Below are 57,671 nucleotides of genomic sequence, written 5' to 3' on the forward strand. Positions count from 1 at the left end.
CACGCTGGCCGCGGCCACTGCGGACGTGGTGCTGATCACCGGCGGGCTGGGCCCCACCAAGGACGACATCACCAAGCATACCCTCTGCACGTTCTTCGACACCCGGTTGACGCGGCGGACGGAGGTCGAGGCCCACATCGAGGGCTTGTTCGCGCGGATGGGAAGGCCGCTGCTGGACATGAACCGGTCGCAGGCGGACCTGCCGGAGTCGTGCGCGGTGATCCCCAACATGCACGGCACGGCTTGCGGCATGTGGTTCGAGCGTCCGCGCGACGACCGTGGAATGCCCCGCGTATTCGTCAGCCTGCCCGGAGTGCCCTACGAGCTGAAGGCGATGATGGAGGCCGAGGTGCTGCCGCGATTGCGTACGACCTTCTCGCCCCCGGTGATCGTGCATCGCACCTTGCTCACCACCGGGGCGGGAGAGAGCCAGGTGGCCACACGGATCGCGGCCTGGGAGGAGGGGCTCGAAGGCACCGGCATCAAGCTGGCCTACCTCCCCAGCCCGGGCTTGGTGAAGCTGCGGTTGAGCGCCTATGCCAACCGCGAAGCGCAGGAGGCCCGCGAACGGGTGGATCGCAAGGCGGATGAGCTGCGTGCCTTGATCCCCGACCTAGTGTTCGGCGAGGGCACGGCCCGGCTGGAGGAGGTGGTTGGCGGTCGTCTGCGGCAGGCGGGCCAGACGCTGAGCCTGGCCGAGAGCTGCACCGGCGGCTACCTCAGCCACCTGATCACCAGCGTGCCCAGCAGTTCGGCCTACTACATCGGTGGGGTGGTGAGCTACGCGAACGCCGTGAAGATGGAGGAGCTCGGCATTCCGGCAGGCATGCTCGAACTGAACGGTGCGGTGAGCCGGCCGGTGGTGGAGCAGATGGCCTGCGGTGTCCGCCAGGCCCTGCGGACGGATTGGAGCATCGCCATCAGCGGTGTGGCCGGCCCTGACGGGGGTACGCCCGAGAAGCCCGTGGGCACCGTATGGATCGCGGTGGATGGTCCCGATGGCGTGCGGTCCACACAGGTCCTCTTCCCCGGCGGCCGCGACCTGGTGATCAAGCGCAGCGCGATCGCCGCACTGAACATGCTGCGCAAACGCCTTCTGGCGTCAGACCCTGAGCCGACCTAGGCCAGGGGCTTGCGGACCACCATGCTGTAGCCCAAGGCATAGGGCCCCTTGGTGCGTTCACGGTTCCGGCGCGGCCACCCGGTGGCGATCACCGCACGCGCGAAGGCCCAGTACACCCGGTTCATGAAGCCGACCGGAAAGAACTTGTTCACGCAGTCCAGCAGCACATCGGCGTGGCCACCGTAGGCCATGATGTGGCGCGTCTCCAGCCCCGCATCCTTGGCCAGGTGCTTCAGGGAGAATTCCGAGAAGTGCATGTACTCGTGGGGATACTCGCCCATCCAATAGGCGAACGGCGCGGTGATCACCATGTGGCCGCCGGGCTTGAGGATGCGACGCAGTTCGGCCAGGAAGACGTGCGGCCGGGTGATGTGCACCAGCATGTCCGACGCGAGGATCGAGTCGAAGTGATCATCGGGGAAGGGCAGGCGCGGTTCGGCGTTCAGGTCGATGAAGTGGTCGAGCACGTCCTTCGCATGCGGGCTGCTCGCCCAGTCCACGCAGACGACCTCGCTGGTCCTGGGCTTGTACAGTTCGTAGTAGGGCACCGGTCCGCAGCCCACGTCCAGCACACGTCCGGAGATGTGCTGCTCGATCAGGGGCAGGTAGTGGGCGTGTTGAAGCTCCGCGATGTAGAGGGAGCCTCCGAAGATGCCACGTCGGTTCGTGACAAAGCGTCCCGACCGCGGATCGCGAACGATCCGGGAGGGGCGCCATTTCTCAGGGTCGCGCATGAAGGGGCCCCGCACCGGCACACCGGGAGGCGCAGCGAAGATATCGGGAGGCGGCTCCACCGCACAAGGATGGCGGTGATCCGCCTGTCGAAGGCCTCTCCGGGCCCCCGGGCGGCGTGGCGGGCGCAAGGGCCGAGGAGGGGAGGCCGGACCGACCGGCAGGAGCCTTGGACCGTGGATGCCAGGAAGATCCTTATATTTGCGCCCCCGAATCCGCAACGCCATGTCCAAGGTCTGCCAGATCACCGGCAAGCATGTGATCACCGGTCACAAGGTGAGCCACTCGAACGTGAAGACGAAGCGCACTTTCGCGCCGAACCTGCAGGACAAGCGCTACTTCGTGCCCGACGAGAACAAGTGGGTGACGATCCGCGTGAGCGCGGCCGGCATGCGCACGATCGACAAGCTGGGCATCACCGAGGCGCTGAAGCGCGCCCGTGCCAAGGGGTACTACACGGCTTGATCGGCCCCATAACCAACGAAGCATCCAGTCATGGCCAAGAAAGGGAACCGCGTACAGGTGATCCTCGAGTGCACCGAGCACAAGACCTCGGGCCAGCCGGGCACGTCCCGCTACATCACCACCAAGAACCGGAAGAACACCTCCGAGCGCATGGAGCTCAAGAAGTACAATCCGATCCTGCGCCGGATGACCGTTCACAAAGAGATCAAGTAACCAGCGCCCTGGCGCGTGAGACATGGCAAAGAAGGTCGTTGCTACCCTGAAGAAAGCGGACGCCAAGGTGTTCACCAAGGTCATCCGCATGGTGAAGAACGCCAAGACCGGCGGCTACCAGTTCCAGGAATCGGTGATGCCCGCCGACGAGGCGGACAAGTTCCTGGCCCAGAAGAAGTGATCCACCGCTGCGGCGGACGTGCAAAGGCCTGCGCCACCCGGCTCGGGCCTTTGTGCATACCGGCATGATCATGGCGCTCTTCGGACTCTTCGGCAAGGACCGACCCCAGGCTTCGGCCGATCGTGCCGCCCTGAGCGCGGGGCTTGAACGATCGCGCGGCGGACTGCTGGGCAAGCTCGGCCGGATGCTGGTGGGGCGCACCACCGTGGACGATGCCGTCCTCGACGACCTGGAGGAGGTGCTGGTGAGCAGCGATGTGGGGGTGGACACGACCCTGTCGATCATCCGCCGCGTGCAGGAGCGCGTGGCCCGGGACAAGTACGTGGGCGCCGCCGAACTGGACCGCATCCTCAGGGAGGAGATCATCGATCTGATGAAGGACCCTCCCCCGGTCAGGACGGACGCCAAGCCCTACGTGATCATGGTGGTGGGTGTCAACGGTGTGGGCAAGACCACGACCATCGGCAAGCTGGCCCATCGCTTGAAGAAGAGCGGGCTGAGCGTGATGCTGGGTGCCGCGGACACCTTCCGCGCCGCCGCCGTGGACCAGTTGCGGATCTGGAGCGAGCGCGTGGGGGTGCCCATGGTATCGCAGGGCATGGGGGCCGACCCCGCCGCGGTGGCCTACGATGCGGTGGAGAGCGCCAAGGCCCGGGGCGCCGACGTGGTCATCATCGACACCGCCGGCCGCCTGCACAACAAGGTGAACCTGATGCACGAGCTCACCAAGGTGCGCAACGTGATGCGCAAGGTGGTGCCCGATGCCCCCCACGAGGTGCTGCTCGTGCTGGACGCCAGCACCGGGCAGAACGCCATGGAGCAGGCGCGACAGTTCACCAAGGCCACGGACGTGACGGCGCTGGCGCTGACCAAGATCGACGGTACGGCGAAGGGCGGGGTGGCCATCGGCATCAGCCATGAGTTCCAGGTGCCGATCCGCTACCTCGGGATCGGGGAGGGGATCGACGACCTCCAGGAGTTCGATCGGCGGACCTTCGTGGAAGGCCTCTTTGCGCGCGAGTGACCGGGGATCAGACCGCCCGGCGCTCACCGGAGCCGCCGTCGCCGGTCATCTCGATATCCATCTTCACCCCGAGGAGCTCGGCGAAGTAGGTGCTGGACTCGAGCATGAACTCGTCATCCTCCTCCACCACCCAGATGATGCGCACCGGGGTCCCCATGAGCTGGGCCTCGCGCACCCTGCCCAGCAGGATGTAGAGCGCCTTCAGGGAGGAGGAGTTGAAGTAGGTGAGCGCGATGCGCAGGGTCACGGCTGCGCGGTTCACCGACAGGAAGATGTCCAGCCACTGGACGATCGGCTGGTAGAACTCCTGGGCGTGCTCGGGGATGGATACCCCGGTGATGGAACACTGGCCGGACGCGGGCTCGAAATGCACTTCGGGCGTGGTCCGGGTGGCGGGGATGTGGAGCGTCTGCATCGGTCGGGATCAGGATCGGAGGAGGGTGGTCACCTGGCTGGTGCAGCGGTACACACCGTCGGGTTCAGGGCGGACGTCGGCGGTGATGCGGTTGCCCACCTTGCGGGCGATCTGCAGCATGCCCAGGCCGGCGCCGCCCTTCTCACCGAAGGCGGGGTCCTGCAGCTGCTGCTTGAAGGCATCGGCGATCTGCTCGGAGGTCATGCTCTGGATGGAGGCCACGATGGCCAGCAGGCGCTCTGCGTCGGCCTTGTCCGCCAGGTTGCTGATCTCGATGACCAGCTCGGGGCCCTGGATGCGCCATTGGAAGGAGACGCTGCCGGCCGAGCAGTAGCGCTGCGCGTTGTCCAGCAGTTCCACGGCCACACCGAAGAGCTTCTTCAGGTCGCCGCGCGAGCCCAGGTTGGTTAGGGCGATGGCCATCAGCAGGTCGGTGAGCTGCACGCGCACCTCACTGTTGAGCAGGCCTTCGTACCGGATGAGGTTGCTGTTGGGGGCGTTCATCGCAGCCGCTTGAACGCACCCCGGCCCCGATGGGTTACGCCGATGGCAGGGCCAGTTCCACGGTGGTGCCACCGGGCCCGCTGTCGATCGTGGCCCTGGCATGCAGCAGCCGCATGCACTCGGAGATGATCACGTAGCCCAGGCCGAGGGCCGTACCACCGGCGCGGCCGTGCCCATCGTCCAGGCCCTCCAGCTCCTTGCGGATCCGGTCCAGTTGTTCAAGGCTCATCCCGGTCCCATCATCGCTCACCCGCAGGACGATGCCCGGGTGATCCGCCAGGTCGAGGGTGATGCATCGGGCCCGGCCATGCACCACGGCGTTCATCAGCAGGTTGTTGAGCACGATGGCCAGCACGTCCGGGTCCGTCATCACCTGGGTGCCGGCGGGCACCGAATTGCGCAGGTCGATGGTGCCGCTCAGTTCCGCGATGCGGTCGATCGCCCCACCCACGAACCGATGGAGGTCGACCTGCACACGACGATCGGGGTCCTGCACATGGCGCGAGCGCACCCAGCCGAGCAGGTCGCTGGCATTGGTGAAGAGCTTCCGGGTGGCCCCTTCCAGGTCCTGCAGCGTAAGGCCGAGCTCCCCGGGGTCCTCGCGCCGCTCGTGCATCACGCGGGCGTCGCGGGCCACACGCGACACGAAGCGGAGCGGGTGCACCAGGTCGTGGGCGATGATGGCGATGAGCTTGTCCTGGTGGTGGAGGGCGGCCTTCAGGTCGTCGTTGGCGGCGGAGAGCGCCTGGGTCCGGGCCTTCACAAGTGAGCCGAGCCTCGCGTTGGCCGCCCGCAACCGGAGCAGGTTCCAGCGATGCAAGGCCAGGCCGACCAGGGCGCCGAGCATCACGAAGCCCAGCCCCGCCCACCAGCTGCGGTACCAGGGGAAGGGCACGGCCAGGAGCACGGCGAAAGCCTCGGGTTCACTGCGCAACGCCCCGCCCACCTTGCGCAGCACCAAGCGCGTTTCGCCCGGGGGCAGCAGACCGAGCCGCACCTCATCGCGGTCGCTGCTCAGCAGGGTCCAGCCCTCCTGCAGGCCTTCCAACCGCAGTTCGAGCTGCACCTGCGAGGCGTTCCCCCAGTGGGCGAGGGCGTACTGTAGCACCACCTCGCCATGGTCGGCGGGCAGGGACACACGCTCGCCCAGGGGAATGGCCACACCATCCACCTTGAGGGCGGTGGCCTGAAGGCGGGCGCCGGGCCAGGGGTCGGGCACGGTGGCGGGATCGAAGCGCACCAGGCCGCGCATGGACGGGAAGGACAGTTCGCCGGCGGACAGGGCGAGGTAGGCCGGCACGCAGCCTCCGTTGAGCTCGGAGCCCATCAGCCCATCCTCCTCGTCGAAGCGGCCCATGAAGGGCCGTTGCGTGCTGTCCGCCACCCAGGCCTCCAGGTCGCGCCAGGTGGTCCGCAGCAAACCGTTGTTGGTCGAGATCCACAGGGCCCCGAGGGCGTCGGGGGCGAACGCGTGCGTGTGCAGCAGCGCACCGCGTTCATCCATCGGCAGGCGGCGCAGGGAAAGCCCATCGTGGACGAAGGCCCCCTGTCCGTAAGTGCCAACGAGCATCAGATCGCCCCGGCGGTACAGGGCGCGCACACATGTTCCCGTGAGCCCCGGGACAGGAGCGGGTCGTTGAACGGGACCGGTGCCCAGGATGAAGGCGCCCCCGCAGGTGCCGAACCACCATCGCCCATCCGGTGCGCGGCAGAGCGTGACGGGGTCGTGGCCCGGCTCCAACCCCTCGAACACCACCGACCAATGGATGCTGTCGTTGCGCACCAGGCCGAAGGCGGAACGGCTCACGGCCCAGAGCGTGTCATTCTCCAGCACCATGGTGGTGCGTCCGTCGGTGCTGTTGGCCACGGCGGTCGAGCGACCGGTGGCGGGATCGAAGCGCTCGATGCCGACGCGGCTTTTGAAGTACAAACCGCCCGTCCGGTCGCGGGCCAGGGAAAAGGGGTCCAGTCGGTTCAGCGGTCCCGGGGCCGGCCTGCAGCCCGCACCATCCAAAAGCACGCCGCTGCCCTGGTGATCCACCGTGAAGGTGTGCCCGTCCGGCAGTTCGGCCTGACCATAGAAGGAGTTGCCGCCGAGGAGGCCGGGATCCGCGCAGGCCCGTGTGTTGAACCACTGCCGGCGATGGAGGAAGAGGCCCTGGGTGACCGTGGACGTGGCGAGCACGGTGGCCGTTCCATCGAAGAGCATCTGGGAGATGTCCGAAGGCGGGGGCGGATCCACATCGATGGGGATCCCCTGCAGGCTGATGGTCCCGTTCACAGCGAGCTCCCAGAAGAGTTGGAGGCGACCGTCCCGCAGGTGGAGGACGAAGGGTCGGCCGGCCTGCTCGAACCAGCGACCACCCGGTGGGACCGCGGGTTCCAGGGCGACGGGCAGGAGGGTGCCCGTGTCCGGGTCGAACCGGGAGACCGAGCCGTCCGCGTTCACCACATGAACGCCGGAGGGCAGGCCGAACAGGGCCAGGGGCGGCGCCGGCAGTTCAAGCGTGCCGGCTTTCACCGTGTCGTTCCACCAGCTGAGCCTTCGGTCCTGCACAAGGAGCCACGACACGCTGTCCTGCGCACAGGTGCGCAACCCGGTCCAGCCGTTCCGGGCCGCGGTGCGCAGCAGGAACAGGAGCTGGCGCTCGGAGGGCATGGTGCCGGAGGGGTGGGGGGGCGTGGTCGCCGTGGTGGTGAGCGGAAGGGGCCCTGCGGTCCGCAATCGGTGAACGACGCCGGAAGCGCCGATGGTGAACAGCCCGCCGGTGGCGGTGCGCAGCAGGTGCACCAACGGGCGGGGGGCCGTGGCCCCGTTCATGGGCACGGCGCGCACGAAGCGCCCGTCGCACCGGGCCAGGCCACCCTGCGTGGTGAGCCACAGGAAGCCATGCTCGTCCCACGCCATGTCGCCCACACTGCTCTGGGGCAGGCCGTTCCTGTTCGTGAAGTGGCGCCACCCGGCGTAGCGCTGTGCGGACGCCTCCAACGCCGGTCCGAGCGTGAGCAGCAGACCCAGCAGGCCGATCAGCCGCCTCGAGGCCATCAATGCACGCCCTTGCGGTGCAGCTGCACCACCGTCTGCAGGTCAAGGATGTTGCTCACCCCGAGCTTGTCGTAGATCCGGATCTTATAGGTGCCCACGGTGGAGATCCCCAGCCCGAGCGTTTCGGCGACATCCTTCACCCCGGCACCGGTGAGCAGCAGATCGAGCACCATGAGCTCCCGGGCCGAGAGCCGCTCCAGCGGGTTCGTATCCAATACCATGGTTCCCGGGCGCGGGGTGCGCACGGCGAGGTCGGGGTTCAGGTAGGGCTTGCCGGACAGCACGGTGTCCACGGCGGTCACCACGTCCTCTTCGGCGGCATCCTTGCTCACGTAGCCCATGGCGCCCATCTTCATGGCCTTCGTCCCGTAGAGGCGCACAGGGTTCATGGAGTACACGAGCACGGGAGGCTGCGCCGGGTCGTTGCACAGCTTCGGCAGGATGTCCATGCCGTTGCCGTCCGGCAGTTGCAGATCGAGCACCAGCAGGTCGGGCCGGGGCGACCGGCCCAGTCGGATCCGCAAACCGGCCAGATCGGCCACTTCCTCCACGCTCACCTGAGGCAGGCGGAGGGCCATGAGGTTCTTGAATCCACGCCGCACGATGGTGTGGTCGTCGGCGATGAGGATGAGGGGGTGGTCCTTGGACATGGTCCGTGCAAGGTACGCGGTCCGGACGGGCGCACCAATGCCGGCGGGCATCCGGCATACCTTCGCGGACCCGCTCCCGGCGCCACCGCATGAAGGCCCGCACCCGCAAGCCCACCAAGGTCAACGTCGTCACCCTCGGCTGCTCCAAGAACACCTTCGACAGCGAGGTGATGATGGCCCAGCTGAAGGCCAACGGCATCGCCGTGGAGCACGAGGCCCGGCCCGATGGCCACAATGTGGTGGTGATCAACACCTGCGGCTTCATCGAGAACGCCAAGCAGGAGAGCATCGACACCATCCTGGGCTGGGCGGCGGCCAAGGACCGCGGCGAGGTGGAGAAGGTGTACGTGACCGGCTGCCTCAGCCAGCGCTACGCACCGGAACTGAAGGAGGGCATTCCCCAGGTGGACGCCTGGTTCGGCACGCGAGACCTGCCCCGCCTGCTCAAGACCCTCAAGGCCGACTACAAGCACGAGCTGGTGGGGGAGCGGCTCCTCACCACCCCGGCGCACTTCGCCTACTTCAAGATCAGCGAGGGCTGCGACCGCAAGTGCTCCTTCTGCGCCATCCCGCTCATGCGCGGCAGGCACGTCAGCACGCCCATGGAGCAGCTCGTCACCAACGCCCGGAACCTCGCCGCGCAGGGGGTGAAAGAGCTCATGCTGATCGCGCAGGACCTGACGTATTACGGGCTCGACCTGTACGGCAAACGCAACCTGGCCGAACTGCTCGAACGCTTGAGCGATGTGGGGGGCATCGACTGGATCCGACTGCACTACGCCTTCCCCAGCGGTTTCCCGATGGAGGTGCTGGACGTGATGCGCGCGCGGACGAACATCTGCAACTACCTGGACATGCCGCTGCAGCACGGCAGCACCCGCATGCTTACGCGCATGCGGCGCGGCATCACGCAGGAGAAGACCGAGGCCTTGGTGAACACCATCCGCGACAAGGTGCCCGGCATCGCCATCCGCACCACGCTCATCGCCGGTTTCCCGGGCGAGACCGAAGCGGACCATGCCGACAACCTGCGCTGGATCGAACGCATGCGCTTCGACCGGCTGGGGGCCTTCACCTACAGCCACGAGGAGCAGACGCACGCCCATTCGATGGAGGACGACGTGCCCGCCGAGGTGAAGGAACAGCGCGCCCAGGAGATCATGGACCTTCAGGCCGGCATCAGCCTGGAGTTGAACCAGACCAAGGTGGGCAGGGTCTTCCGCGTGCTGGTGGACAAGGCGGAAGGCGGGCATTACATCGCCCGCACCGAGTTCGACAGCCCCGAGGTGGACAACGAGGTGCTGATCCCCACCGAGGGCAACTACCTCCGCATCGGCGACTTCGCCGAGGTGCGGATCACCGCGGCGCGGGAGCACCACCTGGAGGCAGTGCCGGTCTAGTCCGTCTGCTCGGACGAACCGCCGCCGGCCAGCCCGCTGAAATACCCGGTGAGCGCCACGCGCTGCTCCTTGGAAAGGCGGGCGTCACCGTGCGTCCACGTGTACTCGGTGAGCGGCATCTCCTCCTTCTTGATCATCTCGATGGCCTCATCGGCCACATGGGCGCGGTCATCGGCCGGGTAGCTGCCCCAGTTGGAGGCGTCGAAGTGCTCGCGGCCCTCGTCGATGTGGTGCTGCAGCCACCAGTTCACGGGTGTGATGGCCGCGTACCACGGATAGCGGGGCTGACCGCTGTGGCAGTCGGTGCAGGCCGCGCGCAGCAGCTGCTCCACCTCGGCGGATGGGCCGGTGAGCGCGATGAGGTCGCGGGAGGGGTCCAGCGGCTCGGCCGTGCGCGCGGGTCGGATGAACTGGGCGGCGCCGAAGAGGGCCACCAGGATCAGGAGAAGGCGGTTGCGCATGGGCGATGTGCCCGAAAGGTAGGCGGTGTGCTCCGCGTGCGGGGACAGGCGCAGCAGGGCCGATCCGCCAGCATGATGCGGAGGGGGCTGATCGCCCGGTGCGGCGTTCAGGGAAGCTGCTGGGTGCGGACGGCCGTGGGCACGGACCCACCGATGTTCACCAGGATCGGATCCCGGTCGTTGGCGCTGCCGGCATACTTCACCTGGCCGTTGAGGTTCACATCCTCGGGAAAGTAGCCGTTCGCCGTGTTCGTGGGTACGTTGCCCCCGATGCGGACCAGGATGGGGTCGCGGTCATTGCCGCCACCGGCGTACTTCACCTGTCCGTTGAAGGTGACGTCCCCGGCCCAGAGGAGTTGCAGGTTCACGGCACCCCCGCTCGCCTTCCTGGCATTCGTTCCGAAGGTGGGCGTGGCCAGGGTGGTCAGGTCCACGGTGGTGCTGCCGGGACCGAGGGCGAGCGGGCCTGCGGTCATGCAGCCCAGGTGATTGCGGTGCCGCACGGCCAGGTGGTAGTTGCCCGTGGCAATTGGGAAGCGGACCGGCGAGACGCCGTCCGGTTCCACGACATCACCATCCCGCTGGACCAGTGCGCTCCGGGACGAAACGACCGTGGCGGGGGTGTTCGCGTCGCGCAGTTCAAGCAGCACCCAGTCGACGATGGCGTCGTTGCCTGTGATGTTGAGCACAGCCGGGTCGATCGCCGCATCGTTGCCGCCGCCGACGTGCGTGTAGCCGAGCCCGGGATAGGGATCGACGAGCGGGAAGGTGCCCAGGCTGCGCAGCGCATCGTTCATCAGACCGGTCGTGCTGGAGTACGGGCCTTCGAGCATGGCGCGCACGGAGACCAGCACGCAGTTCTGGATCGTGATGTCGGCTCCATTGTCGGTGCCGGTGATCAGCGGATCGCTGCCGACCACCCGGATGCGGTAGCCCGTCCCATCGTGCGTGCCTGGAGGCACGGTGGCGGTGATGGAGCCTCCGGTGGTGCCGACAACGGCCCCGATGGCCGTGGGGGAGGCGAAGCTGCCGTTGGCGTCGCTCAGCTCCGCGGTGAAGCTGTTGCCCACGTTGAAGGCGCCCCCCACGACGAAGGACAGGTCCAGGGTGGTCCCCGCGCAGAGGGGCCCGCTCACGCTTCCGGCGGTGAGGGAGGGCGGCGCCACGAAGGCAAGGACCGTGTAGCCACTGCCGATGCCACCGCTGTAGACCGCGCTGCGGGTGCCTTGACACACGCAGGCCACGGTGAGCACGTCGTTGGTCGTGGCCGGATCCCCATCATCACAGGCCGACCCGATGGCGGTGATGGCGTTGTCCGAATCATCGCAGTCGAAATTGTTGGCCACGTGGTTCGCAGGGGCCGCGCAACTCTGGACCGCCGGACCGGCACCGAAGCCGTCGCCATCCAGGTCCGCGTACCAAAGGGGCGGGGCGGTGATGGCAATGTCAGTCCCATTGTTCGTGCCCGGCACGACAGGGTCGCTGCTCACCACGCGAATGCGGTATCCGCTGCCGGCCGGCGTTCCGGCCGGGATCACGGCCTGGATGGTGTCCCCGAGGGTGCCTGAAAGGCTGCCGATGAGGGCGGGTGCTGCGAAGCTGCCGGTGGCATCGCTCAACTGGGCAGTGAAGACATTGCCCGGATCGAACAGACCTGCTTCGGCCTCGAAGGGCACAATTAAGCCGGAACCTGCACAGATCGGTCCGTTCAGCGAGCCCGTGGTGATGGCCTGCGGCGCGACGAAGTTCAGCGTGGCATAGCCACCGCCGACCCCGCCGAGATACTGTGCCCGTGTAGTGAACGGCACGATGAACAGGATCGGGAGAAGGAGCCTGTGGATCGAGGGGACGGCGGACCGGTGCAGCATGGTCTCGGGGGGTGCGATGGTGTTCATCCCGGTTCAGCGCACACCCCGCCCGCTGCCCTGGCCACGATTGGAACTGACCGTGTTGGCGTTGGTACGATCGGACGTTCGCAGGAACGCTACCTGGTTGACATAATCCCCCCCGCGGAACCCGATGCCAATGGCGTTCGTGCCTGGCCACGCCGGCACGTCCGCCTGGCCCACGGCGCTCAGGGCACCGTTCCCAAGCGCACCGGTGAACGCGCGACCCGTGGCATTGCCGACCGTAACGGGTTTCTCCATCATGTTCCCGGACAGTTCCAAGTTCCCGTAGTACCCGGCGCCGGCAAGCTCTCGGTCCGAACTTCCCGTGGCGAACGCGCCCACGCGAACCGGTCCCAAGGAGAAGAACCCGTCCTGGAAGTGGTTCGCGTTCGCGCCGACCGGGCTCACCGACTCGGTGTTCGCACCCGGGTCCACGATACTGTTGGCCCGGGTGCTGTTCGTGGTGCCCCACGCGTACTCACCCGCCACGGGAAGTAGGCTTCCGCGGCACGCCTTTTCGAACTCCAACTCCGTCATGGGCCGAAGTCCGCTCCAATCCAGATAGGCGGCGATGTCGGCCCAGCTCAAGGGGTTGCACGGTACCCATGCACCATCATCGGCCTCCCCGCCCACACCGTTGTTGTTCAGGTCGCAGTAGAAGGTGATGGGGGCCGTGGGGTTCACGTTCACATCGCACCGGATGCCGCTCCGGATGGTCGGGAACGGGCCCGAACTGTTGACCATCACGAAATAGTTGTTCACGATGAAGATGCCGGGGGCGATATCGGTGGCGGTCCGGGTGTTCTGTTGCGTGCGGGTCAGGGTGTTCAGGAAGTCGGCGTATTGCTGCATGGTCAGCTCGTGCTTCATCATGTAGAAGGCCTTGTAGCCCTTCGGGAAGGCGGCGGGCAATGTTCCGGTGCCGCCGATGGAGCTGTTCCCTGACGACGATGTACCCCACAACGAGCCCGCGTTCGGGGCGATCGTGAGCGCGTTCTCCGACGTGATGAGGAATGGAATGGTGGGTCCTGACCCCCAAGCCCCATCGGTGAAGCTACCGGGCTCCGTGCCGCCACTTCCAACATGGAAAGGTCCTTCCGGAATGCGCACCATCTCCACGGCGAACACCTGCACATCGGCGATCTCCGTGTACGCGATGCCGTTCTGCGCGTAATTCCATCGAAGCTTGACATCGGTGGTGGTGAAGGTCCCCGATCCCGCTGCGCTCCGGTGGATGAACACACCGACCCCCCAGTTGGTCCCGGCATCAAAGGGCAAGGCCGGATCCAGCAGGCCGGTGGAGATCGTCGATGGTGTTCCACTGCCCGCCTGATGGGTCGCATCATCCCCCAATCGGGCATGTTCCCAAAGGCCGGTGCCTGCGTTGCGGTACTTCACGAATACCCATGCGGCATCCCATCTGTCCGGATCGATCCGCCAACTGTTCTCCCAGCTGAGGTCGAACTGCACATCCACCACCGTCCCGGTATTTCCGGTGAGGGTGCCGGCAGAAATGCTGATGTTGTTCGCGGATGCAGGCAGCGAACCCAACAGGCATGCGGCCGTCATGAGGAGGAACAAGGAAGTGCTGTTGGCTTTCATGGAGGCGTCCGTTCGGCAGTGGCCAAACCTATCCCCAGCGGCAGGGTGGGTCAATAGAACTTTAGTTAGTGTGCACGAGCAGCGCGTACCGCAACGCGCCGCCGCAGCGAAGGATCGCTTCAGCCACCGGTCCACCGTCGCCCCACGCCCCGCCTAGGGGAGCTGCTGGGTACGCACGGCCGTGGGCACCGCACCACCCACGGTCACCAGGATCGGATCGCGATCATTGGCACTGCCGGCGTACTTCACCTGGCCGTTGAGGTTCACATCCTCGGGGTGATATCCGGTGGCCGTGGCCGTGGGCAGCGCGCCCCCGATCCGGACCAGGATGGGGTCCCGGTCATTGCCGCCACCGGCGTATTTCACCTGGCCGTTGAACGTGACGTCGCCGCACCACAGCAGCTGGAGCGCGCCGTCCACGCGGCAGGCGTTGGTGCCGAAGGTGGTGGTGCTGGACAGGGTCAGGTCGACCGTGGTGACGGCTGCGCCCAGGGACAGCGCGCTGGCGGTCATGCAGCCCAGGTGGTTGCGATGGCGCAGGGCGACGAAGTGATCGCCGGGCGCCACCGTGAACTGGACCGGGGAAAGGCCATCGGTGTCCACCACATCCCCATCGCGCTGCAGCAGGGCGGCACGGGATCCCACGATCTGTGACGGGTCAGAGGGGGAGCGGAGCTCGACCAGCACCCAGTCCACGACGGCATCCGGACCGGTCACCGCCAGCACAGCAGGGCTGGTGGACTCGCCACCACCGCCACCGGCATGCACGTATCCAAGGCCGGCGTACGGCTCGGTCGTCGGCACCAGGCCCAGGACGCGCATGCCATCGTTCATCAGCCCGGTTCCCGGGTTGAAGGGGCCGTCCAGGAAGACCCGCGCTGCCACCTGCACACAGCCCTCGTCCACCACGCCATCGCAATCATTGTCCTCCCCGTCACAGACCTCTTCGGAACCGGTGGTCTGGTAACCGTCCGCCGTGGAGAACGCGACCGGATCTTCCGGCGCTGTGGCGAACAGGAGGTAGCTCTCGGCGAAGAGCGGCACATCGTTCGGCGTGATGGTAATGCTGAAGCAGCCGTCGCCGATGCAGACCGGGAGTTCGCCGATCCCTTGTGTTCCGAGCGGCAGGGCGAGATCACCCTCGATCAGCGTCGTCCCCTGTTGGATCATGTAATGTGCGGACCCCTCGACATCGGGATCGTCCGTCAGCACGAACAAGCTGAATCCGAATTGGACGGATGCATCGGTGTCATCGCAGTCGCCGGAGAGCGCGGCTGAGCTGGCCGGCTGGGTGCAGGCGGTGCCGATCGAAGTGGTGCCATACCCGTCGCCATCGTTGTCCACGAACCACTCCTGAGCCTGGGCGCAGGGGCCGGGGCAGGTGGCGGCGGGATCGTAGTCGCAGGCGTTCACATCCATGCAGCCCACATTGGCCAGGCACGGCACACCGCGGCAACCGCAGCGCTCGTTGAGCAGCTCCAACGCTGCGGTCGGGTCATACTGGAAGATGCCGGTCTGGGGCAGCTCATCCAGGCCTGATGCACCATAGATCATCCGGGCCGAGCGGTCCGGGCAGATCATCACCAAGGTGGGAACAAAGCCTTCATACAGATCCAGCGCGCCGTACTGCTGCGCAATGGCTGCACCGCCGGCGTTGATGATCGGCCAATCCATGGTGGACACGAAGGGGGCGAGCGACCCGTTCACCGTGGCGGTGTCCTCGATCTCTACGCTGATCATGCGGATCAGGTCCAGGCTGTCGGGTCCCATGTGGGCGTACCAGTCCTGCAGGAAACCCGAGTTGTTCATCAGGTTGCTGGGCGCGCACCAGGTGGTGAAGAGGTCGAGCACCACGGTCTTTCCCTGGGCCAGCAGGGCGAACAGGTCCACCGGCGCGCCGTTCACATCGGTGGCGGTGAAGTTGGTGGCATAGCGTTCGGTGCCCGTGATGGTGCTTCCCTGCACACAGCTTCCATCGGGGCAGATGGCGTTGGGGTCGTAGTTGCACGCCATGGGGTTGGTGCAGCCGCTCTGGAACGCGATGGAGGTGCCGTCAATGAAGCCGTCGCAGTTGTTGTCCACGCCGTCGCACACCTCGGCCGCACCCGGGTTCACGGCCGGGTCACCGTCGTCGCAATCACCTCCGATGTTGATCATCCCGGAGATCACCGTGCAGCTGTGCACCTGTGACGCCTGGTCGCCATAGCCATCCCCGTCGGCATCGGTGTACCAGAAGAAGTCCTCGTCGATGAGCCCGTCGCAGTCGTTGTCCACGCCATCGCAGAGCTCGTTCGGGCAGCTGGGGCCGCAGTCACCGCCGTCCGACCCCAACGCAGCACAGGTGAGGTCGATGAAGTTGCCGTTCCACTCGAAGCTTCCGTCGTCGCAGAAGCCGTCGCCCGCCCACTCGAGCGGGGCGCAGTTCCCGTTGCAGTCCTCGATCTCGCCCGCCGGACAGGAGCCCTCCATGAAGCCCAGGCACAGGCAGTCCGGCGTGATGCGGTCGCCGAAGGTGGCCGGGTCGCCGTCATCGCAGGCCGCACCCACGATGGTGAGCGCGGCGGTGCTGTCGTCGCAATCGCCGCCGGTGGTGATGCGGCCGGCCACTGGGGTGCAGCTGAACACCACGGAGGCCGGATCGCCGAAGCCGTCGTTGTCCGCATCCACGAACCAGAAGAAGTCCTCATCGGCGACGCCGTCGCAGTCGTTATCACGTCCGTCGCACAGTTCGGGGGCTCCGGGGAACACGGTGTCCCGGGCATCGTCACAATCACCGGCCTGCGCGGCTGTTCCAGGCGGCTGCACACAGGCGGCCACGCCTTCAGCACCCTCCGCGCCGAAGCCGTCACCGTCCGCGTCGGTGTACCACAGGAAATCCTCATCCGCCGTGCCGTCGCAGTCGTTGTCGAGGCCGTCGCAAGCCTCGGCTGCGCCCGGGTTCACCGCCGCATCACCGTCGTCGCAATCGCCGAACTGGGCGGAATACCCTGTGGGTGGCGTGCAGGCCTGGATGAACTCCTGATCGTTGCCCCAGCCGTCCTGGTCGCTGTCCAGGAACCAGAACGCTCCGTCCTGGTCGTCAGCAAGCCCGTTGCAATCGTTGTCGATGCCGTCCGCTTCCGCGCACAGGTCGCCCGCACCGGGGAAGATGGCGGTGTTCAGATCGTCACAATCACCCACCAGCTGACTGAAGGCGCCCACCGGCGGGGTGCAGGTCACGCTATCGCTACCGGCAAGGCCCCAGCCATCGCCATCGGCATCCACATACCAGATGAAATCCTCGTCCACCAGTCCGTCGCAGTCATTGTCCAGCCCGTCGCAGACCTCGGCCAGCGCGCCGAGGGGGCCGGAGAAGCCCTGTTGGGTGTCGAAGCTGCTGTAGGTGGTGCCGCCGGTCGTGATGAGGCCGAGGTAGGACTCGACGTTGAGCGGGATCGTGGCGTTGCTCAAGGTCACTTGGGCGCAACCGGGCACGCTGCAGAACGTGACCACCGCGGCCGAGGTGGCGCCGGTGGCTGCCGAGGGTGCGATGGTGTAGGTGGCCTCGATCACGGTGTCCGTTCCGACCACGACCAGGGCATCCACCGCACCGGTGCTCTCGAAGTCGGCCGCAGGCACGATGATCTGGACGACGTCGCCGGTGCAGCAGCTGCCGTCATCACAGGTGGCGGCAGGGTCGTAGTTGAGGGCGCTGGGATCCGTGCAGCCGGGGATCACCGTACCCACGGTGAAGCTCAGCGCACCGTTGACGATATCTCCGGACTGGATGACGCCGCCTTGGAACAGGACCGTGAACGTCCCATCCAGGGGTTGCAGGGTGCCATCGACCACGGTGGCGCTGAAGCAGCCCTCTGCCGCACAGATCGCAATGCTTCCACCGGTTCCTTGCGCGATGCTGGTGCCGGCGCCGTTGAGCAGGACGTACTGCGCGGTGCTCCCGGCCGGGGTGTTGAGCTCAACGGTCAAGGTGTCGCACGCGGGGCATTGCGCCAGTAACGATTGATAGGCGGTGTGCACGTCCAGCTTGCCGCCGGTGATGGTGATGGCGTTACCGCCGGGGAAGGGCGCCACACCATTGAGGATGGCCTGCTTCACCTGCTGGGCCGTGGCCTGCGGCGCGCCGGTCGTGCCTTGGGCAAAGGTCACGCAGTCGTTGCTGTACAGGAGGGCGACCGCCCCCGCCACGGCCGGTATGGCGAATGAGTTGCCGTCGGCCAGGATGGTCCCGCCGCCGAGGTCGGTGGTGGGGATATCCACTCCGGGGGCGAGCAGCTGTACCGTGTTGTTCCCCACAGCGAAGGGCACTTCGTTCAGCGGTCCGTAGCTCGTCACCACGATGTTGTTGGCATTCGGACAGGTGGCCGGGTAGTCGTCCACCACATCGATGTCGGTGGGGTCGTTGGGGCCGGCGGTCACCACCAGGATGCCCGCTGCGCCGAGGTCATCGAACAGGGGCTCGCCGAACCCGCAGTCCACGCCGGGGATCCCCCACGAGATGGTGAGCGCCACGAAGAGGCGCCCCTGAGCCCCGTTGCTCTGGTTGAACAGGGTGCGCTGGTTGAGGCAGAACTGGAACTGCGTGAAGGCATCGCTTAGGTCGTTCACCGATGCCGTGCTCACCAGGTCCACGTCCCAGTTCACGCCGCTGACCCCGATGCCGTTGTCGCCCACCGCGCCCACCACACCGGCCACCTGGGTGCCATGCGCGTCGCTTGCGGGGGCGTCCACGGCGATGTTGTCCGCCAGGTCGGGATGCCCACCTTCCACACCGCTGTCGATGATGCCCACGGCGATGCGTTGCCCGTTGGCCATGGCGCCGCCGGTGGTGCTGTTCCAAACGGGCTCCACGTTCATGTCGGCCAGGTGCCACTGGCTGCCGTACTGCGGGTCGTTGGGCTGGGCGCGACGGTGCACCAGGTGGTTGAGCGAGACGGCCTCCACGCCGGGCAGCCCGACGACGAGGGCCGCAAGCTCGTGCTCACTGAGGCCACCGCCCTGCACCACCACGCGGTGGTAGCGCGACCGTTCGCCCAGGGGCTCCGCCGACCACAGCTCAAGCCCTGCGGGAAGCTGCGGCCGGAGCGCGCGTTCCACATCGGCCATCGCGTGGCCACGGGCGAGGCGCACCAGCACTTCGCCGGGACGCCAGGCCTGCTGCGTCCAGGCTGGAAGGGTGAACAGAACGGCGACGAGGAGGAGGGTCTGGCGCAGCATGGCGGAACGGCGTTCGGGGCCGTGCGGCCAAGTTCCTGCATCCGGGCTTCCCAAGGAGCTCGCGGGGGGTCAACTTTGGTTAGGGGGGGGCACGATCCCGGAGCCGGGAGCGGCACGTTCCCCATGGACCCGCTCAGCGCTTCTCCAGCTCCAGCACCACGGCCACCGCGTTCCGGTCCGCCGGACCCGTGGCACCGATGGTCTCCCCGTCGGTGAAGCGCACGCCGGTGCTCAGCTCGTTCCCCAGCACCTCCTGCAGCTTCGCCGCCAGCCCTTGGGCCGTGCTGGCCTTCAGCTGGTCGTTCAGCTTGCGGTAGTCGATGGGCTGGTTGTACACCACCACGGCCATCACGTCCACGGAGCCCACCGCGTCGGCCTCCAGGCTGTGGTCGCTGGGGAAGAGCCGCGTGCCGGTGATGCCGCAGTAGGGCGAGTGCTTCTCGGTGTAGGGGAAGAGGACGTAGGTGCTGCCGTCGGTCTCCTCGCCGAAGAGGTAGGTGTAGCACTCGGTGTTGTTGGTCACCTCCACTTTGAAGCGGGTGCCCTTGGCGATGGGACTCACCGTGCGGAACACATTGCCGCCGGTGCTGCGCAGCGGGATGTTGGCCTTGTCGGCGTTGTTCACGAAGCCGAAGCGCACATCGAAGCTGGAGGGCTTCACATCCACGCCTTCACCCTGCGGGTACACGGCGTAGGCCTCCTTGCCGAAGTGGTCGAACACGGGGTAGGGCACCCAGGCCATGCCGTTGCGGCCCCACTCGGGGCCCCAGCTGTTCATGATCAGGAAGCCGCCGGTGTCGCCGAACTTGTAATCGTCATAGCCCACCACGCACATGGCATGGCCGCCGAAGCCGGCCTGGGCATAGTCCCGCTCGGTGGGCAGCCAGGCCTCCTGGCCTTCCATCTCCTGCATGAAGCTGCCGCCGACCATCATGCCGATGACGATGGGCGAGCCCTGCGCGAGGTGCTGCTTCATGGCGAGCATGTCGGTGCGCTGCTCGTCGGCCCCGAGCGTGAGGCGCTGAAAGCCCTTGATCCGGTACTGCCGGGCCTGCTGGCGCTCCTGGTCGGTCGGCTGCTTGCTGCAGGTCTGGTCGGTGTAGGCGAAGCGGCTGAAGGGCAGCACACCGCCGTCCAGCATGTTCTCCATGGCGCGGTAGATGTAGCTGCCCTGGCAGTCGCTGTTCTCGATCTTGATCTGGTTGTAGAGGTAGCTGGGGCTGAAGGCCTCGGCCGTGGTGGGCGTGGCGCCGGTGGCCTTGGCCTGCACGATGGTGCGCGCGGCGTAGGCGCTGGCCCAGGCCACGCAGCTGCCCTGCTGGCCCTGGTTGAGGCGTGGCGGACAGAACTTCTCCAAGGTCACCCGCTCGGGCAGCGGGTTCTTCACGTTGTCGGCCAGGGGTTCGTACACCTCGGCCTGGTCGTAGAGCTTGGGATCGAAGTTGGCGCCCGTGGCGAAGGAGGCGAGCTGGCTGATCATGTCGCCGCCGGGACCGCTGCCCGCACAGCCCTTCATGCCCCCCAGGAAGTAGAAGAGCCCGAAGCCGACGAGCATCACCAGCATCAGCTTGGGGTTCTTCATCAGCAGGCCGATGAGCATGGGTAGCAACGACCCCATGCCGCCGCCACCGCCGCCACCGCGACGGGAAGGGGTGGGGGAGCTGCGCCGCGGCTGCGGGTCGTCGGGGGTCATCCGGATGGGCATGGCGGAAGGGGTTCGTTCGGTGGGGGGCACCTGTCCGAGGTCATGGTCGGCCGGGGTGCACGTGCCGAAATTGGCGAAAAAGCCAAGCCATGCTGCGTTCGCTCGTTCTTCCCCTCGTCGCGTTCTTCATGATCGGCATGCTGCCCCTGCGGGCCGAAGCAGGCACCGAAGGCTCGGACGTGCTGGCCGTGGTGAAGGTGGAAAGCCTGCAGGCCGATGCGGCCGCGAAGCTCGCCGCACTGGTGGGGCGTGAGAAGGGTGTGGGCATCGAGTACACCTGCCTGTGGGCGGGGGTGCTGGTCTTCCACCTCGAGGATGCATCGCTGGCCGAACGGGCCGACGTCATCACCTACCTGCGCAGGCTCCTGGGCCAGGCCGGCATCAGCTGGGCCGAGTTCCTCGATGTGCACCTGGCCCCGCGGGGGCCGGGCAAGTGCTGAGGCCGTGCCTCACTGGTCCGCCACGCGACGCATACCTTGCAGGGGTGTGGTTCACCGACATGAGCAAGGCGATGTACGCCGAGGCCGATTCCATCATCGACCTCATCATCGCCCAAGGAGGTGGTACGCCCAGCGCGCACACCACTCTTGTCCAGCTACAGCTGAGCTTGCTGAACGCCCAGATATCACCGGAGAACATGACCCCGGCGCAGCACGCGCTACTGGAGGCCATGGTGGAAGAGAACCCCTATGGCAGTCCGAGCGCACAGGCGCTGCTGTCACTGGCCTACCGCACCCCTTACAAGCGTGTACCGTGGCTGATGAACGATACGCTGCCGGAGAAACGACTGGATGCTCCTTACTCTGCTGCGATCCAGCCGGCAGCCAATTGGACCATTGCACCGAATCCGGCTACTTCCTTCGTGACGATCTCAAGCACAATTGCATTGGATGAACTGCGGATGTTCAATACGAACGGCGATCTCGTGTACAGCAGGAACGTGAATGGCGGAATGCTATTTCAGATCGAGACCGCCAACTTCACAGCTGGTCTTTACCACATACAAGGATACGCAGGCCAAGAGGTCCTCACCGGCCGTGTGGTTGTAACGCGTTGAGGCGATGCGGGCTCTTGTGATGATCTCTTGGTTGTTGACCTCGTCGCTCCTCGCACAGGATCGCTGGAGCCGTACGTATGACATTGGTGGTGTGGCGAATGCCGCAGGGTCCGTGTTACAACTGAGCGATAGCACATACCGAACGGTTGTCCGATTCAATCAATCAGCACAAGGTAGCGGCCTCGCCTTGCACGAAATATCGTCGTCGGGTTCAGCCGTTGTGGTCCATCAGGATAGTTTTCCCCCTTATAGCTATTCGATCGGCGCCTCGGGCTCTTTGATCTCAGTATACTCCGATGGTTATGTACATGCCGGTTCACGAAGCTCGGGTGGTGATGTGGATGGAATGCTCATGCGCTATGCCTTGAATGGTGACACGATGTGGTCGCGTGGCTACGGATCGATCGCAGCGTTCGATAACGTGAACTGTTTGGACCTACTACCGGACAGCGGTTTCGCGCTCTTCGGCACGGTCTATACGAATGTCGGTTACGACATGCGCCTGATCCGCACCGACGCGAACGGGGATACGCTGTGGACGCGCCGATACGGCGGCCCGGAGGACCAGCAATGCCTGAGCGGGCAGCGCACCCTGGACGGTGGCTATGTGCTCAGCGGGTTCAAGTACTTCAACAACGACCACGTGAACATGTACGTGGTGAAGACGGATAGCGCAGGCCACCAGCAATGGCACCAGTGGTATGGCAGTGCGTGGATCGACAACGCGGGCTTCATCCTGCAACTGCCGGATAGCGGGTACCTCCTGGCGGGTGCAAGGCGCGAATTGGAACTTGACTTTCTACATCCATGTCTTTATCGACTGGACAAGACCGGAGCCGTGATCTGGAACGAGACGTACGACCCTGATGAATGGGGGGTGTTCTTCGCCATCCCGATCCGCACGCAGGATGGCTACACCATGTCGGGAGGGCGGTATGACGATAACACCAATGTGATCGGCATGCTCATGCATGTGGATGCCTCAGGCACGAAACGCTGGGAGCGCACCTACCACACCAACACCCAGGTGGATCATTATTTCTACGATGTGAAGCGCACGCTGGACGGGGGCTACATCATGGCGGGCACGGCCTTCGACAGCCTGCTGGTGAGCCAGGATGCCTGGTTGGTGAAGGTGGACAGTTTCGGATGTTTGGTGCCCGGCTGCCAGGTGTTCGATGGGTTGGAGGAGCAGGTGACCGACCTGGGCGATGTCTTGGAGGTGTACCCGAACCCGGCCCGCGACCAGGCCACGGTGCACATTGCCCTGCCGCAAGGCCTGGAAAGAAAGAACCTACGTCTGGCCTTGGTCAGCGCGGAAGGGAACTTGGTCCATGAGGAGGCGGTGCCGGCCACCGCGACCATGCATTCGCTGGAGCTCTCGCGCTATCCGGCCGGCCTTTATTTCGTGCATCTGCGCGATGGAGCACGGTGGCTCGCTGGGACGAAGTTGGTGCTGTCTTCGCCGTAGCCTTGCGCGAAGGAAGGGTGGAGCAGGGTCGATCACCGGTGCCATGCACGGCGGTCGGCCGCACCGGGATCGTCGCAGCACCTTCGATCGGCGCCGCGCCTCCGCCTACCTGCGCAGGCTCCTCCAGGCCGGCATCAGCGGGGCCGAGTTCCTCGATGTGCACATGGCCCCGCGGGGGCCGGGCAAGTGCTGGTCACTGCTTCACCACGCGCGCCTGGGCCCGGCGATCGGGACCGGTGACCCGCACCTCGTAGAGGCCGTCGGCCATGCCGGACAGGTCGAGCGAGAGGCGGTCGCCGCCGTGCAGCGCACGCTGCTGCCGCATCACCACGGCCCCGCGCATGTCCAGCACCTCCACGAGCGCATCGCCCAGGATCCCCTCCACGCCCATGGTCAGCAGGCCGTTGGTGGGGTTGGGCCAGGCCTCCAGCGCAGCGGCGGGGACCAGCTCCTCCACGCCCACCAGCGCACCGCTGGTGAACGACCACTTGATGCTGCGGCCGAACTCGGGGTCGAAGCTCTTGAGGATGCTGCCCGTGGTGCGGCGCAGGCGGAAGTAGCCGTTGCCTGCCCCCGGATCGGCCCAGTAGCTGAGGCCGTCGTTGCCGGTGTCGAGGAACTCCACCGTGTAGCAGCCGGCGAAGAGCGTCAGCGTGTCGTTGTAGGTGGTGTTGGCCGCGTGGTTCGTGCGTTCGAAGATGGTGCTGCCGTATACATCGCGGACGCTGAGGCTGTTCTCGCCGGGGAAGTTGTTGGTCTTGTAGTTCACCACGATGGTCTCCGGATACACGGCCGGCAGCGCGAAGGCGGTGCGGTAGCTGTCGTTCACCGGGTTGGCATCGGCCCCGCCATTGGGCGCGCTCACGCTGACGGTGAAGACCGACGGATCGGTGCCCACCCAGAAGCCCGCGCCATCCACCGGCAGCACCACCTCGGTGCGCTCCATGTGCTTCAGCAGGCCGGTCCAGGTCCAGCTCATCGGGGTTCCGCCCTCCACGCCGTAGGTGAAGGTGACGCTGGTGAGGTCCTGTGCACCCGCGTTGCGCAGCACCACCAGCGGGTCGTGGCACAGCGGGTTGTTGCGGCGGTGCATGTCCGTGGTGCTGGGGCGCTGCACCTCCACGATCTCGGCATCGAGCGCATGGGCGGCTGCGCCGAACTCCAGCAGGTCCATGTTGATCACGTAGTTGCCACCGCCCATGCCCTGGTTGTTGGCGGGCACCGGGGTGATGCGGTAGTCCAGCGTGGCGGTGCCACCGGGCGACAGGCCGGGCAGCTGCACCTCATGGTCCTTCACCAGGTCGCCCGGGCACCAGCCTTCGCGGCTGCCGAGCCAGGTGCCGCCCTGCGGGTACACGGGGTTCAGCGCGCAGTCGTTCGTCTGCCAGATATGCCAGGCGTCCTGTTCGGCGCCGTTGAGGTAGAGGTAGTGGGTGTTGTCCTTCCACTCGCAGCAGTGCGGATATTGGCCGTTGTTGCTGTTGTGGCCGTGGCCGGTGAGGCGGGTGCGCAGGCTCCACTGGCTGGCGGCGGGGCTCAGCTGCACGGTCACCGGTGGCAGGGCCACGTCGTTGCTGAGGTCAGCATAGCTGCGGCTGGTGAGGCCACCCCACGGGCGCTGGTGGGCCACCACGGTGCGCGGCGGGGTGCCTTCGATCAGCTCGAAATCCAGGTCGATCAGCTCCTGCTGGTTGCCGGCGCTCAGCTCCACGCTGTCGTGCAGCAGCCACTGGTAGTCGGTGACGTCGAAGGTCCAGCGGAAGCCCTGGGGCCCCAGCGACAGCCCGATGCCGTACGGCGTGATGTAGCGCCCGATCTCCCAGTCGTTCACCACCTCGAACGGGACGCCGTAGTAGTCCAGCGTGTCGTTGAGGTCGAGGGTGGACTGCACCAGGGCCGAGTCGAGCACCGAGCCATCGGGTGCATAGGTGCGGGTGTGGCCGCCGAGCCAGCTGAACACCGTATCCAGCGGCACCGCGGTGTTGCCGTTCACCTGGAAGTACTCCTGCGTGAGCAATTCGCGCGGCTCGGGGCGTTCCAGCAGCACCGTGTCCGTGACGGTGGAGTAGCTGCCCTGCACGAAGGTGAGGTCGGCGCGGGTGGCGATGGGCTGCGCGGTGTGATGCAGCTCGGGCGCATCGCGGTAGGCGCGGCGCGGGGTGCCCAAGGGCCAGGCGTTGTGCGCGGGGTCGGCGGCGTTCACCAGCATGTGCTCCCCCGGCAGTTCGTCGCAGTGGAAGCTGTAGAGCAGGTCGGCGGCGTTGGGGTGCGTGGCGTCCACGGCGCGGTTGGCCCAGGCGCCGATGGTGGTGGCGTTCACCTCGGTGTTGAAGACGTTGATCTCGTCCATCGCGCCGGGGTAGGAGAATTCGCCGTTGGCGCCGCTGGCGAAGCGCAGGCGGCTGATGCCGGAGATGGGGCGCGTTTTGCCCGTGCCGCTGTGCCACAGCACGCCGTTGAGGTAGATCTTCATGCTGCCGGTGGAGGCGTTCTTCACGAAGGCCCAGTGGTTCCACTGGCCCTCCACATTGGGCGTGGTGGCCGCCTTGTCGATGCGGTCGAAGCCGGTGCCGTCCTGCCCGGCATCCCAGTACACGCGCCCATCGCTCCAGGGCAGGTGCACGTTGAGCACGCGCCGCCCCTGGCCATCCACCGCCTCGAACGCCGTGGTGTTCACGGGGATGCTGGCATCGCCCCACACGCGGAACATGATGGTGATCGCCGGACCGGCGTTGGCGATGGGGGCGGGGTCCACGCCGATGAGGTCGTCCTTCAGCAGCAGGTAGCCATCGCGGCCCACGGCCTGCACCGCCATGTCCGGCATCGCCGTGCCCACCACCTGCGGGGCCGACAGGCCCACACTGCGCGCCGCGGCCATGTCCACGAGGATGTTGGAGGTGCCGTCCCACGTGTAGGGCGGTTGCAGGACGAACACCTGTTCACCGGCGGCGGTCCCCAGGGAGGCCGGCGCCACCTCGTGCACGGTGGTCAGGCCCGCCTCGTCGAACGCGGAGCCCAAGGTGGAGGCGGTGCTGTGCTTCATGCGGATGGTGAAGCGGCCGAAGGCTCCGTTGCCCTGCGCGTCCGTGGTGAAGCGCAGCTGCTCGATGGGCCCGGGTTGCACACCCGCCGCGGAAAGCTCGGAGGCCAGGTAGAGGGCTTGCGTGCGGCTGGTGCCCTGCACGGCCTGCAGCAGGCCGCCATCCCAGGCGCCACCGCTGCCCACAGGGTGCGTGGACTCGGTGATCGTCCCGGTCACCGTGCGGCGCGGCGCGAGCAGCTGCCGGATGTCGTAGCTCGGCACCGGGGCCCGCTCCACGCTGTTCGGGCTGGCGGCGCCCACCTTGAACCAGGGATGCTGCAGCGCATTGCTGTCCAGCACGCCGGTGTGCTCGTGGATGAGGTTGTAGGTGAGGTAGTCCCACTCGCCGCAGGCATACTGGTCCTGCGTGGTCTGCGGATCGCACTTCAGGGTGTGGTGCATCAACACCTTGCGGTAGGTGTGCGAGTCATCCGGGAACACCCACCAGCCGCGCCGGGTGGTGATGCTGTCGTAGGTGAGGGTCTGCACGCGCACGGTGTCCTCCTGGGCGAAGGCGGGGACAAGGGCGAAGGCGTTCAGCACCAGGATCAGGACGCGAAGGGAGCGGATCATCATGCTGGAAAAGTACCGGATGCGGGGATGCCGTCGTGCCCGGATGGTGGGGGAGCGTGGGATCTTGCCCGGTCCGCCCCGGCTACCTTTGCCGCCCATGCGGCGCATCGCCCTGCCCTACGCGGCCACCGGCCAGTTCAGCCGGATGGTGCTCGACCTGCTGGAGGATGCGCCGTCCATCCAGCCGTTCCGCCAGCACGGGTTCCACCCCGCAGGGATGCAGGAAGCGCTGCAGGCGCGGAACTTCCCCGCTGCCCATCGGCTGGCCCTGGCCGAGGCGCTGCGCCGGCAGTACGGCGACCTTCCCCGCACCGAGGCCGTGCAGGCCAACCTCGACCGGCTGGCCCGCCCGGGCACCCTCACCGTCACCACCGGCCATCAGCTCTGCCTCTTCGGCGGTCCCGCCTTCGTGCTCTTCAAGGTGCTGAACGCGGTGCGGCTGGCCCGTGACCTCTCCTCGGAAGCGCATCCGGTGGTGCCCGTGTTCTGGATGGCTTCCGAGGACCATGACCTGGCCGAGGTGGACCATGTGGTGCTGCGCGGAGGCACCCTGCGGTGGAGCACAACGGCGACCGGGCCGGTGGGGCGGATGACGCTGGACGGCATCGCACCGGTGCTGCAGCAGGCGGAAGCGCTGCTGGGACCGCAGGCCGAGGACCTGCGTACCCTGCTCCGCGACGCCTATGTCGACGGCCGCAGCCTGGCCGACGCCACGCGCCGGCTGATGAACGGCCTCTTCGGACACCTGGGCCTGCTGGTGCTGGACGGCGACGATCCCGCCTTGAAGGCGCTGTTCGTCCCGGTGATGCGCGAGGAGTTGCTCAACGGCATGATCGCCCGCACCGCGACGTACGCCGAGCAGCAATTCCCGGAGGGTTACAGCGCCCAGGCCCACGTGCGGCCGATCAACCTGTTCCACCTGGCTCCGGGTTCGCGGGCGCGCCTCGCACCGGACGGGGATCATGTGCAGGTGCTGGACGGGGGCCCGCGCTGGACCATGGACGCGGCCTTGGAGGCGCTGGAGAAGCGGCCGGAGGACTTCTCACCGAACGTGCTGATGCGCCCGCTCTATCAGGAGACGGTGCTGCCCAACGTGGCGTACGTCGGCGGCGGTGGGGAACTGGCGTACTGGATGCAGCTGCGGTGGGCTTTTCAAGCGGTGCAGCTGCCCATGCCGGTGACCACGCTGCGCACCTCGGCCGTGTTCATCGAGGAGGAGCAGGCCACCCGGCTGGCCGCCCTGGGCCTCGCGGTGGACGACCTGTTCGCCGAGCGGCATGCGGTGGAACGGCGCCTGGCCGAACGCGATGCGCCCTTCGCCACGCGGCTGGATGCGGAACGCGAGGCCTTGCACGCCCTGTTCCGCGGCCTGGCCGAACGCACCGCGGCGGCGGGTCCCAGCTTCGTGCGGTCCGCCGCCAGCGCTGAGCAGCGCGCCCTGCATGGCCTGGAGCGGATGGAGCAGCGGCTGCTGCGAACGGCCAAGCAACACAATGAGGTGACCCTTCGGCGTTACCAGGCGATCCGCGAAGCGGTCTTCCCCGGCGGCGTGCTGCAGGAGCGGCGCGAGGGCTTCCTCAGCCTGCTCGCCGACCACGGCCTGTCGATGATCGATCGCCTGTTGAACGAGCTGGACCCGCTGGAGAAGCGCTTCTCCGTGTTCGTGCTGCCGCCGCGCTCAGCGCAGGAAGCGTAACACCTCGGCTCCGCCATCGATGCGCAGGAGGTAGGCCCCCGCGCGGAGGTCCTCCACCGGCACGCGCAGGGCGGCCTCGTCACCCGTGCGGAAGGAGCGCAGCACCCGGCCGCTGGCGTCCAGCAGGTCCACCACGGTGCCGGCCGGCATGGACGATCGCAGCCAGAGCGCTCCATCGGCCGTGTAGAGCAGCGGCCGGGCGGTGTGGCCGGCGAACTCCACGACCACCGACGCGCTCACGGTGGAGCTGCCGTCGTGGTCCGTTTGCCGCAGGCGATAGTAGCTCAGGCCGGGGAGGGGGGCCTGGTCGTAGGCCGAATAGTCCAGCTGCTGCTGGCTGTCACCGGCGCCGTCCACCTCCAGCACCGCGCTGAAGGCGTGGTTGTCCGCGCTGCGCTCCACGGTGAAGAAGGCGTTGTTGCGCTCGGTGGCCGTGGCCCAGTCCAGCCGCACGCGATCGCCATCGGGCCGGGCGGTGAAGTGGAGCAGCTCCACCGGCAGGGGGTTCTGCGCGCTCACCGAGGCCAGGGTCCAGGGGCTGAAGGCGCTCTGCTGCACCGCCGTGGCCACCGTTCCAGTGACCACCGTGCCGGTGGTGGCGCCGTTGCCGCGGTCGAGCCAGAGGGCGCCGTCCCATCGGGCCACGCGCAGATCGGGCAGCGCGGTGACGCCGCAGCTCTCGGGCGTGTCCCAGCTCAGCACCACGGTGGCGTTCGGGCTACCGGCCGTGCGGTCGATCGTCCAGTACTCACAGGCACTGATGTGGTCGAGGGTCACGTCCAACGCATTGCCGAAGGTGACCTGCGGGTCGGCGGCGAAGTACTCCACGGTGAAGGCGTCGGTGGCCGTGCCGGTGAGGCCCTGCAGGCGGGCGGGGCGGTGGCTGTTGCCCTTGCCCACCGGGTAGGTGAGGTCGGTGAGGCCGATCTTCTGGAGCGGGCCGTGCACGAAGCTGAGGTCGCTGGCGTTGGTGGCCGTGGCGGTGGGGCCCAGCGTGAGGCCGGGCGCGCTGAAGATGCGGCCCTGCACCAGGTCCAGGTTGGTGTTCACCCGCACCGGGTCGCCCAGCAGGATGTCGCCGCTCGGCTTGTTGACGCGCAGGGTGCTGAAGATCTCCGTGAAGCCGGCCGGTAGGATTCCCTGGTTGCCGGTGGCGTTCATCACCACGGTGCTGCCGATCTCGTCGAAGTTGGTCTCGGCGGCGGTGTTGTTCCAGTCGCCGCCGACGTTCATCAGGCTGCCCACCACGCCGTTGCTCAGGTCGAGCAGGCCGCCGGGCATGATGTTCACATCGCTCAGCACGGTCACCGTGTTGGTGGTGGCGTTGCTCATGAAGCGCGCGTCGGGGGTGACGAGGTTGACGCCGTTCACGCTCAGCTCGGCGCATTGGAAGGTGCTGCCGCCCACGATGTCGATGCCCATCAGGCCCGTGCCGGCCGTGCGTTGTACCACCACGGTGCCGCCCGCGTTCAGGGTGCTGGCCCCGTTCACCTGCAGGAAGCGGCTCACGCCGTCGGTGCGCACCGTGAGGTCGTCGCACACCGCCGTGCCGCCCCCGGTCACCACGCAGCTCTGCAAGCTGGTCTGGTCGATCAGCACGTTGGTGGTGGCCACGGGCACGGTGGCATCGTCCCAGTTGCGGCAGTCGAACCAGTCGTTGGTCTTCGCGCCGGTCCACAGGCCCGGGATGAAGCCACCCGGGGTGATGGGCAGCACCGGGGCTGACAGGTAGTTGGGCAGGCCCGCGGCGTAGTTCGCGCAGCTGGTGTAGGTGGTCCAGTTCACCGGATCGTCGATCCGGATCAACCAGCCGCGCTGGGTGGTGATGGTCTGCGGACCCGTGTACTTGCTCCAGTCCGTGGTGGCCGAGGGGCCCATGCTGAAGCAGGGCATGCCCGGCGGAAGCCCGCTCTGCTGGGAGGAGTTCTGGAAGCTCAGCCAGTTGCCGTTCGTGCTGAATCCATACAGCACCGTGCCGTTGTAGGTGGCGTTCGCCGCTCCGCCGGGATTGGTCCAGGCCAACCCCATGGAACCGCCGAACTGCATGAAGAAGATCTGGTCGCCGTTCACGTTCAGGTTCAGCGGATTGGTGAACCCGGCGAAGGTCTGACTTGACCAGAACGCATCCGGCGCCACGGCGGAGACGTTCCCCGGAAGTGAGTTGCTCACCCGCAGGGTGATCACCGTGCCGGCCGGGATCGTGGGGCCCGTGCGGGTGATGCGGACAGCCCCCTCGGTCTCGCCCCATTGCCCGGGGTTGGTGTACTCGTAGCCACAATCCGTGAGGTCGATCGTGGTGTTGGGCGTGATGTCCAGGAAGGAGAAGAAGCTGATCTCATCCTGCGCCGTCACCCCACTGCAGGCCTGGTTGTTCGCGTTCACGCCCACGATCACGATGTCCCCCTGGTTGAAGACCGTGGTGGGTGCGTTGATGTCCACGATCGTCAGGGTGGCCACGGCGTTCAGCCCGATGCTGAAGCCCGCCGGTACTGACACAATGGTGAAGGTGATGATGTTGTTGCCGTCGATGATCCCGTCCATCGATGGTAGGACGCGCAGGGCGGTGATCGCTGAGGTCGTAGTGGACCCTGTCTGCGGGGTCAAGGCGATCGTGGCGGCGGTCTCCGCTGGGCTGGTGGTGTAATCGTTCGGTGCCACCCCGTACACGGTACCTGGATTCACCGAAACGCTGATGACGATCTGCTGCAACGCCGGCCAGGGTGTCCCCCAGCTCAGGTTGAAGGTCTGCATCGGCGCGCTCTCGAGGCAGGTGATGGCCGTGGTGTTGAACTGCACGGCCTGCGCGTGGGCATGTGGCGCAACGAGCCCCACGGCGAGGACCAGGACCCCAAGGGTCCGGAGGACAGAGCGGTGGCGTGGCATCGCGGCCGCAAAGATCGCGGTCCCTGAGCCTCCGATCGTTAGCCGATCGTGAAGAATGGGCCGCGGTCGGTCCTGTGAAGGTACGTCGGGTCCGCGTTCCGTGCGCATCCATGGGCAAGACGCGGGGAAAAGCCTGCGGGTCAACCCCTTGCGCGATCAGTTATCCACGATCCATCCACGATCGGGGGGCGGGGTGGAGGGATACCTTTGCCGCCCTGCCACAGCGCCCTCAGCGCGTGCCTCCCCCGCGTGCCCGACACCATCCTCATCCTCGACCACGGCAGCCAGTACACCCAGCTGATCGCCCGGCGCGTGCGCGAGCTCAACGTGTACTGCGAGATCCACCCCTTCACCAAGGCGGCCTCGCTGGCGGGGGATGCCTCGATCAAGGGCGTCATCCTCAGCGGCAGCCCCTTCAGCGTGCACGACCCCAACGCGCCGGACACCGACATCAGCGGCTTCCAGGGCCGGGTGCCGGTGCTGGCCGTGTGCTACGGAGCCCAGCTGCTGGCCCGGCGCGAAGGGGCGCCCGTGGTGCGCAGCACCGTGCGCGAATACGGCCGCGCCCACCTGGACAACATCCACATCAGCGCGCCGCTCTTCGACGGCATCCACCCCGGCAGCCAGGTGTGGATGAGCCACGGCGACAGCATCACCGGGGCGGAGGGCCGCATGGAGGTGATGGCCAGCACCCACGCCGTGCCCGTGGCCGCCTACCGGCTGAAGGACGAGCCCACCTTCGCGGTGCAGTTCCACCCGGAGGTGTACCACACCACCGAGGGCCTGCAGCTGCTACGCAACTTCGTGCACGGCGTGTGCGGCTGCGCCGGCGACTGGACCCCGCACGCCTTCGTGTCCACCACGGTGGACCGGCTGCGCGACCAACTGGGCACGGACCAGGTGGTGATGGCGTTGAGCGGCGGGGTGGACAGCACGGTGGCGGCGGTGCTGCTGCAGCGGGCCATCGGCGACCGGTTGCACTGCATCTTCGTGGACAACGGCCTGCTGCGCAAGAACGAGTACGCGCAGGTGCTGGAGGATTACCGGCACCTGGGCCTCAACATCACCGGCGTGGATGCGCGGGACCGGTTCTACGCCGCCCTGCGCGGGCTGGAGGAGCCGGAGGCGAAGCGCAAGGCCATCGGCCGCACCTTCATCGAGGTCTTCGACACCGAGGCCCACCGCATCCAGGATGTGAAGTGGCTGGGCCAGGGCACCATCTACCCGGATGTGATCGAGAGCGTGAGCGTGAACGGGCCGAGCGTGACGATCAAGAGCCACCACAACGTGGGCGGGCTTCCCGAGCGGATGAAGATGCAGGTGGTGGAGCCCCTGCGCCTGATCTTCAAGGACGAGGTGCGGCGCGTGGGCCGGGAGCTGGGGCTCGATGCGCGCCTGCTGGGCCGCCATCCCTTCCCGGGCCCGGGGCTGGGCATCCGCATCCTGGGCGAGGTCACCGCCGAGAAGGTGGCGCTGCTGCAGGAGGTGGACGCCATCTGGGTGCAGGGCCTGCGGGACGAAGGCCTCTACGACCAGGTGTGGCAGGCCGGCGCCATCCTGCTGCCGGTGCGCAGCGTGGGCGTGATGGGCGATGAGCGCACCTACGAGAACGCGGTGGCCCTGCGGGCGGTGACCAGCACCGACGGCATGACGGCGGACTGGTGCGACCTGCCGCACGCCTTCCTGGCACGGATCTCGAACGCCATCATCAACCGGGTGAACGGCGTGAACCGCGTGGTGTACGACATCAGCAGCAAGCCCCCGGCCACCATCGAATGGGAATGATGCGTCCGCTGGCCCTGCTGCTGATCCTGTTCCTGACGCCTGCCCTGCTGGCGCAGGAGGTGCGTGTGGTGGACGGGAAGCGCTACGTGGTGCATACCGTGGTGGCCGGTCAGACCCTCTATGCGATCAGCCGTCACTATGCGGTGCCGGTGGCGGACCTCACGGCAGCCAACCCGGCGGCGGCGCAGGGCCTCAGCATCGGGCAGGTGCTGCTGATCCCGCAGGACGCGGTGGACCGCAAGGAGCTGCGCAGCGCGCCGAAGTTCCGGGCCACCGGCGAGCTGGTGCACACGGTGGCGAAGAAGGAGACGCTGTTCGGCATCGCGCAGCGCTACGGCGTGGAGCAGACGGCCCTGATCGAGCGCAACCCCGAGCTGGTTGGCGGGCTGAAGGCGGGCATGGAACTGGTGATCCCGCCGGCGACCTCCAAGGAGGTGCCCGTCATCGCGGCCGAACCGGCACGCGCGGACAACAGCCGGTCGCACCTGGTGGTCGCGGGGGAGACGCTCTTCAGCCTGGGCAAACGGTACGGGATCACCGTGGACGCGTTGAAGGAGGCCAACGGCGGCCTGGCGGACGGCCTGAAGGTGGGCACCTACCTGCGGATCCCCGCGCCACCCGAGCCGGAGCCTGTGCTGGATACCGTGCGCAGGCCGATCCGCTACCAGGTGGGCCTGCTGCTGCCCCTCTGCCTGGACCGCAACGACAGTGTGCACGCCGCCGACCCGGACCACAAGGGGCTGTACGCCGTCACCGACATCGCCGGACAATTCCTCGCCGGTGCGCGCATGGCCATCGACTCCATGGCCCGCAGGGGCATGCAACTGGATGTGCATCTCCACGATGTGGGGGAGGATGCGGCCACGTGGGGGCCGGTGTTGCGCAAGGGGGAGATGCGGACCATGGACCTGTTCATCGGTCCGTTCCACCGCGGCGCGATCGATCAGCTGGCGGCCGTGGTGCGTGACGCGCACATCGTGTGCCCGGTGCCGCAGAGCAACAAGGTGATCCTGGGCCATCCGCAGGTGAGCAAGGTGATCAGCGGGCGCCCGGACCTGGTGCAGCACATGGGGCGGTATGTGGCCACGAAGCACGCCCGGGAGAACCTGATCCTGCTGCGGCCCGACCTGCCGGCGGAGAAGGAGCTCCAGGACCAGCTGCAGCGCGCCGTGCAGGCGGCCCTCGCCGAGCGCACGGACCGGCTGCGGGACAGTGTGCTGGTGGCGCGGCCCGGCAAGCGGGACCTCGGCGACCTGACCGGGAAGCTGGACCTCGCGCGGCTGAACGTGCTGCTGGTGCCCAGCGAGGACGTGGAGTTCGTGAGCGCGCTGGTCACACGCCTCACCCCGCTGGTGGGGAAGTACCGCATCGCGGTGTTCGGCATGCCGGCCTGGAGCAGCATGGACGTGCTGGAGCCCGGCGACCTGAACAAACTGGACCTGCACGTGCCCGCCGCCACGCACATCGACCGGGACGCCCCTGCGGTGCGTGCGTTCACGGAGCGGTTCAGGGTGGAGCACGGCACGGACGCGGGGCCTTACGCCTTCCTGGGCTTCGATGTGACGTTGTACTACCTCACCTGCCTGATGGAGGAGGGCATGGGATTCCCCGATCGCTTCGACCTGGTGGCGACCTCGCCGCTGCACATGGGTTTCCGCATGCGCCGCATGGGCATCGAGAACGGCTTCAGCAACGAAAGCGCGTTGATGCTCGAATACCGCGACATGGGGGTGCATCCGGCGCGCTAGAAGGCCGGCGCGATCAACGCGTGTCGGATCCGTCCGGGTCGTAAGCCGGTTCCTCGCCGAGCAGATAGCCGTAGGGCCGCAGCCCGGGCACCGAGTCACAGACCAGCTTGATCATGCCGGCCAGGGGGATGGCCACCACCATGCCCACCACGCCCCAGAGCATGCCCGCGGCGATCAGCGCCAGCATGCTGGCGAGCGGATTGAGGCTCACGCTCCCGCCCACCACCTTGGGGGTGATGAAGTTGTTGTCCAGGAACTGGGTGATGACGCAGACGGCCAGCGCGCCGATGGCGTAGCCGATGGAGTCCTTCGTGATGAGCGCGACCAGGATGGGCAGCAGGCTGCCGAGCAGCACGCCGATGTACGGGATGAGGTTGAGCAGGGCGAGCAGGAAACCCAGGACCACGGCGTAGGGCAGGCCGAGCACGAGGAAGCCGATGCTGTTGAGGGTGCCCAGGATGAGCATCACCAGCAGGACGCCACGCAGATAGCTGCGGCTGAGCGCGCTGATGCGGCGCACGATGGCCACGGCGTCCATGTCCCGGTCATCGCTCCAATGGGCCAGGAACTCGCGGAACTTGTCCTTCATCATCAGGAGCAGGAAGACGAAGAAGGGGATGGGGACGACGACCCCGAGCGCGGCGCCGGCTCCGCTGAACACCTTCACCAGCAGCTGACCTCCGGTGTCGGCCAGACCGGCGACCTGGGCGTTGAACCACTGGATCTGGTCGCGCCGGTCGATGTGCACCGACCCCTCCACCCAGCGCATCAGGGCCTGCACCTTGGCGTTGAGCGTGTGTTGCAGGGAGGGGAGCTCCCCGCCGAACCGGGTGAACTGCCATCCCAGGAAGAAGAAGGCCCCCATCACGACGGCGACAAGGGCCAGCGTGGCCACCAGCGCGCCCACCCACCGGGGCCGCCCGGCCTGCTCAATGCGCCGGCAGAGCGGAAGCAGGAGGAAGGTGAACAGGGCCGAGACGAAGAGGAGGAGGAACAGGTCGCGCCCGTAGGCGAGCACCATCACGGTGAGCACCAGCGCGAGCAGGGTCAGCACATACCGCTGCAGGGCGTCGCGTTGGGCCATGCACAAAGAAAGGCAGCGTGACGGTCACACGTCCTCCTGGCGCCGCTCACGGCGTTCGCGCCAGCGGTCGCGCAACCGGTCCCAGCTGCGGCGGAGCTCACCGACGACCTGACCGGCGCGCTCCGGAGTGGCGAGCCGGTCGACCAGCAGGGGAAGCACAAGTCCGGCCACCATGCCGGCCACCCGTCCCGCCGGGGTCTTGCGTCCGGCCCCCACGGCCAGGCCGACCAATTGCCCTGCGGTGGAGCGGGAGGGCGTGAACAGACCACGCAATGCCTTCAGCCAAGGGATGCCACCGACGGCATGGCGCACCCCTTCCCCCAGGAGCTGGCGGCGGAACACTGGATCCTGCAGCCGGGCCCACTCCTGGCGGAGATCGGCGCGGCGCGCATCGCGCATCGCGGTGCGGCGATCGAGCTCGGCCCGCACGGCGGCGATGCTGGTGAACCGTTCAGGAGCGGTCATGGGCCGAGTTCACAATGGACAGGATGATGCGGTCGCGCAGCACCGTGCGCCAGAGCAGGTAGAAGGCCAGGCCGAGGACCACATAGGTGACCGCGCTGAAGGCGAACCCGAGGACGGGGTCATCGAGCCAGCGCGCCAGAAGAAGGGCCCATGCCACACTGAGCATGAGCACCACGCCGCTCACGGCCAGGAGCACCACCACGATCAGGAGCACACGGGCCAGGCCATCCCCGGCGCGCATGGCGGCGTTCAGGGTCAGACGCTTCTTTTCGGCGGTGGCATAATCGCTCAACGCGTTCACCAACCCATGGAGGAAGGCAGCGGGGTCGGTCTCCTTCGGAGCGCCGTCCGCCTCCGACTCAGTGGCCATGGCGGATGTGGTCGGCGGTCTGTTGCGCTTTGGCCGCGGCCTCCTCGGCGGTGGCCGACACGTCCTTCCGGAGCCGGTCCGCGAGGTCGCGGCCCTCCTCGAAAAGGAAGCGCAGGAAGTCCTCCACGTCCTCGCGGGTCATGGTCGCGGTATCCTGGGCCTTGCCCTTCATTTCGCTCCACGCCTGGTGCGCTTCGTCCATGGTGTCGCCGAAGCGATCGCGTGCTTTTCGACCGGCCCCTGCGATGGCCTCGCGGGTATCCTTGCCGCTGCGCGGAGCGAAGAGTACACCCAAAGCGGCCCCGGCCGCGAGACCGGCGAGGAATCCGACGACGCCGTTGGTTCTATCGTTGGACATAGGGAGGGATTTGTGGTAGTGAAGGTACGCGGGGAAATGGGGTAGGGGGGTGATGTCCATCAGTCGCGGATATATGTATGGCCATACATACATCCTCATCTGGTCTCAGCAGCGGGGATGAAGCAGGTCCGTGGCCCGGTGGTGGGTGGGTCCCTCCAGGGCCGATCACCTTACCAGTCCGGAGCTGGTTGTATGTATGGCCATACATATGTCGTTCGCGGGTCTCGATCTGTTCGATTCGTCCGAGGGCCCTTGGGCACCGCATCCAAATGCTTGTCGCTCGGAACCCTGCACCTTCGCCCATGCGTCGGATAGTGCGTCCATGCGTAACTCACGACGGTGGTCCCAGTGTGTTCGATCGCGCTGGATGTGGAGCGGCGGCCCTGACCACGGCGGTTCCAAGTGATCCGTCGTGCTGACCGAACATATGTATGGCCATACATGTGTTGGAGGAGTGTGACTAAACTCTCACTGTTGCTGGCGACCCTGGGCGCTCTTCTCACAGGCTCAACGTCTGTGCCTATGCGGTACTGCGCGCCGATCGGCTCTTTCCGGCGAATGCATCCACCTTCGACGGTCCGGACAGTCGTTGATACCGGGACTCCCAACGGGTGACACACCTCGTTGCGAAGGGTCGCACTGGCCGCTTTGCCAACCAGGGTTGCGACGTATGTATGGCCATACATACGTCATCCTCACACTGTCAATCGCCTTCCTATAGCTCACGGCCCACCATTGGATCGGCATCGACCAGGACCGTCCAATCTCAACGAACCCAACGTATGTATGGCCATACATACGTTCTTCAGGGGTCAGCGCCCCGCACGACATGCATCGACACGCGAGGCACCATTCACACGCTCGCCTCCGGAACCACGACCGCTCCATGGAGCACAACGGTTCCGTCCCGGCGTGCTGGGGTGGGTACCTGCGATGGACGCAACGTGTGCGGTCCTTTCACCTCAACCACTTCCTCTCCATCACGAAGGTCCCGAAGGGCAGGACGCTCGCCGCGCCCAGACCCAGGATGCGTTCGGCATCCCACTTCAGCTTGGTGAACAGCGGCACGGCGGCCACCCAGTACCACACAAAGAGCACACCGTGCGCCCATCCCACCACCTTCACCGCCCAAGGCCAATCGAACAGGTACTTCAGTGGCATCGCGACGAAGAGCAGCACGAGGAAGCTCCACCCTTCGGCGATGGCGACGGTGCGGAAGCGGGAGAGTAGGGGATGCATGAGCGGCAAAGATGGTGGGCACGGTCACCCATGCTGTCACGAGCGGATCAGAATGATCGACGCAACTTCGGTCCTTCCTGGACACGCGTGCGCCATGTCAAGTGTGCATGGCCTGCGCCCTTGTTGTGGCTGTCCGCGCCGCAAGGGCCGGGATGCCGCCCCGGTTCACCCCTTCACCGGCACGCGCAACGCAGTGAACTGCCGGCGTTTCACGCTGTAGCTGTGGCCCTTGCTGATGATGTGCACCTTCATGCCCTCGATGCTGAAGGGCTGGCCCTCCTCCACATCGGCGTAGTCGCTGTAGGTGATGTCGTGGCCGTCGAAGATCATCACCTGCCCGCTGCCGATGGTCTCCAACGTGTCCGCGTCGGTGATCACCACACCGGTGTCCTCGCCCAGCCCGATGCCGATGGCACTGGGATTGGCCGCCACGGCCTGGGTAAGGCGGCTGAAGCGGCCGCGCTCCACGAAATGGCTGTCCACGATGACATCAGCGATCAGCGCGGCGCCGGTGGTCATCTTCACGCCGCCCTTGATGAGCCCGGTGCTGCTGTGCCCCTGGTAGATCATGGTGCTGCTCATGCACATGGCGCCCGCGCTGGTGCCGGCGATCACGAATCCGGCCTCCTCCTCATACCGCCGCTTCATCAGCTGCAGGAAGGCGGTGCCGCCGAAGATGGTGGTGAGCCGCAATTGGTTCCCGCCGCTCATCATCACCCCGTCGGCCCTGGCGAGGCGCTTGATCATTTCGGGCTTCACGTGCGACCGTTCGCGGATGTCGAGCACGTCGACCTCGCTCACGCCGAGCCGGCCGAAGGCCTCGATGTAGTTGTGCCCCACCTCCTCGGGGATGCTGCTCGCACTGGTGATCACGGCGATGCGGGCGGAGGTGCCCCCCATCTCATCGACCACGCGTCTGAGGATGCCTTCTTCGATGAAATTGTGCGTGAAGACCTTGGTGTGGTGGCCGCCTTCCGGCTCCTTGCCCTTGTCCTCGTTCCCACCGATCGCGATCAGTTTGCCTTTGGGTGTCATGCTCGTGGTTGATCTCCCCCGCCCCCGGCCGATGCGCGGCATCGGTTCACCGCGAAAGTAGCCGACCGAGCGTTCCCGGACCACCACCCTTCGGGATTTGATGAACAGACGGAGGCCGCCTATCTTCCCCCGCTCACTCACTCAGCACCCATGCGCATTCTCCGCGTCGAGGCCATGCGAGGCCCGAACTATTGGTCGGTCAAACGACATCACCTCATCGTGATGCGCCTCGACATCGAGGACCTGGAGGAGAAACCCACGGACAAGATCCCGGGCTTCTACGAGCGCCTCACCGCGCTGCTGCCCTCCACCTTCAGCCACCGGTGCAGCGAAGAGCACGAGGGCGGCTTCTGGGAGCGCGTGAAGCGCGGCACCTGGATGGGGCACGTGATCGAGCACATCGCGCTGGAGATCCAGACCCTGGCCGGCATGGACACAGGGTTCGGACGCACCCGGGGCACCGGTGAGCACGGGGTGTACAATGTGGTGTTCAGCTACGTGGAGGAACCCGTGGGCCTCTTCGCCGCCCGCGCCGCCGTGCGCATCGCCGAGGCGCTCATCAGCGGTGAGCCGTACGACCTGGAGGCCGACATCCAGAAGATGCGCGAACTGCGCGAGGAGAGCCGCCTCGGCCCCAGCACCGCGAGCATCGTCCACGAAGCCCTCAACCGCGGGATCCCCTACCTCCGGCTGAACGGCCAGAGCCTCGTGCAGCTGGGCCATGGGGTCCACCAGAAGCGCATCCGGGCCACCATCACCAGCCACACCAGCAACATCGGCGTGGAGATCGCCTGTGACAAGGAGGAGACCAAGCAGCTGCTGGAGAGCTATGAGATCCCCGTGCCCAAGGGACGCGTGGTGCGGAGCGAGGAAGGGCTGCTGGAGGCCCTGCCCATCGTCGGCTTCCCCTGCGTCATCAAACCCATCGGCGGCAACCACGGCCGCGGCGCCACCATCGGCATCAAGACCACGGAGGAGGCGATCACCGCACTGGCCAAGGCCAGGGAGATCAGCCGCAGCGTCATCGTGGAGCGCTACATCACCGGGTTGGACCACAGGCTCCTGGTGATCGACCACCAGTTCGTGGCCGCGGCCAAACGGACCCCGGCCTGTGTCATCGGCGATGGAGCACGCAGCATCCGTCAGCTCGTGGAGGCGGTGAACGCCGATCCCCGGCGCGGCTACGGGCACGAGAAGGTCCTCACGCGGATCGACATCGACGACCACACCGAGAAGCTCCTGGCCCGGCGCGACATGACGCCGGACAGCGTGCCTCCCAAGGACGAGGTGGTGTACCTGAAGGCCACGGCCAACCTCAGCACGGGCGGCACCGCCACGGACGTCACCGAGATCGTCCACCCGTACAACGTGTTCATGGCCGAACGCATCAGCCGCATCATTGACCTTGACATCTGCGGCATCGACATCATGACCGACGACATCACCCGGCCGCTCACCGAGACCGGCGGCGCGGTGCTGGAGGTCAACGCCGCACCCGGCTTCCGCATGCACCTGGAGCCCACCGAGGGCATCGGCCGCAACGTGGCCGAACCCGTGGTGGACATGCTCTTCCCACCGGGTGCGCCCAGCCGCATCCCCATCATCAGCATCACCGGCACCAACGGAAAGACGACGACCACGCGCCTCACCGCGCACATCATGCGCAGCGTGGGCCACAAGGTGGGCATGACCTGCACGGACGGCGTGTACATCATGAACCGTCTGCTGATGACCGGCGACTGCACCGGTCCGGTGAGCGCGCAGTTCGTGCTCAAGGACCCCCTGGTGGACATGGCGGTGCTGGAGACGGCGCGCGGGGGCATCCTCCGGGCGGGCCTCGGTTTCGAGCACTGCGATGTCGGCATCGTCACCAACGTGGCGGCGGACCACCTGGGGCTGAAGGACATCAATACCATCGACGACCTGGCGCAGGTGAAGAGCGTGGTGCCCCGCAGCGTACGTCGCGAGGGTTACGCGATCCTCAACGCCGACGACGAGCGGGTGATGGCCATGCGAAAGGCCTGTGACTGCCGGATCGCCCTGTTCAGCCTGGACGAGAACAACCGCCTGATCCGGCAGCACTGCAAGCTGGGTGGTCTGGCCGCCATCTACGAGAACGGCTTCATCACCATCAGCAAGGGCGAATGGAAGCTGCGGATCGAAAAGGCCGTGAACGTACCGCTCACCTATGGCGGGCGTGCGGTCTTCAACATCCAGAACATCCTGCCGGCCGTGCTGGCGGCTTATGTGCGCGGCGTGAAGATCGAGGAGCTGCGGCAGGCCCTGGCCACCTTCGTGCCCAGCCCGGCGCAGACCCCCGGACGCCTCAACCTGTTCCAGTTCAAGAATTTCCAGGTGGTGGTGGACTACGCGCACAACCCGCACGGCTTCGAGGCGCTGGGACGCTTCCTCAGCAAGGTGGCCGATACCCCCAAGATCGGCGTCATCGCCGGCGTGGGCGATCGCCGCGACGAGGACACCGTGAACCTCGGCCGCCTCAGCGCCCGCATGTTCGACGAGATCATCATCCGGCAGGACCGCAACCTGCGCGGCAAGAGCGACGATGAGATCATCGCCCTGCTGGTGAAGGGCATCCACGAGGTGGATCCCGCCAAGAAGTTCACCATCCTCAAAAAGGAGGAGGAGGCCATCCGGCACGCCATCGGCACCGCGCCCAAAGGCGCCTTCGTGGTGCTCTGCAGCGACGTGGTGCCCGACGCCCTGCAGCTGGTGCTGAAGCTCAAAGAGCAGGACGACCAGGTGCCCTTCAGCAAGGATGACATCCCCAACCGGAACAAGGAGCTGGTGGGATGAGGTGTGCATGATGGTGACGGGTCCCACGTCCGCGACATCGCGTGGAGCATCGATGAACGGCACGGGTCGTGTGCGCGTCCTCACCTGGGCCGTACTCCTGATCTACGGCGTGCTGCTGTTCCTGACCCTGGCACGCCATGAACTGTGGGGCGACGAGATCCATAGCTGGAACATCGCCCGGTCCAGCCAGGGCTTGATGGACCTGCTGCGGAACAGCCGCTACGAAGGGCATCCGCCGCTCTGGTATGTGGTGCTGTACACCCTCACGCGCATCACGCACGACCCTGCGTCCATGAAGGTGGCCCAGGCGCTGTTCGCGATGGCCATGGTGTGCCTGGTGCTGTTCGCCTCGCCCTTCCCGCTCGCGATCCGTGCCTTGATCCCCTTCGGCTACTACTTCACCTTCGAGTACGGAGCACTGAGCCGCAACTACGCCATGGCCGTTGCGCTCGCCCTTCTCACCACCTGGGTGGTCACACGGAGGCCCCGCCACCTCCAGCTCTGGTTCCATGCGCTCGTGCTGCTGCTCTCCAGCACCCACCTGCTCGGCCTGCTGCTGGCCCTGTCCTTCTGTGCGGTCCACGCCTGGCGTGAACGGGTGCGGCACGGAAGCACGCCCCGTGCGCTGCTGCAGCTGGCCATCGGTGCGCTGATCTGCCTGCCGGCGGCCCTGCGGATCGCCCCGCCCGGGGACAGCGAGCTCAACCTGCAGTTCTGGATGGACCACTGGACCGAGCACCAATGGGACATCATGGCCCAAGCTCCGCTGAAGGCGTTCATCCCCATCCCGGACGGCGGTCAGTTCCACTTCTGGAACACGAACGCCCTGCTGGAGCGCATTCCGAAGGACGGGACCGGACGCCTGATGGTGCGGTGGAGCGCCGTGGCCCTCTTGGCGTTGCTTGGGGTCCTGCTGCGCAACGTGCCGGCCGCTGCCGCGTTCTTCACGTGCAACGCCCTGCTCACGGCCGCGGTGGCGTTCATCTTTCCGTTGACGAGCGCACGCTATGTGGGCTTCCTCTTCGTGGCTTTCCTCATCGCGGCCTGGTTGCACCAGCACGAGCGGCCGATCCCCCGGGGAGCCCGGATCGTCCTGGTCCTGATCCTCGTGGTGCAGGTGGCGGCGAGCATGATCCCGATCCGTCGCGACCTGGCCGAGCCGTTCTCCAACTCGTCCAAGGTGCGTGAGCTGTTCGCACAGGTACCGCCCGACGCGCTGACCGTGACGGACTATTGGTGCCTGAACAACCTCTCGGCCTTCCTGGACCGTCCCTTTTACTGCCTGGAGCATCGCAAGGAGCTCACCTACCTGCGGTGGGACCAGGAGCTCGCCCGGGCGATCCAACAGCCGAACTTCTATTCGAGCGGTCTGCGCGACCTCTGGGATCGTCGTTCGCTCCAGGAGGTGTACATGATCTCGGTGAACGAGCCCGGGCGCCTGCTGTCGGTGGACGGAGAACTATCGGCCACCTTCGAGGTGACCCTTCTCGATCGCTGGGAAGGCGCCATCGAGCCACGCAGCAACGTGTACCTGTATCGCATCACGCGACGGCCTTCGGATCCCTAGGACTATTCCACAAGTCGCATGCAATGGAAGGCCTACTTGTAGCCTGTTGCCGCGCAGAACGCGCAAGTCCGGGCGGCATCGATTAATCAGGTAATCTTTCGGCAATACTTCAATGCCCCAGGACACCGTATCAGCATGGGGTGCTTCGGAGCGCAAAGCCAATTGAATCGATACTCCTCCTCATCTTGAAACTGTAAGGGTTTTGTGAAGAGCATATCAAAGTCGGTCCTGCCAATGATGTCGATATAGCTGAAGAGCTGCTCGTTGGAGGGCGCCGAAAGGGTCAAGTCTAACAGATGCGGATGATTCTCAAGCAGAAAGATCTTCTCGTAACCGTCCTGATATGTGACAACCCCTTCACGCCCGAACCGGAACGCGACAAGCGCTTTGGCTATCTCGAACCCGAATCCAGTCGTGTTCGTGACCTCAAAGCAGCCATCCACGCCAAAGTGACTCATCATTCGATCTAGATTTGATGAGGTGCTCATGCAGAGCATCCGTTGATCAAACGCTCGTGCGCCTAATCGATATGATAGCCGTCTATCTCGACTTACAATGACATAATCACCAGTGCCTTCAACATGATCACGACGAACGGCATCCTCGATGATGCGGTTGCTCTCATAGGAGCTGAGCTTGAGTTCACCGGTTCGAAAGAAGTGATCAACGTACTGCTGATGCATGTACCGGAAGACCGAACCAGGTTGAGTGATGGGTCTACCTTGAATCGACCCACGGATCCGCCATAGCGTTTGAAAGTCTCTCAATGTCAACGCACCTAGGGTCATCCCGCAAACCTAGGCCCACGCAAGATTTCCCACCACAAGCCGCCCCCGCTGCTCATGGACCAGCCGGGTCGAACTTGCCCCACGGTTCGTGCCGTGCCCCGATCTTCGCCTCATGCCTCGTGTCCTTGCATCCATCCTCCTCTTGCTCGCCATGAACCTTACCGCTCAGGACCTGAGACCCGTCGCCTATGCGGATGGCCCGCAGAAGCTCAATGGCCTGGTGACGGACGACCGCGGTACGAAGCGCCCCGGCGTGCTCATCCTGCCCGCATGGATGGGCATCGACGATGAGGCCCGGACGGCAGCGCGGGAGCTGGCCGGGGAGGGCTACATCGCCTTCATCGCCGACATCTACGGGGAGGGGCATATCCCCACGGACTTCACCAGCGCCCGTCAGGCGGCCACGCACTACAAGACCGACTTCGCCGCCTACCAGCGCAGGATCGCGCTGGCCTTGGAGGAGCTGAAGAAGACCGGGGCCGACCCGGACCGCATCGCCGTGATCGGCTATTGCTTCGGGGGCACCGGAGCGCTGGAGGCCGCGCGGGCCCTGCTGCCGGTGAAGGGCGTGGTGAGCATCCACGGCGGCCTCGGCAAGGGTGATCGTCCCAACGGTCCCATCAACACCAGTGTGCTCATCCAGCACCCGGAGGCGGACCCCACCGTGAGCGCGGCCGACCTGGCCGGCATCACCGCCGAGCTCAACGCTGCGAAGGCGGACTGGCAGCTGATCAGCTATGCGCACTGCGGCCACACCTTCACCAACCCGGCCGGCAAGGAGTACAACAAGCGCATGGCCGACAGGGCGTGGCAGCACCTGCTGGTGTTCCTGAGGGATGTGCTCGGCTGAGCGCCGAGCTACTTCCGCAGCGCCCTGGCCAGCGCGATCAGCAGCACGGCGCCGACGGTGGCGCAGATGATGCGGCCGATGAGGTTGGTGGCGTCCAACCCGAGAGCACCGAACACCAGGTCGCCGACGAAGCCGCCCACGAGCCCGAGCACGATGTTCACGACGAGTCCGTAGCCACCGCCCTTCATCAGCTGTCCGGCGAGCCATCCGGCCACGCCGCCCACGATCAAGCTCCAGAGGATACCCATGGGGTGAAGGTAAGCGGGGTGGGCGCTCCGTTATCGACGGACCACGCGATGGCTGGATCGTGAACCATCGAGGGCGTCCACCACGATGACATAACACCCCACCTGCAGGCCGCCGAGATCCAGGGTCCGGACATTCCGTTGGACCATGAGCGTGCGTCCCGCGAGATCGTGGACCGACACGGAACGTACACGCTCCCCGAGATCGACAGGTCCGTCGGTGGGGTTGGGGTGGATGAGCGGATCGGAGTGGAGCTGGTACGGGTCATTGGCCGCCGGGACCGAGGTGTTCACCAGACGCCAGGCATCGTTCGAGGCGATGCCGGCCATCAGCCAAAGGGCATCGTTGAAGACACAGATCGAACCGGCATGCCTGGGAAGGAAGGGGCTGTTCTTCAATTCCCGCCAGGTGATCCCATCCGGGGAGTACCAGGTCTCGGCGTTGTCGGTCTGACGGGCCACACCGGCGACGACCCAGATGTGATCATCGAACCAGGCCACGTGGTGCCAGTACCGGGGCGACCAGGGCGCTGACGCGAGCACCAGCTCCCAATCCGCGCCGTTCGTGGTCTTCCACACATCATTGTAGCAACGTCGGTCCCAAAGCCTACCGCCACCGAGGAGCCAGCAGGTCCCATCCTCGTCCACGCAGCTGTTCAACATCATGCCACGCCCCGGCCACGGGGCGTCCGGCAGCTGCTGCCAATCGATCCCATCGGTGCTGGCCCATACTTCATTGAGGTTGCCCGGAACGTAGGCTTCCTGCTGGCCGCCGAAGTGGATCATCGTGTCGCCGATGGAGGCCACCTGGTGCATCGTTCTCGAAGGGTTCATGCCCGGGATGCTATCGGTCACCTGGGACCATGTGGCGCCATCGACCGACCGCCACACATCCTGGAGCCATCCGCTCTGTGGGTCCGCGCCGATCACCCATAGCGCGCTATCGTGCACCAGCCAGCCACTGACATGCCGGCCCGGCCAGGGTGCATCGGGATGCTGTGTCCAGTTCAGTCCGTCCATGGTGCTCCACACCTCCGAATGGGTGTGGTGCGGCGGATGATGGGGCGGGTCCCATCCGCCCAAAGCCCACATCTGCCCGGCATGGGCCAACAGTCCGACCCCGTCGCGTGGTGTGAAGGGGAGCGCGGGGCTCACGGGATCCCAACGGTACGAGCTCACCACGAAACCGCCGCTATAGGCCACCCGAGAGGTATCGGACCGGTCGCGAATGCGCAGCTCGACCGTGGTCCCGACCGGCATGGTCATGGGCAGGGGATAGGGTGTCCAGGCCGTCAGGCCCGGATGGCCGATCGGGGTCCATGCCCCCGCACCGTTCAGGCGGAGGTCCAGGTCGATCGAATCGCCGACCGCAACGGGATCCCAGCGCCAGTTCACCCACGCGGTATCGCCCCACACATAGGCATCCGTGGACTCCGGCGCAATGAACCGCAAGGGGACCCTGTCGTGATACAGCTGTTGGATCTCGGAGTGGTCCAATGCCCGGTCATAGATCACAAGGTCGTCAACGTCGCCATTCAGCCCGTACGGACCACCACCGACCACCAGGTCGAGATCGCCTCCCAAGGCACCGGAGGCCAGGGTCTCCGCATAGAGGTCTCCATCGTGCCAGATCCGCAGTGTATCCGACGATCGTTGGAGAACGTGATGATGCCAGCGACCATCGGTGAACCGGCCCGACACGCCTTCCGCAAGTACGTTCTGGCCCGAGCCGCTGCCGTTCCAATGGATGAACGTCCCATAGTGCAGCTCCAACACGGGCTGGGAGGGGGCGTTCGTGTTCAGCGCACAGTGCAGGTTGGTGGTGGTATCCGCAGGAGTTGACCGCCGACAGAACAGGCTTTGTTGCTCGGGTGAGGCGGAGCGATACCAGATCGAAAAGGTGAACGCCTGAGCGGCCGGGACAAGGCCAGCCATGGCCACATGGATCGAATCCGTGACCCCTTCGAGGTGGAGCGAAGCACCGACCACCCCGTTCCGGTCCGGTGCATGCAGGGTGCTGCTGGAGACCACGGCAAGCCCCAGCGGGCCGATGTCCACCACGCTACCGTTGAAGGTAAGATGGCAGACCCGCCCGGACGCAGGCACCTGACCCAGGAGGGAAGGCGGGATCGCGATGCCCAAGGTGATGACGAGCAGCCACCTCATGTTCAAATCTAATCGTCGCCTTCAACGACAAAGGCCCCGTCGCCGGGGCCTTTCGGAGTTCACGGACAAGGCCTCACTTGGCCGGCGCGGCCACGACCTGGCGCTTCTCGGTGATGCGCGCGCTCTTGCCACGACGCTCACGGAGGTAGAAGATGCGGGCACGCCGCACGTCACCGCGCTTGTTCACATCGATCTGATCGATGAAGGGGGAGGCGACGGGGAAGATGCGCTCCACGCCCACGTTGCCGCTCATTTTCCGCACGGTGAAGGTGGCGGTGCTGCCGGTGCCCTTGCGCTGGATCACCACGCCCTGGAACTGCTGGATGCGCTCCTTGTTGCCTTCCACGATCTTGTAGTGCACGGTGACGGTGTCACCGGCCTTGAACTCGGGCATGGCCTTCAGGGGCGCCCATTCCTTTTCGAGTTGCTTCAGCTTATCCATGACGCTCAGGCACTTGTGCGGGTCGGTCCCGCGTTCGGGGCCGCAATATTACGGAACTTTCACGATGCCAGGGCGATTCATCCCTCCCCGAAGGTGGCGGCCTCACCGGGACCGCCCTCCAGCAGGTCGGGCCGCCGCTCCCGGGTGCGTTCCACGGCTTGTTGATGGCGCCATCCGGCGATCCGGGCCTCGTGCCCGCTCAACAGCACGTCGGGCACCTTCCAGCCTGCGAACTCGGCGGGCCGGGTATAGACCGGTGGCGCCACCAGCCCGTCCTGGAAGCTGTCGCTGAGCGCCGAGGTCTCGTCGTTGAGCACACCGGGCACAAGGCGGATCAGGGCATCGCTGAGCACGGCGGCCGCCAGTTCACCACCACTGAGCACGTAGTTGCCGATGCTCACTTCCAGGTCCACCAGGTGCTCGCGCACCCGCTCATCCACGCCCTTGTAATGGCCGCAGAGCAGGATCAGGTTCCGGTGCACGCTGAGGCGGTTGGCCATCGGCTGGTCCAGCAGGTCCCCGTCGGGGCTCAAGTAGATCACCGCATCGTAGGCCCGTTCGCTCTTCAGGTGGGTGATGGCGCGATGGATGGGCTCCACCTGAAGGACCATGCCGGCCCCTCCGCCGAACACATAGTCATCGATCCGCCGGTGCTTGTCCGTGCTCCATTGGCGCAGGTCGTGCACCACCACTTCCACAAGGCCCTTCTGTTGGGCGCGCTGCAGGATGCTCTCGGCGAACCAGCTGTCCAGCAGGCGTGGCACGGCTGAAAGGATGTCGATGCGGAGGCGGACCATGGGGCGAAGTTCCTCAGGGGATGAACACGAGACCCACCTGTGCGGCGAGGCCACGTGCACGGGGACCGGTGAAGCCGTACAGGTTCGGCAGCAGCAGTTCGGCCCCGAGCCATCGGGTGATCTGGAAACGGCCGTGCAGCCCGGCCCGCAGGCCACCGAAGCCTCCGTATTGAGCGGAGATGCCCACGGCCTGTGCACCGAAGCGGCGCCAGCCGGTGGCCTGCGCGAAGGGGATGAAGCCCGGCAAGGCCCGCTGGGCGATCCGCAGGTCCATCCGCCACCCTGTGGGCCACGTCACGGTGTGCTCCACCCAGGCATGGAGCGGCAGCAGGCGCCATTCGGCCCCGGTGGTGGGCCGCACGCCGAAGGTGTCCAGCAGTTGCTCCTCGCCGGTGATGGCGCCCGTCAGGTCGAAGACGTCGTTCACCGTGATGCCTTCGTAGCTCAAGGCCGTATCGGGCGAGGCGCGGAGCGAGCGGTCGTTCCAGCGCACGGCCCCAAGGTCCTCGGCGCCGAGGGTGATGCGGTGCACAGCGGCTCCCGCACGCCCCGGCAGGGTGAACCGCTGGGCGAAGCTGAGCGCGGCCCCGAGCCCGTTGAAAGCGCCGAGGTCGCTGCGTGCGGTGTCGCTGTTGTGATAGCGGCCATCGAGGCGCAGGTCGAGCCGGGTGCCGTCCGTGGCGGTGAAGAGCGTGGCGTCCCTGAGGTGCACGGCCGTCATGGACTGGCCCTTCACCAGGTCCAGGCGGATCCAGCTTCCGGTGCGCGCATGGTAGAGGCCGGCGCCCAGGGTCTGGTAACGCTGCTGCTCGAACGCCGAGCCGGAGAGGTCGGCGCGTCGTCCGGCGAAGCCTGCGTTGCCGAAGAAGGTGAGGGCGTACACGTCGGGCCTGAACCGAAGGCCGGCCTGGTCCTGGTGCGTGGCGGAGACCATCACCTTCAGGCCGGCCCGGCCGAGGATGCTGTCGCCGAACACCGCGTGCACACCCAGCTGCAGCACCTGGCCCAGCCGGTTGTTGGCGCGCAGGGCCGCCTGGCTCCGCTCGCGCACATCCCGCTCCACGAAGCCGCCCTGCGTGAGGTCCAGCACCAGTTCGTTGAGCAGCGTATTGGAATCGTAGGTGAAGCCGCCGCGCACCTCCACCCGGTCCCGGTGCGGTGCGGCGCCGGAGGGCAGCAGGTCCTGCGCGAGGGACAGCAGGGGGAGGGCCGTGGCGAGGACCAGGGCGGAGAGGCGCTCACTCATCGCCGTTCACCACGTAGTTCACGCCGGCCACGATCTGCAGGTCAAGCCGGTAGTGTGCCATCAACGGCAGGTGCTGGGCCTGGTCGGCGGTGTTGAAGACGGCCCGGATCCGCAGGCGCGGCTGGGCGTAGAGCAGGTCCACCTGCTGCGGGGTGAGGGAGGCCGTGCAGATGGAGCGCACCGGGTCGCGCACCAGGCCGTCAGGGTCCACCTCACCGCTGGCCACTTCGCCCACGACGGGGATCGAGCCCACCACCTGGTCGTCCGGGTCCAGAATGTCCAGCATCAGCCGGGACCGGAAGGGGAATCCGTTGGTGGCGATGAGGGAGAGCTTGCCGGAGGTGAGCCCATGCCCCTCCTCCGAGCCGGGCAGGTCGGGGGTGGCGATGCTCTCCACGGTGAGGTCCGTGGCGATGAGGCGGAGCGGCATCTCCAGTTCGAGCCGGGCGCTCACCTCGCTCTCGTAGTAGAGGAAGTCGTGGCCGTTGCTGATGTCCCCAAGCGGATTCAGTTCAAGGTCCACGGCGTAGCGCAGACGGTCGGGGAGGTTCTCCACGAACGAGGCGATGGTGCTGTTGCCGGGGTCCAGGGTCGTGGACCAGGCCGTGGGCTGGAAGGAGCCCCCGAGGTCGAGGGCACGGGTGAGGTTGATGGGCGAGCCTACGATGGGGTGCACCAAGGGCACGGTGGTGCCGGTGCGCGTGTTCTCCGAGACCAGTTCGTGGATGCGGATGCGGAGGTCGGCGCCCACGCCGTTGGTGATGCGGATGCGGGCTTCCACGTGGTCGATGTCGAGCAGGCCATCGGTGATGCGGTCGAAGAGGTCCACGGCGGTGTTCTCGGGCCCCACTTGCTCGACCCGGTTCCCGAAATAGCCCTCGGCGAACTGGGGAACGATGTCGGCGTAGGTGGCCACGGCCTTCACACTGTCCAGGTTGGTGACGTTGGCACCGTTGCCGTTGGGGTCCAGTTCGATGGTGATCTGCGAGCTGAGGGCGTTGACCTGGTCGAGGTCGGGGCCGCGGAGGTCGAACCGGTGACCGGCCAGGTCGCGGGTGAGCACGGTGAGCGACGGGTTGAGCGGTGAACCGGCGGGAACGACACCTTGAACGGCGACCGGCTGCCCATTGAACGTGGCCCCCGGAAGAGCGAAGGTCCCCGTGATCCCGCTGGCGATCATGTTGGTGAGGTCCACTTCGAGCCGACCGCTGCGGATGGACAGTGTGCGCAACTGAACGTCCTCCAGATCAAGTGCAGTGGCATCCTCGTCGGTGGGCAGCAGCGCGCCAGGCGCGAAGAAGAGGGGGCCCGGGATGGGGAGCACATAGCTGTATGTGATCCCGGTGTCAGGCACCTGCAGCAGGGTGTCCAGGCGCACGCCGAAAAGCTCGGTGCGGTACAGCAGGGTCAGCGCGCCGTCCGTTCCGGTCACCAGGAGCGAGTCGGCGATCACATCGCTCAGGGTCAGCGATGTGTTCACCAAGGGGGCCAGCAGGTCCACATCCCATCGGGGCGGCTCCTCCGCCTTGCGGCAGCTCGTGGGAACGAACAGCAGCCCGCAGGACAGGATGGTGGCCGAGGCAACCCGGGCCATGGCGGACTCGTTCCTCATACGGGGCGTAATTTAGCCACCGTCGAACGCCGCACCGATGTGCCGCTGATGATGAGCATGTTCGCCAAACGTGGATTCCTCGTTCCCTGGATCGCCTCGGCGCTGGTGATGTACGGGCTGTCCTACCTCTGGCACGGGCTGGCGTTGAACGACCTCCAGGACCTTCGCATTCCGTTGCCGCTCTACCTCGGCCTGAGCGGACTGGTGTACCTGATCATCGGCTTCGTGATCACCCTGGCGGTGCATCAGGCGATCGCGCACGAATGGGTGAGCCTCAAACGTGCGTTCCCCCTGATGAGCGCCTTGCTCGGTGCGGCCGTGGGTTTCGCGGTCTTCCTCCTGGTCTACATCCTCGGCATGAGCTTCGCGAAATCCGGAACCGTGCATGTGGTGATCGATGCGCTCTGGCAGATGGTGGAGCAGGGCGTTGGCGGCCTCGTGGTCAGCCTGGGTGTGATCTACGACATGCACCGCCGCTTCATGGAAAGCGAGCGGGCGCACTGATCACCTGTAGCGGTCCTTCCAGATGCGACCGAGGTGCTCCGCCCACTTCTGTTCGCGCGGATTGTCGCCCGGGGAATAGAGAGGGGTGCCACTGATGGCCTCCGGCAGGAACTCCTGATCGCCGGCGTGGCCGGGTTGGTCGTGGCTGTACTGGTAGTCGCGGCCGTAGCCGAGGTCCTTCATCAGGCGGGTGGGCGCGTTGCGCAGGTGGAGCGGAACGGGAAGGTCGCCGGTGCGTTGCACCAACTCCTGTGCGGTACCGATGGCGACGTAGGACGCATTGCTCTTGGGCGCGCAGGCCAGGTAAACGGCGCATTGGCTGAGGATGATCCGGCTTTCGGGCCAGCCCACCAACTGGGCGGCCTGCATGGCGGTGGTGGCCAGAAGGAGCGCGTTGGGGTCGGCGTTGCCGATGTCCTCGCTGGCCAGGATCACCATGCGCCGGGCGATGAACAACGGGTCCTCACCACCCTCCACCATGCGAGCCAGCCAGTACACCGCCGCGTGCGGATCGCTGCCGCGCATGCTCTTGATGAAGGCGCTGACGATGTCATAGTGCTGTTCGCCCTGCTTGTCGTATCGCGCGGCCTGGTTCTGCACCACGTCCTTCACCAGGGCATCGGTGATCACGACATCCCCATCCCCTGCGGCCTTCACGCACAGTTCGAAGGTGTTCAGCAGCCGCCGGGCGTCGCCGCCGCTGGCGCGCATCAGCGCATCCACCTCCGGCAGGGTGATGGTCCGCGCGCGCAGTTCGGGGTCCTCCCGCACGGCCCGTTCCAGCAGGGCCAGGAGCTGTTCCTGGGTAAGCGGACGCAGCACGTACACCTGACAGCGGCTGAGCAGGGCGCCGATCACCTCGAAACTGGGGTTCTCCGTGGTGGCGCCGATCAGGGTGATGGTGCCCTTCTCGACCGCACCGAGCAGGCTGTCCTGCTGGGCCTTGCTGAAGCGGTGGATCTCATCGATGAAGAGGACCGCACTGCGGGCGAAGAGGCCCCTGCCTCCGGCCTGGTCGATCACCTCGCGCACATCCTTCACCCCACTACTGATGGCGCTGAGCGTGAAAAAGGGGCGCTGCAGCCGCTCGGCGATCAAGCGCGCGAGGGTGGTCTTGCCCACCCCGGGCGGCCCCCAGAGGATCATGCTGGGCAGCATGCCGCTGTTGAGCGCCCGGCGCAGGATGCCATCGGGCCCGACCAGATGCTCCTGACCGACGACCGCCTCGAGGTCGCGCGGACGCATCCGTTCGGCCAGGGGCGCGGTTTCCATGCGGCGAAGGTAGGGCCGTGAACGACGGACCCCCTCCGGTGTGGAGGGGGCCCGTCGCGGGTGGTCAGGGACGGATCAACGCGTCAGCACCAGTCGCCCGCGGACGCTGCGTCCATCGAGCATCAGGTGATAGAAGTAGGTGGTGCCGGTCAGCCCGTCGGCGGCGAGCTCGACCTGGTATTCCGCGTCGCGTTGCACATGCCCGTCGAAGAGGCGCGCCACCGGACGACCCTGCAGGTCGGTGAGGTCAAGTACGGCCTGACCATCGCGGTCGGCGGTGAAGCGCAGGGTGGTCATCACGCGGAAGGGGTTCGGCGAAGCGGTGATGGAGAGGGACTTGCCGTCCACACCCTTCACCGTGATCACCTGCACGAGCTCGCTGGCATTGCCGCAATCGTCCACGGCGGTCCAGGTGCGCGTGATGGTGTAGCCCTTTTCGCAGTCCTTGCCGGTCATGTCCTCGGTGAACACCACCTGCACGTCCTCGTCACAGTTGTCGCTCGCCTTGCAGGTCTCGGGGTCGGGCACCTGGTCGCAGGTGGTCTCCAGGTCCGCCACGGTGCACAGGATGGTCGGCGGGGTGGTGTCCACCACATCGATGACCTGTTCGGCCGTGGTGGTGTTGCCGCAGAGGTCGCTCACGGTCCAGGTGCGGATCAGCGTGAACTCGTTCTGGCAGTCACCCTTGATGGTCTGCTCCGTGAGCACCACGTCCAGGTTCGCGCTGCAGGCATCGTCGGCCGTCACCACCGGGGCTTCCGGCAGTTTCTCGTCGCACTGGACGGTCAGGTCCGCCGGCACGCCCACCAGCACCGGAGCTTCGTTGTCCACCACCGTCACGGTCTGCGTGGCGCTGGTGCTGTTGCCGCAGTCGTCCGTGGCGGACCAGGTGCGCACCAGCTGGAAATTCCCCGGGCAATTGCCCGGCACGAAGACCTCGGTCATGATCACTTGCGACGCGTTCTTGCAGGCATCCACCGCGTGCACCTCGGGAAGCACCTCGCTCAGTTCATCGCAGGCCACGGTGATGTCGGCCGGCACGCCCAGCAATTCGGGGCCCTGGGTGTCCACCACGGTGATGGTCTGCACGCAGGTCTCGCTGTTGCCGTTGGCATCGGTGGCCCACCAGGTGCGGGTGAGGATGTAGGGGCAGGAACCGCTCCAGCTGTCCGTCCAGCCCACCGTCACCTCAGGGCACTTGTCGTCCTTGCGGAAGATGGGGTGACCCACATCGTAGGGATGCAGAGAGCTGCCGCACTCCACGGTGACGTCCGGACCGCACATCTCGATCAGCTTGCCGCACTCGTCCGTGTCACAATCGTCGATCACCAACACCTCGATGCTTGTCACGCAGCCGTTCGCCCCCGTCACGGTGACGGTGTAGCTGCCGGCTTCCACGGTCGAAGTGATGGCCGCTGAGCTGGTGAACCCGTTCGGTCCGGTCCAGGCAAAGCTGACAGCAGCTTGCGAGATGGCGGTCAAGGTGGCTTCCCCGGTGATGCAGTCGATCGGGGTGGCTTCAGCGCTCAGGTCAGGAGCGTTGCTGTCCTCCAGCACTTCCGCAGTGGCCGTGCTGGTGCAGCCGTTGGCGCCTGTCACCACCAGGGTGTAGGTACCGGCGGCGCACACCGTCGGGTTCTGATCGGTGCTGCTGAAGTTGTTGGGGCCCGTCCAGCTATAGCTGCCGTTGCCGCTGCCCTGCAGGGTGACGCAGGTCGTCGTGCAGGTGAGCGTGCCATCGGCCGCCTGGGCGCCGGGCACATCCACATCCTCCAGCACATCGGCCGTCGCCGTGCTGGTGCAGCCGTTGGCGCCCGTCACCACCAGGGTGTAGGTGCCGGCGGCGCATACCGTCGGGTTCTGATCGGTGCTGCTGAAGTTGTTGGGACCCGTCCAGCTGTAGCTGCCGTTGCCGCTGCCCTGCAGGGTGATGCAGGTGGTGGTGCAGGTGAGCGTGCCGCCGGCCGCCTGAGCACCGGGCACATCGTTGTCCAGATCCACATCCGCAGTGGCCGTGCTGGTGCAACCGTTGGCGCCCGTCACCACCAGGGTGTAGGTACCAGCGGCGCACACCGTCGGGTTCTGGTCATTGCTGCTGAAGTTGTTCGGACCCGTCCAGCTGTAGCTGCCGTTGCCGCTGCCCTGCAGAGTGATGCAGGTCGTTGTGCAGGTGAGCGTACCGCCGGCCGCCTGGGCACCGGGCACATCGTTGTCCAGCTCCACTTCCGCAGTGGCCGTGCTGGTGCAGCCGTTGGCGCCCGTCACCACCAGGGTGTAGGTACCAGCGGCGCACACCGTCGGGTTCTGATCGGTGCTGCTGAAGTTGTTCGGGCCCGTCCAGCTGTAGCTGCCGTTGCCACTGCCCTGCAGGGTGATGCAGGCGGTCGTGCAGGTGAGCGTGCCACCGGCCGCCTGGGCGCCGGGCACATCGTTGTCGAGCTCCACTTCCGCAGTGGCCGTGCTGGTGCAACCATTGGCGCCCGTCACCACCAGGGTGTAGGTACCGGCGGCGCACACCGTCGGGTTCTGATCGGTGCTGCTGAAGTTGTTCGGACCCGTCCAGCTGTAGCTGCCGTTGCCGCTGCCCTGCAGAGTGATGCAGGTCGTTGTGCAGGTGAGCGCGCCACCGGCCGCCTGGGCACCGGGCACATCGTTGTCCAGATCCACATCCGCAGTGGCCGTGCTGGTGCAGCCGTTGTCGCCCGTCACCACCAGGGTGTAGGTACCGGCGGCGCACACCGTCGGGTTCTGATCGGTGCTGCTGAAGTTGTTCGGACCCGTCCAGCTGTAGCTGCCGTTGCCGCTGCCCTGCAGGGTGATGCAGGTGGTCGTGCAGGTGAGCGTGCCACCGGCCGCCTGGGCGCCGGGCACATCGTTGTCCAGCTCCACTTCCGCAGTGGCCGTGCTGGTGCAGCCGTTGGCGCCCGTCACCACCAGATTGTAGGTACCGGCGGCGCACACCGTCGGGTTCTGATCGGTGCTGCTGAAGTTGTTGGGGCCCGTCCAGCTGTAGCTGCCGTTGCCGCTGCCCTGCAGGGTGATGCAGGTGGTCGTGCAGGTGAGCGTGCCACCGGCCGCCTGGGCGCCGGGCACATCGTTGTCCAGATCCACATCCGCAGTGGCCGTGCTGGTGCAGCCATTGGCGCCCGTCACCACCAGGGTGTAGGTACCGGCGGCGCACACCGTCGGGTTCTGATCGGTGCTGCTGAAGTTGTTCGGACCCGTCCAGCTGTAGCTGCCGTTGCCGCTGCCCTGCAGGGTGATGCAGGTCGTCGTGCAGGTGAGCGTGCCACCGGCCGCCTGGGCGCCGGGCACATCGTTGTCCAGCTCCACTTCCGCCGTCGCCGTGCTGGTGCAACCGTTGGCGCCCGTCACCACCAGGGTGTAGGTGCCGGCGGCGCACACCGTCGGGTTCTGGTCGGTGCTGCTGAAGTTGTTCGGACCCGTCCAGCTGTAGCTGCCGTTGCCGCTGCCCTGCAGGGTGATGCAGGTGGTCGTGCAGGTGAGCGTGCCACCGGCCGCCTGGGCGCCGGGCACATCCACATCCTCCAGCACATCGGCCGTCGCCGTGCTGGTGCAGCCGTTGGCGCCCGTCACCACCAGGGTGTAGGTGCCGGCGGCGCACACCGTCGGGTTCTGGTCGGTGCTGCTGAAGTTGTTGGGGCCCGTCCAGCTGTAGCTGCCGTTGCCACTGCCCTGCAGGGTGATGCAGGTCGTCGTGCAGGTGAGCGTGCCACCGGCCGCCTGGGCGCCGGGCACATCGTTGTCCAGCTCCACTTCCGCCGTCGCCGTGCTGGTGCAACCGTTGGCGCCCGTCACCACCAGGGTGTAGGTGCCAGCGGCGCACACCGTCGGGTTCTGATCGGTGCTGCTGAAGTTGTTCGGACCCGTCCAGCTG

General features: G+C 66.5%; 43 protein-coding genes (2 of these 43 cut by a window edge). 16 read left to right on the forward strand and 27 right to left on the reverse strand.

The genetic code is table 11. The features are described from left to right. Positions 1-1,123, forward strand: the 3' portion of a protein-coding gene (locus IPM49_02155) for a CinA family nicotinamide mononucleotide deamidase-related protein (GenBank protein ID MBK9273328.1). The gene continues 173 nt to the left of window position 1, outside the view; only the last 1,123 of its 1,296 coding nucleotides appear in the window; its start codon lies beyond the left edge, outside the window; it ends in the stop codon at positions 1,121-1,123. Here the strand turns inward: IPM49_02155 and IPM49_02160 are convergent. Further along, positions 1,120-1,857: a methyltransferase domain-containing protein gene (locus IPM49_02160; GenBank protein ID MBK9273329.1), complete on the reverse strand. Its 738-nt coding sequence runs from the start codon at positions 1,855-1,857 to the stop codon at positions 1,120-1,122. The genes IPM49_02155 and IPM49_02160 overlap by 4 nt on opposite strands. Positions 1,858-2,080: 223 nt before the next feature. Between IPM49_02160 and rpmB the strand changes: the two genes are divergently transcribed. From rpmB to ftsY, 4 genes are all read left to right on the forward strand, one after another. Continuing rightward, the gene (gene rpmB, locus IPM49_02165) at positions 2,081-2,320 is read left to right on the forward strand and encodes a 50S ribosomal protein L28 (GenBank protein ID MBK9273330.1); all 240 of its coding nucleotides are present in this window, start codon (positions 2,081-2,083) and stop codon (positions 2,318-2,320) included. Between the two features lie 30 nt (positions 2,321-2,350). Further along, complete coding sequence (gene rpmG, locus IPM49_02170) at positions 2,351-2,533, forward strand: 50S ribosomal protein L33 (GenBank protein MBK9273331.1); 183 nt, start codon at positions 2,351-2,353, stop codon at positions 2,531-2,533. A gap of 22 nt (positions 2,534-2,555) precedes the next feature. Further along, positions 2,556-2,714, forward strand: coding sequence for a DUF4295 domain-containing protein (locus IPM49_02175; GenBank protein ID MBK9273332.1), 159 nt, complete (start codon positions 2,556-2,558; stop codon positions 2,712-2,714). Between the two features lie 70 nt (positions 2,715-2,784). Then, positions 2,785-3,738: a signal recognition particle-docking protein FtsY gene (gene ftsY, locus IPM49_02180; GenBank protein MBK9273333.1), complete on the forward strand. Its 954-nt coding sequence runs from the start codon at positions 2,785-2,787 to the stop codon at positions 3,736-3,738. Between the two features lie 7 nt (positions 3,739-3,745). Here ftsY and IPM49_02185 read toward each other — a convergent pair whose 3' ends face one another. From IPM49_02185 to IPM49_02200, 4 genes are read right to left on the reverse strand one after another with little or no spacing between them, the layout of a single operon-like run. After that, positions 3,746-4,153 (reverse strand): DUF1987 domain-containing protein, encoded by a 408-nt coding sequence (locus IPM49_02185; GenBank protein MBK9273334.1) that lies wholly within the window; start codon positions 4,151-4,153, stop codon positions 3,746-3,748. 9 nt (positions 4,154-4,162) lie between these two features. Continuing rightward, positions 4,163-4,657, reverse strand: coding sequence for a hypothetical protein (locus IPM49_02190; protein ID MBK9273335.1), 495 nt, complete (start codon positions 4,655-4,657; stop codon positions 4,163-4,165). A 34-nt stretch (positions 4,658-4,691) separates the two neighbouring features. Next, the gene (locus tag IPM49_02195) at positions 4,692-7,703 is read right to left on the reverse strand and encodes a HAMP domain-containing histidine kinase (protein ID MBK9273336.1); all 3,012 of its coding nucleotides are present in this window, start codon (positions 7,701-7,703) and stop codon (positions 4,692-4,694) included. Then, positions 7,703-8,353 (reverse strand): response regulator transcription factor, encoded by a 651-nt coding sequence (locus IPM49_02200; protein MBK9273337.1) that lies wholly within the window; start codon positions 8,351-8,353, stop codon positions 7,703-7,705. The genes IPM49_02195 and IPM49_02200 overlap by 1 nt, the downstream gene beginning before the upstream one ends. 89 nt (positions 8,354-8,442) lie before the next feature. On the opposite strand from IPM49_02200, the gene rimO reads away from it, so the two are divergent. After that, positions 8,443-9,753, forward strand: coding sequence for a 30S ribosomal protein S12 methylthiotransferase RimO (gene rimO / locus IPM49_02205; protein MBK9273338.1), 1,311 nt, complete (start codon positions 8,443-8,445; stop codon positions 9,751-9,753). Here rimO and IPM49_02210 read toward each other — a convergent pair. The 5 genes from IPM49_02210 to IPM49_02230 form a co-directional block, all read right to left on the reverse strand. Then, a complete protein-coding gene (locus IPM49_02210) occupies positions 9,750-10,214 on the reverse strand; it encodes a heme-binding domain-containing protein (protein MBK9273339.1) in 465 nt (154 codons plus the stop codon). The genes rimO and IPM49_02210 overlap by 4 nt on opposite strands. A 107-nt stretch (positions 10,215-10,321) precedes the next feature. Further along, entirely contained in the window at positions 10,322-12,082 is a 1,761-nt protein-coding gene (locus IPM49_02215) for a hypothetical protein (GenBank protein ID MBK9273340.1), read from the reverse strand. 33 nt (positions 12,083-12,115) lie between these two features. Then, on the reverse strand, positions 12,116-13,672 hold the full coding sequence (locus IPM49_02220; GenBank protein MBK9273341.1) for an SUMF1/EgtB/PvdO family nonheme iron enzyme: 1,557 nt from the start codon (positions 13,670-13,672) through the stop codon (positions 12,116-12,118). Between the two features lie 186 nt (positions 13,673-13,858). Continuing rightward, entirely contained in the window at positions 13,859-18,919 is a 5,061-nt protein-coding gene (locus tag IPM49_02225) for a S8 family serine peptidase (GenBank protein ID MBK9273342.1), read from the reverse strand. 133 nt (positions 18,920-19,052) lie between these two features. Next, positions 19,053-20,624, reverse strand: a complete 1,572-nt coding sequence (locus IPM49_02230; protein ID MBK9273343.1) for a peptidase C1 — start codon at positions 20,622-20,624, stop codon at positions 19,053-19,055. Between the two features lie 89 nt (positions 20,625-20,713). Here IPM49_02230 and IPM49_02235 point away from each other — a divergent pair, with 89 nt between their 5' ends. The 3 genes from IPM49_02235 to IPM49_02245 all read left to right on the forward strand — a co-directional run bounded on the left by IPM49_02235 (position 20,714) and on the right by IPM49_02245 (position 23,152). Beyond that, positions 20,714-21,064 carry a hypothetical protein gene (locus tag IPM49_02235; GenBank protein ID MBK9273344.1) on the forward strand — a complete coding sequence of 117 codons (351 nt, stop codon included), beginning with the start codon at positions 20,714-20,716 and terminating at the stop codon, positions 21,062-21,064. A 44-nt stretch (positions 21,065-21,108) separates the two neighbouring features. Then, positions 21,109-21,681, forward strand: coding sequence for a T9SS type A sorting domain-containing protein (locus IPM49_02240; protein ID MBK9273345.1), 573 nt, complete (start codon positions 21,109-21,111; stop codon positions 21,679-21,681). 352 nt (positions 21,682-22,033) lie between these two features. Then, positions 22,034-23,152 (forward strand): T9SS type A sorting domain-containing protein, encoded by a 1,119-nt coding sequence (locus IPM49_02245; protein MBK9273346.1) that lies wholly within the window; start codon positions 22,034-22,036, stop codon positions 23,150-23,152. Positions 23,153-23,345: 193 nt separating this feature from the next. Here the strand turns inward: IPM49_02245 and IPM49_02250 are convergent, their stop codons facing one another. Next, the gene (locus IPM49_02250; protein ID MBK9273347.1) at positions 23,346-26,810 is read right to left on the reverse strand and encodes a T9SS type A sorting domain-containing protein; all 3,465 of its coding nucleotides are present in this window, start codon (positions 26,808-26,810) and stop codon (positions 23,346-23,348) included. A 94-nt stretch (positions 26,811-26,904) separates the two neighbouring features. On the opposite strand from IPM49_02250, the gene bshC reads away from it, so the two are divergent. Beyond that, a complete protein-coding gene (gene bshC, locus IPM49_02255; protein MBK9273348.1) occupies positions 26,905-28,503 on the forward strand; it encodes a bacillithiol biosynthesis cysteine-adding enzyme BshC in 1,599 nt (532 codons plus the stop codon). On the opposite strand, the gene IPM49_02260 is transcribed toward bshC, so the two are convergent. Next, entirely contained in the window at positions 28,486-31,386 is a 2,901-nt protein-coding gene (locus IPM49_02260) for a hypothetical protein (GenBank protein ID MBK9273349.1), read from the reverse strand. The genes bshC and IPM49_02260 overlap by 18 nt on opposite strands. 249 nt (positions 31,387-31,635) lie before the next feature. On the opposite strand from IPM49_02260, the gene guaA reads away from it, so the two are divergent. Both guaA and IPM49_02270 read left to right on the forward strand, forming a co-directional pair. Beyond that, on the forward strand, positions 31,636-33,171 hold the full coding sequence (guaA, locus tag IPM49_02265; protein ID MBK9273350.1) for a glutamine-hydrolyzing GMP synthase: 1,536 nt from the start codon (positions 31,636-31,638) through the stop codon (positions 33,169-33,171). Then, the gene (locus IPM49_02270) at positions 33,168-34,919 is read left to right on the forward strand and encodes a LysM peptidoglycan-binding domain-containing protein (protein MBK9273351.1); all 1,752 of its coding nucleotides are present in this window, start codon (positions 33,168-33,170) and stop codon (positions 34,917-34,919) included. Before guaA ends, IPM49_02270 begins: the two co-directional genes overlap by 4 nt. Positions 34,920-34,932: 13 nt before the next feature. Here IPM49_02270 and IPM49_02275 read toward each other — a convergent pair whose 3' ends face one another. The 6 genes from IPM49_02275 to IPM49_02300 all read right to left on the reverse strand — a co-directional run bounded on the left by IPM49_02275 (position 34,933) and on the right by IPM49_02300 (position 39,470). Further along, on the reverse strand, positions 34,933-36,003 hold the full coding sequence (locus tag IPM49_02275; GenBank protein MBK9273352.1) for an AI-2E family transporter: 1,071 nt from the start codon (positions 36,001-36,003) through the stop codon (positions 34,933-34,935). Positions 36,004-36,027: 24 nt separating this feature from the next. Continuing rightward, positions 36,028-36,468: a hypothetical protein gene (locus IPM49_02280; GenBank protein ID MBK9273353.1), complete on the reverse strand. Its 441-nt coding sequence runs from the start codon at positions 36,466-36,468 to the stop codon at positions 36,028-36,030. Continuing rightward, the gene (locus IPM49_02285) at positions 36,455-36,838 is read right to left on the reverse strand and encodes a hypothetical protein (protein ID MBK9273354.1); all 384 of its coding nucleotides are present in this window, start codon (positions 36,836-36,838) and stop codon (positions 36,455-36,457) included. Before IPM49_02285 ends, IPM49_02280 begins: the two co-directional genes overlap by 14 nt. Further along, entirely contained in the window at positions 36,828-37,256 is a 429-nt protein-coding gene (locus tag IPM49_02290; protein ID MBK9273355.1) for a YtxH domain-containing protein, read from the reverse strand. Before IPM49_02290 ends, IPM49_02285 begins: the two co-directional genes overlap by 11 nt. 897 nt (positions 37,257-38,153) lie before the next feature. After that, complete coding sequence (locus IPM49_02295) at positions 38,154-38,435, reverse strand: DUF3817 domain-containing protein (GenBank protein ID MBK9273356.1); 282 nt, start codon at positions 38,433-38,435, stop codon at positions 38,154-38,156. 165 nt (positions 38,436-38,600) lie between these two features. Continuing rightward, a complete protein-coding gene (locus IPM49_02300) occupies positions 38,601-39,470 on the reverse strand; it encodes a cyanophycinase (protein MBK9273357.1) in 870 nt (289 codons plus the stop codon). 150 nt (positions 39,471-39,620) lie between these two features. On the opposite strand from IPM49_02300, the gene cphA reads away from it, so the two are divergent. Then, complete coding sequence (gene cphA, locus IPM49_02305) at positions 39,621-42,284, forward strand: cyanophycin synthetase (protein ID MBK9273358.1); 2,664 nt, start codon at positions 39,621-39,623, stop codon at positions 42,282-42,284. Positions 42,285-42,336: 52 nt separating this feature from the next. Further along, positions 42,337-43,851: a hypothetical protein gene (locus tag IPM49_02310; GenBank protein MBK9273359.1), complete on the forward strand. Its 1,515-nt coding sequence runs from the start codon at positions 42,337-42,339 to the stop codon at positions 43,849-43,851. An 86-nt stretch (positions 43,852-43,937) separates the two neighbouring features. Here IPM49_02310 and IPM49_02315 read toward each other — a convergent pair whose 3' ends face one another. After that, positions 43,938-44,534: a hypothetical protein gene (locus IPM49_02315; GenBank protein MBK9273360.1), complete on the reverse strand. Its 597-nt coding sequence runs from the start codon at positions 44,532-44,534 to the stop codon at positions 43,938-43,940. Positions 44,535-44,751: 217 nt separating this feature from the next. Between IPM49_02315 and IPM49_02320 the strand changes: the two genes are divergently transcribed. After that, positions 44,752-45,489, forward strand: coding sequence for a dienelactone hydrolase family protein (locus IPM49_02320; GenBank protein ID MBK9273361.1), 738 nt, complete (start codon positions 44,752-44,754; stop codon positions 45,487-45,489). 8 nt (positions 45,490-45,497) lie between these two features. Here the strand turns inward: IPM49_02320 and IPM49_02325 are convergent, their stop codons facing one another. The 6 genes from IPM49_02325 to IPM49_02350 form a co-directional block, all read right to left on the reverse strand. Then, positions 45,498-45,737: a GlsB/YeaQ/YmgE family stress response membrane protein gene (locus IPM49_02325; protein MBK9273362.1), complete on the reverse strand. Its 240-nt coding sequence runs from the start codon at positions 45,735-45,737 to the stop codon at positions 45,498-45,500. Between the two features lie 30 nt (positions 45,738-45,767). Further along, a complete protein-coding gene (locus tag IPM49_02330; protein ID MBK9273363.1) occupies positions 45,768-47,900 on the reverse strand; it encodes a hypothetical protein in 2,133 nt (710 codons plus the stop codon). A 73-nt stretch (positions 47,901-47,973) separates the two neighbouring features. Beyond that, the gene (gene rplS / locus IPM49_02335; protein ID MBK9273364.1) at positions 47,974-48,342 is read right to left on the reverse strand and encodes a 50S ribosomal protein L19; all 369 of its coding nucleotides are present in this window, start codon (positions 48,340-48,342) and stop codon (positions 47,974-47,976) included. 77 nt (positions 48,343-48,419) lie between these two features. Then, entirely contained in the window at positions 48,420-49,139 is a 720-nt protein-coding gene (gene trmD, locus IPM49_02340; protein ID MBK9273365.1) for a tRNA (guanosine(37)-N1)-methyltransferase TrmD, read from the reverse strand. A 13-nt stretch (positions 49,140-49,152) separates the two neighbouring features. Next, a complete protein-coding gene (locus IPM49_02345; protein ID MBK9273366.1) occupies positions 49,153-50,385 on the reverse strand; it encodes a hypothetical protein in 1,233 nt (410 codons plus the stop codon). Continuing rightward, positions 50,378-51,997, reverse strand: coding sequence for a hypothetical protein (locus tag IPM49_02350; GenBank protein MBK9273367.1), 1,620 nt, complete (start codon positions 51,995-51,997; stop codon positions 50,378-50,380). The genes IPM49_02345 and IPM49_02350 overlap by 8 nt, the downstream gene beginning before the upstream one ends. A 57-nt stretch (positions 51,998-52,054) precedes the next feature. Between IPM49_02350 and IPM49_02355 the strand changes: the two genes are divergently transcribed. Beyond that, the gene (locus tag IPM49_02355; protein ID MBK9273368.1) at positions 52,055-52,501 is read left to right on the forward strand and encodes a hypothetical protein; all 447 of its coding nucleotides are present in this window, start codon (positions 52,055-52,057) and stop codon (positions 52,499-52,501) included. Here IPM49_02355 and IPM49_02360 read toward each other — a convergent pair whose 3' ends face one another. Then, the gene (locus tag IPM49_02360) at positions 52,502-53,773 is read right to left on the reverse strand and encodes a replication-associated recombination protein A (protein MBK9273369.1); all 1,272 of its coding nucleotides are present in this window, start codon (positions 53,771-53,773) and stop codon (positions 52,502-52,504) included. It abuts the gene before it with no gap. Positions 53,774-53,848: 75 nt separating this feature from the next. Continuing rightward, a protein-coding gene (locus IPM49_02365; GenBank protein MBK9273370.1) for an SBBP repeat-containing protein crosses the window boundary here: on the reverse strand, positions 53,849-57,671 show its end. The gene runs 5,393 nt beyond the window's last position; 3,823 of the gene's 9,216 nt are visible here — the last part of the coding sequence; its start codon lies beyond the right edge, outside the window; it ends in the stop codon at positions 53,849-53,851.

This window comes from Flavobacteriales bacterium (genome assembly GCA_016715895.1).
In the GTDB taxonomy this organism is placed as follows: domain Bacteria; phylum Bacteroidota; class Bacteroidia; order Flavobacteriales_F; family PHOS-HE28; genus PHOS-HE28.

Bases quoted from the DNA above. Each gene is read 5' to 3' on its own strand.
- IPM49_02160 (MBK9273329.1), bottom strand. From the start codon at position 1,857: ATGCGCGACCCTGAGAAATGGCGCCCCTCCCGGATCGTTCGCGATCCG.
- rpmB (MBK9273330.1), top strand. From the start codon at position 2,081: ATGTCCAAGGTCTGCCAGATCACCGGCAAGCATGTGATCACCGGTCAC.
- rpmG (MBK9273331.1), top strand. From the start codon at position 2,351: ATGGCCAAGAAAGGGAACCGCGTACAGGTGATCCTCGAGTGCACCGAG.
- IPM49_02175 (MBK9273332.1), top strand. From the start codon at position 2,556: ATGGCAAAGAAGGTCGTTGCTACCCTGAAGAAAGCGGACGCCAAGGTG.
- ftsY (MBK9273333.1), top strand. From the start codon at position 2,785: ATGGCGCTCTTCGGACTCTTCGGCAAGGACCGACCCCAGGCTTCGGCC.
- IPM49_02185 (MBK9273334.1), bottom strand. From the start codon at position 4,153: ATGCAGACGCTCCACATCCCCGCCACCCGGACCACGCCCGAAGTGCAT.
- IPM49_02190 (MBK9273335.1), bottom strand. From the start codon at position 4,657: ATGAACGCCCCCAACAGCAACCTCATCCGGTACGAAGGCCTGCTCAAC.
- IPM49_02195 (MBK9273336.1), bottom strand. From the start codon at position 7,703: ATGGCCTCGAGGCGGCTGATCGGCCTGCTGGGTCTGCTGCTCACGCTC.
- IPM49_02200 (MBK9273337.1), bottom strand. From the start codon at position 8,353: ATGTCCAAGGACCACCCCCTCATCCTCATCGCCGACGACCACACCATC.
- rimO (MBK9273338.1), top strand. From the start codon at position 8,443: ATGAAGGCCCGCACCCGCAAGCCCACCAAGGTCAACGTCGTCACCCTC.
- IPM49_02210 (MBK9273339.1), bottom strand. From the start codon at position 10,214: ATGCGCAACCGCCTTCTCCTGATCCTGGTGGCCCTCTTCGGCGCCGCC.
- IPM49_02215 (MBK9273340.1), bottom strand. From the start codon at position 12,082: ATGCTGCACCGGTCCGCCGTCCCCTCGATCCACAGGCTCCTTCTCCCG.
- IPM49_02220 (MBK9273341.1), bottom strand. From the start codon at position 13,672: ATGACGGCCGCATGCCTGTTGGGTTCGCTGCCTGCATCCGCGAACAAC.
- IPM49_02225 (MBK9273342.1), bottom strand. From the start codon at position 18,919: ATGCTGCGCCAGACCCTCCTCCTCGTCGCCGTTCTGTTCACCCTTCCA.
- IPM49_02230 (MBK9273343.1), bottom strand. From the start codon at position 20,624: ATGCCCATCCGGATGACCCCCGACGACCCGCAGCCGCGGCGCAGCTCC.
- IPM49_02235 (MBK9273344.1), top strand. From the start codon at position 20,714: ATGCTGCGTTCGCTCGTTCTTCCCCTCGTCGCGTTCTTCATGATCGGC.
- IPM49_02245 (MBK9273346.1), top strand. From the start codon at position 22,034: ATGCGCTATGCCTTGAATGGTGACACGATGTGGTCGCGTGGCTACGGA.
- IPM49_02250 (MBK9273347.1), bottom strand. From the start codon at position 26,810: ATGATGATCCGCTCCCTTCGCGTCCTGATCCTGGTGCTGAACGCCTTC.
- bshC (MBK9273348.1), top strand. From the start codon at position 26,905: ATGCGGCGCATCGCCCTGCCCTACGCGGCCACCGGCCAGTTCAGCCGG.
- IPM49_02260 (MBK9273349.1), bottom strand. From the start codon at position 31,386: ATGCCACGCCACCGCTCTGTCCTCCGGACCCTTGGGGTCCTGGTCCTC.
- IPM49_02270 (MBK9273351.1), top strand. From the start codon at position 33,168: ATGATGCGTCCGCTGGCCCTGCTGCTGATCCTGTTCCTGACGCCTGCC.
- IPM49_02275 (MBK9273352.1), bottom strand. From the start codon at position 36,003: ATGGCCCAACGCGACGCCCTGCAGCGGTATGTGCTGACCCTGCTCGCG.
- IPM49_02280 (MBK9273353.1), bottom strand. From the start codon at position 36,468: ATGACCGCTCCTGAACGGTTCACCAGCATCGCCGCCGTGCGGGCCGAG.
- IPM49_02285 (MBK9273354.1), bottom strand. From the start codon at position 36,838: ATGGCCACTGAGTCGGAGGCGGACGGCGCTCCGAAGGAGACCGACCCC.
- IPM49_02290 (MBK9273355.1), bottom strand. From the start codon at position 37,256: ATGGACATCACCCCCCTACCCCATTTCCCCGCGTACCTTCACTACCAC.
- IPM49_02295 (MBK9273356.1), bottom strand. From the start codon at position 38,435: ATGCATCCCCTACTCTCCCGCTTCCGCACCGTCGCCATCGCCGAAGGG.
- IPM49_02300 (MBK9273357.1), bottom strand. From the start codon at position 39,470: ATGACACCCAAAGGCAAACTGATCGCGATCGGTGGGAACGAGGACAAG.
- cphA (MBK9273358.1), top strand. From the start codon at position 39,621: ATGCGCATTCTCCGCGTCGAGGCCATGCGAGGCCCGAACTATTGGTCG.
- IPM49_02310 (MBK9273359.1), top strand. From the start codon at position 42,337: ATGAACGGCACGGGTCGTGTGCGCGTCCTCACCTGGGCCGTACTCCTG.
- IPM49_02315 (MBK9273360.1), bottom strand. From the start codon at position 44,534: ATGCATCAGCAGTACGTTGATCACTTCTTTCGAACCGGTGAACTCAAG.
- IPM49_02320 (MBK9273361.1), top strand. From the start codon at position 44,752: ATGCCTCGTGTCCTTGCATCCATCCTCCTCTTGCTCGCCATGAACCTT.
- IPM49_02325 (MBK9273362.1), bottom strand. From the start codon at position 45,737: ATGGGTATCCTCTGGAGCTTGATCGTGGGCGGCGTGGCCGGATGGCTC.
- IPM49_02330 (MBK9273363.1), bottom strand. From the start codon at position 47,900: ATGAGGTGGCTGCTCGTCATCACCTTGGGCATCGCGATCCCGCCTTCC.
- rplS (MBK9273364.1), bottom strand. From the start codon at position 48,342: ATGGATAAGCTGAAGCAACTCGAAAAGGAATGGGCGCCCCTGAAGGCC.
- trmD (MBK9273365.1), bottom strand. From the start codon at position 49,139: ATGGTCCGCCTCCGCATCGACATCCTTTCAGCCGTGCCACGCCTGCTG.
- IPM49_02345 (MBK9273366.1), bottom strand. From the start codon at position 50,385: ATGAGTGAGCGCCTCTCCGCCCTGGTCCTCGCCACGGCCCTCCCCCTG.
- IPM49_02350 (MBK9273367.1), bottom strand. From the start codon at position 51,997: ATGAGGAACGAGTCCGCCATGGCCCGGGTTGCCTCGGCCACCATCCTG.
- IPM49_02355 (MBK9273368.1), top strand. From the start codon at position 52,055: ATGTTCGCCAAACGTGGATTCCTCGTTCCCTGGATCGCCTCGGCGCTG.
- IPM49_02360 (MBK9273369.1), bottom strand. From the start codon at position 53,773: ATGGAAACCGCGCCCCTGGCCGAACGGATGCGTCCGCGCGACCTCGAG.